At 56.4% G+C, this 57,671-nt stretch carries 45 protein-coding genes (1 of these 45 only partly in view); 26 read left to right on the forward strand and 19 right to left on the reverse strand.

Going from position 1 to position 57,671, the window contains the following annotated elements; all coding sequences use genetic code 11:
- Window positions 1-869: 869 nt before the first annotated feature.
- Window positions 870-2,534, reverse strand: coding sequence for an alpha-amylase family protein (locus ACPOL_RS03835; protein ID WP_114205892.1), 1,665 nt, complete (start codon window positions 2,532-2,534; stop codon window positions 870-872).
- Between the two features lie 189 nt (window positions 2,535-2,723).
- Here ACPOL_RS03835 and ACPOL_RS34510 point away from each other — a divergent pair, with 189 nt between their 5' ends.
- The 3 genes from ACPOL_RS34510 (at window position 2,724) to ACPOL_RS03850 (ending at window position 4,497) form a co-directional block, all read left to right on the forward strand.
- Window positions 2,724-2,864, forward strand: coding sequence for an alpha-amylase family glycosyl hydrolase (locus ACPOL_RS34510; protein ID WP_236657215.1), 141 nt, complete (start codon window positions 2,724-2,726; stop codon window positions 2,862-2,864).
- 654 nt (window positions 2,865-3,518) lie between these two features.
- Complete coding sequence (locus ACPOL_RS33410; protein ID WP_161557192.1) at window positions 3,519-3,692, forward strand: hypothetical protein; 174 nt, start codon at window positions 3,519-3,521, stop codon at window positions 3,690-3,692.
- 379 nt (window positions 3,693-4,071) lie between these two features.
- Window positions 4,072-4,497 carry a VOC family protein gene (locus ACPOL_RS03850; RefSeq protein WP_236657216.1) on the forward strand — a complete coding sequence of 142 codons (426 nt, stop codon included), beginning with the start codon at window positions 4,072-4,074 and terminating at the stop codon, window positions 4,495-4,497.
- A gap of 64 nt (window positions 4,498-4,561) precedes the next feature.
- Here the strand turns inward: ACPOL_RS03850 and ACPOL_RS36035 are convergent, their stop codons facing one another.
- From ACPOL_RS36035 to ACPOL_RS03875, 5 genes are all read right to left on the reverse strand, one after another.
- Window positions 4,562-4,960, reverse strand: a complete 399-nt coding sequence (locus ACPOL_RS36035; protein ID WP_161557193.1) for a hypothetical protein — start codon at window positions 4,958-4,960, stop codon at window positions 4,562-4,564.
- Window positions 4,961-5,182: 222 nt separating this feature from the next.
- Window positions 5,183-5,770 carry a hypothetical protein gene (locus ACPOL_RS03860; RefSeq protein WP_114205896.1) on the reverse strand — a complete coding sequence of 196 codons (588 nt, stop codon included), beginning with the start codon at window positions 5,768-5,770 and terminating at the stop codon, window positions 5,183-5,185.
- Between the two features lie 277 nt (window positions 5,771-6,047).
- The gene (locus ACPOL_RS36040; protein ID WP_414633333.1) at window positions 6,048-6,242 is read right to left on the reverse strand and encodes an energy transducer TonB; all 195 of its coding nucleotides are present in this window, start codon (window positions 6,240-6,242) and stop codon (window positions 6,048-6,050) included.
- 438 nt (window positions 6,243-6,680) lie between these two features.
- Window positions 6,681-7,193 carry a Uma2 family endonuclease gene (locus tag ACPOL_RS03870; RefSeq protein ID WP_114210578.1) on the reverse strand — a complete coding sequence of 171 codons (513 nt, stop codon included), beginning with the start codon at window positions 7,191-7,193 and terminating at the stop codon, window positions 6,681-6,683.
- 42 nt (window positions 7,194-7,235) lie between these two features.
- Window positions 7,236-8,066: a tyrosine-type recombinase/integrase gene (locus tag ACPOL_RS03875; RefSeq protein WP_236657217.1), complete on the reverse strand. Its 831-nt coding sequence runs from the start codon at window positions 8,064-8,066 to the stop codon at window positions 7,236-7,238.
- A 720-nt stretch (window positions 8,067-8,786) separates the two neighbouring features.
- On the opposite strand from ACPOL_RS03875, the gene ACPOL_RS03880 reads away from it, so the two are divergent.
- Window positions 8,787-9,113: a CsbD family protein gene (locus tag ACPOL_RS03880; RefSeq protein WP_114205899.1), complete on the forward strand. Its 327-nt coding sequence runs from the start codon at window positions 8,787-8,789 to the stop codon at window positions 9,111-9,113.
- A 214-nt stretch (window positions 9,114-9,327) separates the two neighbouring features.
- On the opposite strand, the gene ACPOL_RS03885 is transcribed toward ACPOL_RS03880, so the two are convergent.
- Window positions 9,328-11,634: a hypothetical protein gene (locus ACPOL_RS03885; protein ID WP_114205900.1), complete on the reverse strand. Its 2,307-nt coding sequence runs from the start codon at window positions 11,632-11,634 to the stop codon at window positions 9,328-9,330.
- Window positions 11,635-11,789: 155 nt separating this feature from the next.
- Window positions 11,790-12,035: a hypothetical protein gene (locus ACPOL_RS03890; protein ID WP_114205901.1), complete on the reverse strand. Its 246-nt coding sequence runs from the start codon at window positions 12,033-12,035 to the stop codon at window positions 11,790-11,792.
- A 701-nt stretch (window positions 12,036-12,736) separates the two neighbouring features.
- Here ACPOL_RS03890 and ACPOL_RS03900 point away from each other — a divergent pair.
- The gene (locus ACPOL_RS03900) at window positions 12,737-13,024 is read left to right on the forward strand and encodes a single-stranded DNA-binding protein (protein ID WP_114205903.1); all 288 of its coding nucleotides are present in this window, start codon (window positions 12,737-12,739) and stop codon (window positions 13,022-13,024) included.
- Window positions 13,025-13,267: 243 nt separating this feature from the next.
- On the forward strand, window positions 13,268-14,323 hold the full coding sequence (locus ACPOL_RS03905; protein WP_236657218.1) for a DUF2235 domain-containing protein: 1,056 nt from the start codon (window positions 13,268-13,270) through the stop codon (window positions 14,321-14,323).
- A 12-nt stretch (window positions 14,324-14,335) separates the two neighbouring features.
- Here the strand turns inward: ACPOL_RS03905 and ACPOL_RS03910 are convergent, their stop codons facing one another.
- The gene (locus ACPOL_RS03910) at window positions 14,336-14,917 is read right to left on the reverse strand and encodes a tyrosine-type recombinase/integrase (RefSeq protein ID WP_114205905.1); all 582 of its coding nucleotides are present in this window, start codon (window positions 14,915-14,917) and stop codon (window positions 14,336-14,338) included.
- Here ACPOL_RS03910 and ACPOL_RS03915 point away from each other — a divergent pair.
- Both ACPOL_RS03915 and ACPOL_RS03920 read left to right on the forward strand, forming a co-directional pair.
- A complete protein-coding gene (locus tag ACPOL_RS03915) occupies window positions 14,901-15,110 on the forward strand; it encodes a hypothetical protein (protein ID WP_114205906.1) in 210 nt (69 codons plus the stop codon). The genes ACPOL_RS03910 and ACPOL_RS03915 overlap by 17 nt on opposite strands.
- Window positions 15,111-15,440: 330 nt before the next feature.
- Window positions 15,441-15,959, forward strand: coding sequence for a hypothetical protein (locus ACPOL_RS03920; protein ID WP_114205907.1), 519 nt, complete (start codon window positions 15,441-15,443; stop codon window positions 15,957-15,959).
- Here ACPOL_RS03920 and ACPOL_RS03925 read toward each other — a convergent pair.
- Window positions 15,947-17,929: an alpha-L-arabinofuranosidase C-terminal domain-containing protein gene (locus ACPOL_RS03925; RefSeq protein ID WP_114205908.1), complete on the reverse strand. Its 1,983-nt coding sequence runs from the start codon at window positions 17,927-17,929 to the stop codon at window positions 15,947-15,949. The two genes, ACPOL_RS03920 and ACPOL_RS03925, sit on opposite strands and share 13 nt — an antisense overlap.
- 161 nt (window positions 17,930-18,090) lie before the next feature.
- On the opposite strand from ACPOL_RS03925, the gene ACPOL_RS35410 reads away from it, so the two are divergent.
- Window positions 18,091-18,276 (forward strand): 2-keto-3-deoxygluconate permease, encoded by a 186-nt coding sequence (locus ACPOL_RS35410; protein WP_201759083.1) that lies wholly within the window; start codon window positions 18,091-18,093, stop codon window positions 18,274-18,276.
- Window positions 18,245-18,763 carry a 2-keto-3-deoxygluconate permease gene (locus ACPOL_RS03930; RefSeq protein WP_275066518.1) on the forward strand — a complete coding sequence of 173 codons (519 nt, stop codon included), beginning with the start codon at window positions 18,245-18,247 and terminating at the stop codon, window positions 18,761-18,763. Before ACPOL_RS35410 ends, ACPOL_RS03930 begins: the two co-directional genes overlap by 32 nt.
- 311 nt (window positions 18,764-19,074) lie before the next feature.
- On the opposite strand, the gene ACPOL_RS03935 is transcribed toward ACPOL_RS03930, so the two are convergent.
- Entirely contained in the window at window positions 19,075-19,719 is a 645-nt protein-coding gene (locus ACPOL_RS03935; RefSeq protein WP_236657219.1) for an SDR family NAD(P)-dependent oxidoreductase, read from the reverse strand.
- A 420-nt stretch (window positions 19,720-20,139) separates the two neighbouring features.
- On the opposite strand from ACPOL_RS03935, the gene ACPOL_RS03940 reads away from it, so the two are divergent.
- Window positions 20,140-21,447, forward strand: coding sequence for an FG-GAP repeat domain-containing protein (locus tag ACPOL_RS03940; RefSeq protein WP_236657220.1), 1,308 nt, complete (start codon window positions 20,140-20,142; stop codon window positions 21,445-21,447).
- 671 nt (window positions 21,448-22,118) lie between these two features.
- Window positions 22,119-23,009, forward strand: coding sequence for an alpha/beta fold hydrolase (locus ACPOL_RS03950; protein WP_114205911.1), 891 nt, complete (start codon window positions 22,119-22,121; stop codon window positions 23,007-23,009).
- 188 nt (window positions 23,010-23,197) lie between these two features.
- Here ACPOL_RS03950 and ACPOL_RS03955 read toward each other — a convergent pair whose 3' ends face one another.
- Window positions 23,198-24,511, reverse strand: coding sequence for a hypothetical protein (locus ACPOL_RS03955; RefSeq protein WP_114205912.1), 1,314 nt, complete (start codon window positions 24,509-24,511; stop codon window positions 23,198-23,200).
- Window positions 24,512-24,858: 347 nt separating this feature from the next.
- Between ACPOL_RS03955 and ACPOL_RS03960 the strand changes: the two genes are divergently transcribed.
- The 3 genes from ACPOL_RS03960 to ACPOL_RS33415 all read left to right on the forward strand — a co-directional run bounded on the left by ACPOL_RS03960 (window position 24,859) and on the right by ACPOL_RS33415 (window position 30,415).
- Window positions 24,859-28,044 (forward strand): TonB-dependent receptor, encoded by a 3,186-nt coding sequence (locus ACPOL_RS03960; RefSeq protein ID WP_161557194.1) that lies wholly within the window; start codon window positions 24,859-24,861, stop codon window positions 28,042-28,044.
- A 101-nt stretch (window positions 28,045-28,145) separates the two neighbouring features.
- Window positions 28,146-29,843 (forward strand): gamma-glutamyltransferase, encoded by a 1,698-nt coding sequence (ggt, locus tag ACPOL_RS03965; protein WP_114210579.1) that lies wholly within the window; start codon window positions 28,146-28,148, stop codon window positions 29,841-29,843.
- A 407-nt stretch (window positions 29,844-30,250) separates the two neighbouring features.
- Complete coding sequence (locus ACPOL_RS33415; protein WP_161557195.1) at window positions 30,251-30,415, forward strand: hypothetical protein; 165 nt, start codon at window positions 30,251-30,253, stop codon at window positions 30,413-30,415.
- Here ACPOL_RS33415 and ACPOL_RS03975 read toward each other — a convergent pair.
- From ACPOL_RS03975 to ACPOL_RS03985, 3 genes are all read right to left on the reverse strand, one after another.
- Window positions 30,412-31,008 carry a general stress protein gene (locus ACPOL_RS03975; protein WP_114205915.1) on the reverse strand — a complete coding sequence of 199 codons (597 nt, stop codon included), beginning with the start codon at window positions 31,006-31,008 and terminating at the stop codon, window positions 30,412-30,414. The genes ACPOL_RS33415 and ACPOL_RS03975 overlap by 4 nt on opposite strands.
- Window positions 31,009-31,059: 51 nt before the next feature.
- A complete protein-coding gene (locus tag ACPOL_RS03980) occupies window positions 31,060-31,449 on the reverse strand; it encodes a BON domain-containing protein (RefSeq protein WP_114205916.1) in 390 nt (129 codons plus the stop codon).
- Between the two features lie 97 nt (window positions 31,450-31,546).
- Window positions 31,547-31,795, reverse strand: a complete 249-nt coding sequence (locus tag ACPOL_RS03985; protein WP_114205917.1) for a GlsB/YeaQ/YmgE family stress response membrane protein — start codon at window positions 31,793-31,795, stop codon at window positions 31,547-31,549.
- Window positions 31,796-32,171: 376 nt separating this feature from the next.
- On the opposite strand from ACPOL_RS03985, the gene ACPOL_RS03990 reads away from it, so the two are divergent.
- Window positions 32,172-32,873 (forward strand): Crp/Fnr family transcriptional regulator, encoded by a 702-nt coding sequence (locus tag ACPOL_RS03990; protein ID WP_161557196.1) that lies wholly within the window; start codon window positions 32,172-32,174, stop codon window positions 32,871-32,873.
- A 1,149-nt stretch (window positions 32,874-34,022) separates the two neighbouring features.
- Window positions 34,023-35,603, forward strand: a complete 1,581-nt coding sequence (locus ACPOL_RS03995) for an IPT/TIG domain-containing protein (protein ID WP_114205919.1) — start codon at window positions 34,023-34,025, stop codon at window positions 35,601-35,603.
- A gap of 365 nt (window positions 35,604-35,968) precedes the next feature.
- On the opposite strand, the gene ACPOL_RS04000 is transcribed toward ACPOL_RS03995, so the two are convergent.
- Window positions 35,969-36,424 carry an energy transducer TonB gene (locus tag ACPOL_RS04000; protein ID WP_161557197.1) on the reverse strand — a complete coding sequence of 152 codons (456 nt, stop codon included), beginning with the start codon at window positions 36,422-36,424 and terminating at the stop codon, window positions 35,969-35,971.
- An 820-nt stretch (window positions 36,425-37,244) separates the two neighbouring features.
- Between ACPOL_RS04000 and ACPOL_RS04010 the strand changes: the two genes are divergently transcribed.
- The 4 genes from ACPOL_RS04010 to ACPOL_RS04025 all read left to right on the forward strand — a co-directional run bounded on the left by ACPOL_RS04010 (window position 37,245) and on the right by ACPOL_RS04025 (window position 43,593).
- The gene (locus tag ACPOL_RS04010; protein ID WP_236657221.1) at window positions 37,245-38,339 is read left to right on the forward strand and encodes a hypothetical protein; all 1,095 of its coding nucleotides are present in this window, start codon (window positions 37,245-37,247) and stop codon (window positions 38,337-38,339) included.
- 615 nt (window positions 38,340-38,954) lie between these two features.
- The gene (locus ACPOL_RS04015) at window positions 38,955-43,094 is read left to right on the forward strand and encodes a hypothetical protein (protein WP_114205922.1); all 4,140 of its coding nucleotides are present in this window, start codon (window positions 38,955-38,957) and stop codon (window positions 43,092-43,094) included.
- Window positions 43,095-43,107: 13 nt separating this feature from the next.
- On the forward strand, window positions 43,108-43,389 hold the full coding sequence (locus ACPOL_RS04020) for a hypothetical protein (RefSeq protein ID WP_114205923.1): 282 nt from the start codon (window positions 43,108-43,110) through the stop codon (window positions 43,387-43,389).
- Window positions 43,390-43,395: 6 nt separating this feature from the next.
- A complete protein-coding gene (locus tag ACPOL_RS04025; protein ID WP_236657222.1) occupies window positions 43,396-43,593 on the forward strand; it encodes a hypothetical protein in 198 nt (65 codons plus the stop codon).
- A 40-nt stretch (window positions 43,594-43,633) separates the two neighbouring features.
- On the opposite strand, the gene ACPOL_RS04030 is transcribed toward ACPOL_RS04025, so the two are convergent.
- From ACPOL_RS04030 to ACPOL_RS04040, 3 genes are read right to left on the reverse strand one after another with little or no spacing between them, the layout of a single operon-like run.
- A complete protein-coding gene (locus ACPOL_RS04030; RefSeq protein WP_114205924.1) occupies window positions 43,634-44,284 on the reverse strand; it encodes a response regulator in 651 nt (216 codons plus the stop codon).
- A gap of 7 nt (window positions 44,285-44,291) precedes the next feature.
- Window positions 44,292-46,421: a histidine kinase gene (locus tag ACPOL_RS04035; RefSeq protein WP_161557198.1), complete on the reverse strand. Its 2,130-nt coding sequence runs from the start codon at window positions 46,419-46,421 to the stop codon at window positions 44,292-44,294.
- Window positions 46,414-47,385: a substrate-binding domain-containing protein gene (locus ACPOL_RS04040; RefSeq protein WP_114205926.1), complete on the reverse strand. Its 972-nt coding sequence runs from the start codon at window positions 47,383-47,385 to the stop codon at window positions 46,414-46,416. Before ACPOL_RS04040 ends, ACPOL_RS04035 begins: the two co-directional genes overlap by 8 nt.
- 406 nt (window positions 47,386-47,791) lie before the next feature.
- Here ACPOL_RS04040 and ACPOL_RS04045 point away from each other — a divergent pair, with 406 nt between their 5' ends.
- The 5 genes from ACPOL_RS04045 to araA all read left to right on the forward strand — a co-directional run.
- A complete protein-coding gene (locus tag ACPOL_RS04045) occupies window positions 47,792-51,046 on the forward strand; it encodes a TonB-dependent receptor (protein WP_114205927.1) in 3,255 nt (1,084 codons plus the stop codon).
- 77 nt (window positions 51,047-51,123) lie between these two features.
- Entirely contained in the window at window positions 51,124-52,590 is a 1,467-nt protein-coding gene (locus ACPOL_RS04050) for a tetratricopeptide repeat protein (protein WP_114205928.1), read from the forward strand.
- Between the two features lie 61 nt (window positions 52,591-52,651).
- A complete protein-coding gene (locus tag ACPOL_RS04055) occupies window positions 52,652-54,733 on the forward strand; it encodes a glycoside hydrolase family 127 protein (protein WP_161557199.1) in 2,082 nt (693 codons plus the stop codon).
- A 46-nt stretch (window positions 54,734-54,779) separates the two neighbouring features.
- On the forward strand, window positions 54,780-56,609 hold the full coding sequence (locus tag ACPOL_RS04060; protein WP_114205930.1) for a beta-L-arabinofuranosidase domain-containing protein: 1,830 nt from the start codon (window positions 54,780-54,782) through the stop codon (window positions 56,607-56,609).
- A 129-nt stretch (window positions 56,610-56,738) separates the two neighbouring features.
- Window positions 56,739-57,671, forward strand: the 5' portion of a protein-coding gene (araA, locus tag ACPOL_RS04065) for an L-arabinose isomerase (RefSeq protein ID WP_114205931.1). It continues 549 nt past the right edge of the window; 933 of the gene's 1,482 nt are visible here — the first part of the coding sequence; its start codon is at window positions 56,739-56,741; its stop codon lies off the right edge, out of view.

Below are 57,671 nucleotides of genomic sequence, written 5' to 3' on the forward strand. Positions count from 1 at the left end.
GTGTTGCGCTTCGCCTCTAACGGCTCTTCATTGAGAATGCAATTGATCACTTCTACAGTGGAACAACCTGATGCTCTCACCTCGAAGCCCCCATCGAAGGAATGCCATTCTAGGGCTGATTGGTCACTCAATCGCCGGAAGAGGGCGGGAACAAGCTCGATGAGCTGCCGCTCAACTTGAGGATGCCGACCTCGCGTGTGTAGTGCCACGCTTCCCGGCTTCTTCTCAACGAGTTCGGACAATCCATTCTTATTCAAGGTGCTTTCTAGCCGGGCGAGTGCACCTTTTTGGTGACGGCTGAGAGGCGTAACTCTATAATCGCCATTTGGAAGGAGCCTCTCTCGGCCGTTGCTTCCCCAAAACCTCAACATCGAGGGCAGGCAAAAAGCTTGCCAGCTCTCTCGCAGGCCACCCCGACATCAACACCAAGCGAACTGTTGATCGTCGAAGGAGCTGAACCAGCCGTTCTATTTACTCCGGGGTACGGCAGCGCTTGCATTCTTTGAGTGACAAACGGCGCCAAGGTGCCATCGTAATCAAGCATTAGGACAGACCGAGGGTTGACTGCTAAAGTATCCCACCATCGATCGAAAGACAAAGCGACCCATGACTCAGGGGGTGACGATCTTTTCTCCTGGGAGATGCGCTTTTGTTTTTGGATTATCTGCAAGCGAGCCATGTGACCCTGCGATCGCTCCGCATAAACAATGTCTGCCAACAGGCCCAGACTAAAGTCTCCCCCACGTCCAAGCCTGGCCGCCGCGTACAAATTCCGTTCGAAGAGATCGCGCACTTCGCAGACAGGGAAGATCAGCAGGGGTTCTTCCGTCGCCAGCTTTTTTCCCAGAGATGAGCCGCCGGGTACTTGTTTATACTTCGGTTCGCTTCAAAAGGTAGTCAAGTCCACAAACACGGTACCATCGATACCCGTACGGCTCCAGAAGCACGCGGTGGCGGCCATCCTGCTCAGGATGACTATGGTCGTCTGATAGCAGATTGACCAATGAGCATCCGCTCTCATCGGGCCCGTCTACCGCCATTCGGATCTCAATCGGTTCGCTTGAAGTGTTGTGCACACAGAGCACCGCATTCTTCCTCCAATCGTAGCGCATTGCAACGACTGAAGTTGACCGAGCATTGAGGAACTTGAAGTCCCCCCAACCGATCTCAGGCACTTCCTTGCGCATCCGAATCATTCGTTCCATCCAGTTCAGCAAAGAGTTCGGATCGCGCCTTTGCTGTGCCACGTTCACGTGCTGGAATCCATACGCCCCTTCGCTGATGACAGGAAGCACTGGTTTGTCGTTCTTGGTGAAACCGCCTTGCGGCTCTGTCGACCACTGCATGGGGGTACGCGCGCTGTTACGTTCCGAAAGTCTTAAATTCTCGCCCATAGCTATTTCATCCCCATAACGAATGACTGGCGTTCCTGGCAGTGTCAGCATCAGGCTATAGGCAAGTTCTAATCGTCGCCGATCTCCCTGGAGCATAGGGGCAAGGCGCCTGCGAATACCGCGGCCATACAACTGCATGTTTGACTCGGGTGCAAAGGCCGCGAAGACCGTTTCTCTCTGCTCATCTTCAAGCCGCCCGAGGTCCAGTTCATCGTGGTTGCGCAAAAAACTTCCCCACTGAGCTGACGCCGGCCGCTTGCTGGTCGCCTTCACTGCCTTAACCAAGGGTCGAGTGTCGCTGCTCGCCAAGGCATAGAAGAGATTCTGATTCACTTCAAAGTTGAACATCATTTGCAGACGTTCGCCGTCTTTCCCAAAATATTCCATGTCCGTATCCGGCAGAACGTTCGCTTCTGCGAGGATGATCGCCTCCCCCTGTCTCCAGGTTAGAAACTGGCTGAACGTTCGCAGCATGTCATATTGTTCCGCTGGCTTCTTCAGGTGGGCGCCCTTCTCTGCAATGACGAAGGGAACCGCATCCATACGAAAGCCGGAGACACCGAGTTGGAGCCAGAACCCCATGATTTTCAGGATCTCGGCTTGCACTTCAGGATTCGCGGTATTGAGATCTGGCTGAAAATCGTAGAAGCGATGGAAGTAATATTCTCTCGCTGCATCGTCGTAGGTCCACGTCGACTTCTGTACACCCGGGAAGACTACGCCTGATGATGCATTTTTTGGCTTTTTCTTCGACCAAACATACCAGTTTCGATACTTCGAGACAGGCTCCTTTCGCGCATCCTGAAACCACGCGTGCTCATTTGATGTGTGATTCACCACCAGGTCGATCAACACTCGCAGACCTCGCTGCTTGCAGCCTTGAGTGAATTCCACAAAATCACCCAGCGTGCCGTAGCGTGGATCGACACCGTAATAGTCCGCGATATCATAGCCATCGTCCTTGAAGGGAGAAGGCTGAAACGGCATCAGCCAGATGGCTGTCACACCGATGCCTTGCAGGTAGTCCAATCTGCGCATCAGACCTTGGAAGTCGCCGACTCCATCGCCGTTCGCATCCATGAAGGTCGCAACGGACAGACAATAGATGACTGCATTCTTGTACCAGAGATCGTTAATCATCGGACAGATCCACTTCGCAAAATTGAGAGATGGGAGCAATGTTGGGATGCAGGAAACAAGCTGCTGGCAACGCGCGGTGATCTACGAAGTATATCCACGTTGCTTTCAAGATGCGAACGGCGATGGAGTCGCAACCCCCGGTGAATTCTGAACCGTCTCAATTACCTAGTTGATTTGGGCATCGACCCCATGTGGATTTCGGCCATTTACCCGTCCCCGATGGCAGACTTCAATTACGCCGTTGGTGACTATTGCAACGTTGATCCACTCTTCGGCGAAGATGCGCAGGTAATTTGCTCCGGCCGATCTTTCCAATCTCGTCCAGAGTGAAGCCTGTCTTCAACATCGCATCGACAACCAGGGCAGGCGTACGTACAGGGGCTTTAGCCGGCCTCTTTGTGGACCCGGCAGCTGCAGGCGCTCCACAATATTTCTGGAGATGCGGCGACGTTCGTTGCACCGCATGGGAGTACAGACGGACGCTCTTTCAAGCTGGGCAACAAGCCTCGAGTTCCACAGCGGTCAGAAGGACGCATGATGGAGGATACTGTTGGCGACTCCATCACCACTCGCGGCAATAGGCGATCCAATTGGAGACACCCCCATATTCATGTGCTTGAGTTGCTATGCTCAGGAGCAAGCACCATCTACAAGCCTTGTCACTTTCATACGCTCGGATGCCAGGCCAATTGATGCAATCATCGCGACGGCACTCCAGACTCATATACCGATAGGCATAGCTGTGGGCGCGAGCAAGGCATAGCTGTGGGCGAGCACCAGCAAACTCTGTGTGAGTCAGTTTATACGTTCGGAATCCAAGCCGAAACCGCAGGAGACTCGCTAGTAAAGTCGCTAACGGGGACCGGTTATACAGTTCGGGATGAGCAAGGTGTGCTTGTGGTCATCGCATCCGATTTAACTGCCTTTCAGCAGGATTTGTTAAGACACCATTTTGGTAGCTTCTCTGTGCAGAGAGGAACGACCATGGCGGGAATCGGCGCTCAGCTGACCGGAGCGCTATGGCTTAGCAGTGGACTTGCATCGGGCGTCGGCGGCTCCACGCTTTATTCCCTCTCGGCTAGTAAATACAAGCTAGATGACATCGGAGCATCTACGACGGAAGAGATAGCGAATAGGATCGTGTCATTGCCACCCTAAGGAATGTGGATGTTCAAAGCAATATATACCAGTGGAGCGTGCGAAGTGTGGTGTGTGGTGCAGCAACTCTCCTAGGCCAGGCAGAAGGTGGAGCATCGGGACAGCCCTGCTTAAGCGTCGATCGGTGAGATGTTTTGTCGAAGTAGCTTGTCTTGCAGCAGGGCTCGTAGGTGCAACCATGCCACCCCGATCGAGGTTCGATGAGTGCCTACGCCTGTTCTCGTCAGTTACGGATGGCGGATTGGCTCCGAGAAGCCTGGCTTCCCCTTCCGACTGAGCTCTTGCTTCGCAACACGTGAGCAGACTATTTGACTCTGATGACCATAGTGCGCGAACCGAAAGTGGGGCATCCTACTAAGTGAGGGAGGACATTAGCAAAATGGCGGTAATGGGAACACAAGTGTTATTCATTTCTGGCTTCGGTCCCATCGATCCCGACAGCGCTGAGAGTCGTGCGTTGTACCGGGACAGTCTGGGCATTTCTTTTATGGAGGATGCTGGCGGCTATCTCCATACGGGCGCACTTAAAGGCGCTAAACATTTCGCGCTCTGGCCCCTTTCACAGGCAGCTCAATCCTGCTTCGGCAGCGTCTCTTGGCCTGACAGCGTTCCCGTTCCGCAGGCATGGCTGGAATTCGAGGTGGACAACGTTGAGAAAGCTACAGAGGATCTGGAATCGCGGGGCTATCAGATGCTAATCAAGAACAAAACGGAACCATGGGGTCAGACGGTAAGCCGATTTCTCTCCCCGGAAGGCCTCTTGGTCGGTCTAACGCTAACGCCTGCATTGCGAGAAGACGACTGATCCTCTGTGGGAGAGGGGATGGTTTCGGTTGGCGCCCAATCGCCGAAGCACTCATCGACAATAATCACGATGAACACTTCCTTCGGGCCGGAGAGGTGGGGCAGCGAGCGGAAAAGACATGATGGGCCTGTCTGAATGCGTGATCCTGCAAGAGAAATCTGGTTGCGGAGTTGGGCTGTCTGTCGGTCAGGCTTTCTGGCAAGTCCGATGAGACGACGACAACTAGCTCTGCGACACGACGCCACATATTTCTAAGTGACAGGCCCCGTACATTAGGGGTGGTTGGGGCAGTGTTCGACTTCGCGGGAAGATTGCGAAACCGGTCGATTCCCTTAGAAGTGACGACCCATACATCGCCCTCCTTGTCCTGATAAAAGTGCTGCACTGCATCGCTTGAAAGGCCATCCGAACTACCAAAGTGATCTGCTTCCCCGTTGTAGACCCGGTAGATGCCTTGGCCCACTGTCCCAACCCAGAGCGCTTTGTTCGATCGAGAAACAACGAAGAGAACAACAGGGTTTCTGGATCGATTGGTTTTTCCAACGACAGCTCGGTACTGAAAGACACAGTAATTCTTGAGGGGCAGTAAAACTTGTGCAGCTGAATGTTACTTGTTTTTCGGAAATAGCTGCTCTAAGGGCTTTCCGATACTCTTCACTGACGCCAACCAAACCGGTCCGGCTCGCTAAAAGTTGGCCCGGAGTAGCGATGGCTTAACGCGTGCACGTCGCATCCTTGCCTTGCCATCCGCTTCCGCCCGAACCGAGTCGATAGCTCTTTCCTCATAGCCGCCAACCTTTCCGTGGCTAACCGGTCCTTGCGCGCTATCCGGGGAGCGACCAACGGAGGTGTCACCGCCATCAAGACCGCCCCGAACGCGATGCAACCCATTAGCGCGATCCAGAGAACAGGCCGAGCGATTGGATTGGTTATGGAGAATGCTCGTCCCGTTAAACCCGCCGACCAGCGCCAAGACAAGGACCGCCAATGTCGCGATAACGATTACAATCCCCGCGTAAGAGTTGGCTATTCCGTCGTCGGAGGGCCACATGGCCTGACTGGCACACATCCCGAGGAAAGAGCCAACTGTGGCTGCGACGACAACGCTGAGCCACCGCCGATTTGCGACGAGTGTCGCGAAGAGCGCCATCAGTGCAATCAGCCCAAGAAGTATCCAGCGGGAAAACTCCAAACTTTGCTCGCGGGACACCGGCCACCAGCACCAGGCCGAGCCTACCGCGGTCAAAGCAATCACGACATTATCTCGCGTCATGAGCGTTACTCAAGCGCAAGATAGCAGACATCACCATGAATCTCTGTAACGAGCAGAAGGCGCTCAGCGCTTCAACTATCGACAAAATGATGAACGGGCGGAAAACCAGAAAACAGCTGATCGGCGACTAAGAGCAGACGCAACGAGGCTCGCGATCGTTGCCTGTTGCTGTCGATGTTCCGCCATGCATCTCACCGCCTCAACGCTGGAAGTTAATTTCGACACATACAGGTGCGGTAACAGCGTTCCCCCCGAGATTGGCTGGCTTAAATCGATATTATTTGACAGCACTAATGGCATTTTCGTCGAAAGCGGGCCCAAGTGAACGTGCGACATGCACCTGTTGCGGCATCCCGTTAGTGTCCAGGGGCAAAGCAACGGTCACGATTCCGGAGAATTCCCGATCAGGGATCCCTAAGGGAAATTTAGGGGCCACTGAGTGAATGACTTTTGGCGGAGAAATGGAACCCACGTCTGGCTGTTGAACCTTTAAATCCGAGATCAAGGTTGAATGATAATCGTGGGAATCCAAGAAGCTCGGTGGCAATCATCTAAAGGCGATTGAGCCTGGAGGGTGGCATTGTCCAAACAGCTCAGCAGAAAGGCGAGTGTCATTCCCAGCAGTGCGACATTCCGCGGACGTCTCAAACTCAAAGCGGAGTGAAAGTTCGGCATAGGGTGTTAAGCCCTGTTCTCGACAGCTGACATAAAACTACGTGAATACTAGGGAACTCGCTCTATTCGCTGCGCAACGACTTCACGGGTTCGGTGGCGGCTGCACGGCGGGCCGGGATCCAGGCTGACCTATCTGCATTCGACGAATCCAGCGCAAGTGCTTAGAAACACGAGACCGGTTGATCGTCGGCGTACGGTTTATAACGATTGGCGTGAGAACCCCCACTTCCTAGAGTTAGTCTTCATCCAGTTCGAAGAACAACTTAGAAAGACTGACCCATATCGCAGTGTTGGGAACCTCGAGCCTCTCGCTGGCAATCCAGGATGAGCCGACACACTGACGCCCAGTCCTTGACCCTGGATCAATAATCCATACTGCCGGCGTTCCCATGTTTAGGTAATCTGCGGGTCGTATTTGAGTGTCTGTGTAGGTGTCGTCTGTCGAAAGGATTTCAACGATGAGGATCGGCGGATCGACAATGATCTCAGGCTGAGGACCGCGCGGCACCAGCATGACATCAGGAATTCTCACTCGCGTTGAAGACACCTGAACGCGTTGCTCGGTGGCAACCTTCACCGACCAAATCTTTTCCTGGGAGTGGAACCAGCTTGCCAGGAGCGCTTGTATTCGTGCTTGGTCCCACTTCCCCACATTTCGCTCCAACAACTCGCCGTCTACAAACTCATGATCAGGACGATAGTGCGCGTGCATGTATTCAAGCAACGAGATGTGTGTTGCGGCTGCCATTCTCTCGCTCCGGTGCGGCAAGTTTACCATCAGAAAACTTCTTTATTGGGGTTTGCAGTAGAGCTTCCTACAAACCCAGGTGTCATTGACGGCGACCGCAATCTTTTGCTCCGATCCTAGGTAGCGTTCGGTGGTCTGGATCGACGAGTGGCCGAGCAGGAACTTGATCTGCTCAAGATCGCCGCCCGACTTGCGGCACAACTTCGCACAGGTACGGCGCAGGTCATGGGCGCCGAAGTTTGGAATGCCGATCTCCTTGGCACACCGTTCGACGACCGACCAGACCGACCAATCGCCGAGTGCCACCTTGCCCGGCTTGCCGGACTTCGAGACCGACCGGAGCAGAGGCCCATCCTGAATGTCAGCGGCCGCGGTCCAGCGGTCGATGCTCTGCTTCACCCCGAAGGGCACGGTCACCGTACGGACGCGCCTTCCCTTCCCCACCAGGTCACCGATTACCGCCCGGCCCTCGCGCTCAACGATGTTCTCAAACTGGAGCACGGCCAGCTCCTGACGGCGTAGTCCGCAGCCGAGCAGGAGGGCCAGAAGAGCATGGTCGCGCTTGCCGATCAGCTTCTCCTGGTCAGGCACCGCGAGCAGCTCTTTCGCCTGGTCCCGGCTGAGCCAGTTTCCCGTCCGGGTCCCCTGCTGGCGAACATTGGGGACATCGGTGATCGAAGCCGCGGTCTCAGAGTCGAGGATCGCATTGCGCCGGGCCTCGGCGGCCAGCTGGCGGATCCCCGAGAGCTGGACATTAATCGTAGACGCCGAGAGACCCCGCTCGACGAGCTGGGCCCGGTAAGCGACCAGGCTCGAGCGCGAGAGCGGTTCTTCGATCAAATCCAGAAACTTTCCCAGCTCGTCGAAGGCCACACCCGGCTGTAACAGCGCTGCAGAGACCGCGGGCCCAGATCGAGCTCAACCCGCAGCGGCAGAAGAACACCCGCTGCCGGGAACGTCCGACTTCCTTTCCCGGGCTCGAGAGGGGCTAGCCGGGAGACAAGGGGGAGCTGGTTTGAGGTCATGGTCCGGCCAGCCGGCTGCGGGAACCCCTGGCAGGGTCGAAACCGAGCTGGCCGAGGCAAAAGCTGGAATTCTGCCATGAAAGCAGTATCGCCAATGACAATAGGCATTGTCGTGGGTAATTTCAGTGACTACTGTGCAGCCTCCGTGGGCACTCATGGAGTATCATGTTTCCCAGTGGGAGAGCGACTAATTGCTTATTCATCAATAGCTTATGCCCTTCCCGCGCAGCTGGCTCCCGCGAATCCGCTCGATCGTAGTAGCAGTCGAAGACTGTCCCGCAGAGCATTTGGATCGTGAGGCGATTGCTTAAGTCTTTGCCCTCAAGCGCCGCGCAGCCCTCTCGCTGATGAAAGAGATTGGCCCTATTCGGCTCCGCACCGGTCGTGGGTTCTGCCAGGCGAGAAGCTAATCCTCTTCCTCCAAGCCCAGGCCAAGGAGGCGGAGGTCGAGCCGGCCCGCAAAGAACGCTTGACCCATGTCCTTGCTCGTTGCTGACACTTCCCTGCACTCAATGGCTTGGCCGGCTGAGGATTCGAAAATGCATCCCACCATTGAGGAGAATCCATCATGAAAACACTCGCTTGGATCATTGCCGGTGTCGGCCTCGGTTTGGCCGCCTATTTTGTTTTGAACCAACCTGGTCCGCAGTTTGCGACCGGCTATGACGATATTGAAGATGCAGCAGGGAAGACCGCGTTCTGGGGATCTAAGCAGAGAGTCAAGGGGATCGGCCGGGGTTTGCGCGGAAAGCTGAAAGAAGGTGTGGGTCGTGCCACCGGCGATGAGCAGCTCGAAACTGAGGGTGTTGTGGATCAAGTCGCGGGACCCGTCCAAGACGCAGCTGGTCAAGCTGCTCATGCTGTCGCGGACACCATTCACGAACTCAATCGCTGAGCACCGGGTAGAGATGGCTGACCCATCGAACTTCCTCAGCCCAGAGGAAGAATGGGATGGCTATCTTGTTCCACGAACGACAGCCACTGCCGCGTTACTGAGGTATTCGGAAGCCAAGATGCATTTAACGTTCTGACTCATTCTCCGGAATTCTTCGAGCAATAGAAAAGGCGCCCACTTGGGGCGCCTTCTGGGAAGCAACTGCAGGCTTAAGTTATTGAATTACTCGCACGGCAAATGTCGGTGTGCTGTTAGGAGTTATGGGGGAGCCGGTGGTATTGCAGACCGGAACGGTTACGGTTCCCGCCCCCGGAACGCCTGATTGCAATGCGGCCGCGTAGACCCCAGCGCTGGCATTGGTCGAGAGTACCTGTCCTAGAATTTGCGAGCGTGCGCGAACTGGTATGGTGGCCCCTATATCGTGACCCTTGCCTGCAAACGTGGTGGAATTAACAAAATAGTCATTGGCGACGGTTGGGCCGTCGAACGCCACATTGGCGGTCGTAGCTATAGCTATCTGCGCCGTCCCGGTTGTTCCGCACCCAGAGACGCACACACCGGAGATATTTCCATAATCCGAGGTGAACGCTGTTCGGACGGATCCGTTAGGCTGGATGACCGCCAGTTCATTGGCCGCAGTACCCAGAGTGGAGTTGGTAAAGGAAGTCGGCTGGCTATCCAGCGAGCTGATGTACGCCGTATCCCAATGAAGCCCTATATTCAGCGGAGTAAGGGAGTTAGGCGTTGCAGTAACAGTCTCCCCAAGCTGAAGCTGTGGAACCGTAGCCGTCAGGCTTTTGCAGGTCCCGGCTGGAATTGGTGCACTTGAAAGCGCCGTCGTAGTGCCTCTCAGCGGCATTGAGTTTTGCAAGACAAGCGGAGTCCATGGATACCACACTCCGTTACCTTGGTTGCGATACCAGACTTTATTCATCCCAACATTGAAGGACGCCTGGGCGAATATCTGGGTGCGATATCCACTGGGAACGCTTACGCCGGAACACAAAACCTGCAGTTGATAGAGCAGTGTGTTACCGGTTGGGACCGTTATCGCTGGACCGTTTATCGGCGAAGCGCCTTCAAAAAATCCGCATCCTGGCCCAGTATTGAGATCGAATCCACTACCCAGCGGGGCCGCCTGAAGGGATTGAATTCCCACGTTTGTTACGTTAGGGATGAACGTAGGCTGAAACCCGCCAGCATCTAGAAAGTGCTCGACGGCCGCACCAGGCGCTATAGAATTAGGGGTGGTCTCTGGACCCCAGTTGAAATCTCCATTGAAGGTGAAGATATTGGAGGAATTGGTTAGGTCGAATAAGTAACCTCCGGTTCCGTTATCCTCTCCAGTGAAATGGAGCTCGTTTAAGTAGAACTCCGCATTTCCGCTCATCATGAAGACGGTTGACCCGGCACCACCCTTGTTTACGGTCGCTCGAAACGTGGTGTTGTACATGTAAACCCCACTCTCCCAGGAGAAGGCCGTTTGTGCGCCAGTGGGATTTGCACCAATATCCATGAACCGGTTGTAGCCAAATGACGCGGTAGGTAGATACGGAGATGTGGGTGACGCCGTAAACCTCCACCCGATTTTGCAGCCATAGAGGGTCGATACGTTATCGAATTCATTTCTCTCGGTCCACCACCACAAGTCGTGCATGTGGACACATGCACCGCCAGAGCCCGCGCCATCCAAGTTGACATTGCGAACTACTAGACCCTGCGCGTCCTTAGTGTAGAGAATGTCCTGCCCTGCCGCGCCGGTTCCCGTGATTGTGAAGTCCCGGAACGTGGTATTTTGCCCCGACGTGGAGTGTGGATTAGGTCCCCCGGTGGGGTTGCCAGGGCAGCTCATCCCGCCAGGGCAGCCAGCCGATGAGTCGAACGTTAGACAAGCCGAGCCAGCGGATGGCTCGCAGGTGAAGCTGCTGGCGTTCGTTCCCTGTCCAATGATACTGGTGCCGGGCCCGACGACGACGCCTGTCGACCACGTCGCCATTGACGGTTCTTCGCTCGTGTTCGGCACGATAATCCAAGCACCCCTGTAGCCGACAGAGTTAACAGGAACGGTCGCCTGGCATGCGTTGATCTTGGCTCCTATATCCGCGCCGGGACAATGGTCCGCATAGTAAATACCGCCAATGTTTGGCGCAGCTAGCGGTCCCGTCAGCGTTCCCCCAGTAAACGGCAAATATGCGCCGGCCGAACCTTGAACCATGAGCAGCCACGCGCTCGGCGAAGATACTGGAATTTTGTCAATGTTTCCGGATACGCTCGATGCATAGAGTGCACCTAGGTAGGTAATGTACTGGCCCTTGCTGTAAACCGTGGTGGACTGCCAAGGACCTTGAAACTCATTCTGCAGAGCGCCTATAGCCCTATCGATAATGCCAAAATTCCCGTTGGCCTGGATGCTCCAGTTCAATTCTCCATAAGGGGGCAGCACGAGGTTGATGTTTGGCGTATAGCTTTGCGCGGTCGCAAATAGTGGCCACAGAAATACAAACAAGAGGAGCTTTCGCATGTAGGTCCTTTGCGGTGGAAGGGCCGTAATCCGGCTTTCGCGCTTTTTTTTGTTGTTGAATTTAGATACATGCCCCGCAGAGCGAAGTTACCGGAAATCCCGTGTTTGAGGGTCGAACCGATTCAAACCAGGCAGCCACAGATGGATTTAGATGACTAAGGATCGGCGTATCTCTTATCGGAGGCCTGTTCAAAACCGGGTAGGAGCCGGGCTTTCCCGTGGAACAAATGATACTGGTCAAAGGTGAAAACATTCATCTGCGTTTCGAAAGGTCCCCAAGTGTTGAATTCGACATTCCACTGAAGAAGCGCAGGAACGGAGCGACTTCTCGCGATATTGACGTTGCGAAGGGTGACAATGTACTTCTCGTCGTCTATTTCGACAGGTCCATAACTGACCATTGTGTCTGATCGTCTCTCTGGAACGAAGCCGGGCAATTCAGCTTCTGTCTATATGCGGATTATCGCGCCCGTCCCAGGGTCGACAACACATTCTCCGTGCGAATCAGCTGCAAATCTCACCTAATTCCGTACCTTGAAGCCTTTACCAGGGTCGACCCGCCTCAGCGGACATCGCCTTCTGTATCACCGCATACGGCAATGGAATGACGTACGACCGGATCGAACGTGCCTTGGAAGACGACTTTCTAGCACCAGATTCCAGCCCCTCCAAACGAGCCGCCTACAACCGAAGAATTATAGACAACGCCAGAAGATGGATCGAGCGACAGGATTCGAGCGTCATACTCGCCTTTGTCGTTCTCCCGCCGCGCGGCGAGGATGATGACGCTGTTCGTTTTCTGTGCGGTTTTGGCTACTGCGACTTACGCCATGAGAAAAGTCTGTTGAAGGGGAAGGCTCCCTTCCGGTTTGTCTCTCTGTCGGCGTTCAGCGTGCCGCTCTCAGTACACCCACGCCCTTCGGACGCACGCTCTCCTTCCAAGAATCCGCTCTCGCGCCTCTAAAGAGGTGCGGACTCCTCCCCCCATAGCAAGTCTGGGGCCCCTTCCTCAGATTCTTTCCACTCGCCGAGGGAGTGGGTCGCGACGGCATACCCTCCGCAGACAGCGGTCACGAACCAAAAGGAACGGGACCTAAACACCATGTTCAACAAGGTCATTCTCATCGGCCGACTCGGACAGAACGCAGAAGCCAAAACCGCCCAGAACAAGAACGAGTACGTCATCCTCTCGATCGCCACCCAGGAGAGCTGGAAGAACGAGAAAGGCGAGTACGACACCCGCACCGAATGGCATCGCGTCTATGCCTGGAGGAATCTCGCCAAGTTCGCCAGCAACCTCCAGAAAGGGCAGCTGATCAGCGTAGAGGGGAAGTTGAAATACCGCGAGGTCGAAAGCGACGATCCAGCCGACGGGGCCGACGACGAGTAGTTGCCAGCCAGAGGTGGACGGGCAAACAGCTCGTCCACCTCGAACTTAATCCACAGATGTGTTCGCCTTTTTCACTATGGCCAGACTGTGGTTTACTCGACATGATGAAGCAAAACATGGAAAGTCTACGATCAAAGATTGGTCACATTGCTCAGGGATGCCGCCTGCGTCACGAGGGCGGCCAATGCTGATGAATGGACCCCTTTCTGTCTCGGCAGAGCTGTTGCTCAACTCTAGGAAAATATGATGAGTAAGAAGATTATTGTCTGTGCGGATGGCACGTGGAACACGCCACATGGTCCGGCCGAGATGAGGACCGATACAAACGTCCGCAAGCTCTATATGCTCCTCCGAGAAGACCCGTCGCAGCTAAAGTATTACGACAGTGGCGTGGGAACCGATGGCACTCCGTTCGAACATTTTTTTGGTGGAGCCATGGGCACCGGGCTGTTTCAGAAGGTTCAAGACGGCTACGCCTTCCTTTCATACGTCTGGGATCCGGGCGACGAGATCTTTGTCTTCGGATTCAGTCGTGGAGCCTATACGGCTCGCAGTCTTGCCGGCATGATCGCCCTCTTCGGCGTCCCGACCAGGAACCTGGATAATCAGACAGTCAAACGCATCTTTGATGTTTACAGAATCGCTGACGCTAGCGAACGGAAGGCTGCAAAGGCTCCACTCGTCGGCGAATATGGTTTAACGGATGTTGATGTGCGCATGGTTGGTGTCTGGGACACAGTCGGCGCACTCGGTATTCCAGGTCATCTATTCACTGGTTTCGACCAGGACAAATACGGCTTTCTTGATACAAGCTTAAGTCCTTGTGTGAAAAATGCCTATCAAGCCGTCTCGATTGACGAACGCCGTTCTCAGTTCACTCCAACCCTTTGGACAAACGCTGATGGTAGTCCAAGAGACAACGATGCGCAGCTGCAGCAGGTTTGGTTCCCTGGGGTTCACTGCGATGTAGGAGGAAGCTATTCAGAGTGCGAGCTTTCCAACATAACCTTGCGTTGGATGGTCGACAACGCGAGGTCTTGTGGGCTGCAGTTCAATGAGAGCGAGCTTGAAAAATGTCTCGCGCCAAAGCCCTTTAATCCCTTGGGCCAGGCACACGATGAATGGAAGTTTATACCTTGGGGGCCGCCCAGACATCGCACCGTGCCTAAGAATGCGGTCCTTGCAAATACGTTGAAACTTCGGGTCGACGGCATGCAGCCACAATATAAACCGGAGAACCTGGATCAGCCGCTTGAAACTTACAAGGAAGTGCAGATCATCCCCGCTGGCGAGCTGTGACTGAGGGGAGCTTCACACCAACCTCTTCTGGCTCCGGTGCAAACCGTAGTAGCGACCAAAACATGGCTGGGAAAGAGGTCGCCTTGTTATGCTGCAAGCACGGCATTCACCCCAATTCCTATCGCTTGCCCGCTCAGGCAGCAGGCGACACACGATGCGGCGGAGCCATGCGGCGCCCAGCCCAGTTCGACCGTCACTCCTATAGAGATTCCTGTTTTGGCCTACGGTGCTTGATGTCCGGGATAACCCGACGCAGAAAGTTTCCGAACAACGGTACGGTAAAGCGAGGACCCCTGCTTTCGTGATCGGGCGGAAGAGCGCGCCTTCGGTGATCCCGTACGCCTGGGGCCAGGCGTCGATGCGGCTCTTCACCCCGGCCGGTATGGTCACGGTCCGGACCCGGCCTCCCTTGCCTGCCATGTCGGGCAGCACCCAGCGGCCCTCCCGCTGCTGCAGGTCCTTCACATCGATCCGGAGCAATTCCGCCCGGCGCAGCCCGCAGCCGAGCAGCAGGGCGAGGACCGCCCGGTCGCGAGTTCCGCTCAGGGTCTTCGGGCTGGGAGCGTTGAGCAGATCGTTGGCCTGCTCCTTCATCAGCCAGTTCCCTGCCCGGTTTGCCGCGCTTCTGAATTCCGGGTACGCGCTCGATGGCTGCGGCCGCGACTGGATCGAGCAGCTGATTGTCGGCCATCTCGCGGGCGAGCTTACGGAGTGGCGAGAGCCGGAGGTTGACGGTCGAAGCCGAAAGCCCCTGGTCGAGGAGTGTGGACCGGTACTGCTGGACTAAAGCCTTGGTAAAGGCCGGCCCGCCCCGGAGATCCGGATCCAGGTGAAGAAGGCCCTAAGACCGGTCGTATAAGACCGCCGGGAGTGCTCCGAGGTCACGCCATTGACCACCAGATCGATCAGGAAGGCCTCTGAGGCTGATTCCCTGCGGGTTGGAGTTTGATCTCGAGTTCGGCGGTCATTCAGGAGAAAGTAGCACGATAGGGCGGCTTGTCGGTGCGATTTTGGGGTCTTCTAGGATTCCCTCTTAACCATTCTTGGCAGATGTGCCAAGAATCCCGGTATCCTGAAGCCAGCAAAACGAGGAGGTTTTAGTGGCCCGACCGGTGAAATGGTCTCGCGATCTCTACTCCATTCGCGAGCGCGCCGCGAACGCCCGGACCGAGACCTGGGGCGCCTGGACATCGAACGACTCTTCGGCGTCGTCCGCGCCTCCGCCCAAAGCTTGATGAAGGCCATCGGCGAAGTGCAGCCGGTTGGCGGGGCTCACTTCGTCGAGCGTACTTCCCTGCTCGGCTTTCTTGACGCGATGATTGCCGCGGAGGACTTCGACGAGGCCTTCCGCTCCCGCATGCGGGAGGCCGATGCACCCCTGTCTACCACACCGTTGAAGGTGAGCTTGCCTGCCAATCTTCGCACCGTGATGCTGCGCGACCTTCCCCCCAATATCTCGCTCACTCCCGGCAGATTGGAGATCATCGCCAACTCCTCGGTCGCAATGCTGGAGAGCTCGTCCAACAGCCCACCGCTGTTCGCTATAACTGGTCCACCTCTGCCGCCGCCGCAACGCTATTCGAGAGCGCCGGCCTGCCTGCAGACCGAAGGGTTGGCAACTCCTTACTCGGCTTGAATCTCGACGACTGCCACGGAGTATGGATCGACATCGACGGAAAAGTTCTTGGCATATGGTATGGATTTGGTCAGTGGTGTAAATATATCTGGACGGTCGAATGAAGCCGTGGCATTCACCGGGGCCGCAATCGTGTACAGCTTTGCTTTTGCTCGTTCCGGTAAGTTCTGACCCTGGAGATGAACCAGCAGCGTATTGCGCCTTGGACCGTAATTCACAGTCTTGATCACTACGCGCATACCATCCGCGCTGGCCGTAGCGATCGCGTCCATGGCCCCCTCTGTCCAGCCGCTCGGTATTGCCGTGGAGATCTTGTCGAATAACTGGCTTCGATCCGGGACGTCTTCAAAACTTCCCATCGCGGATGCGAGATAGCGTTCAGCGTAATGCTCACGAAAGAGCCTTTCGACGGGATAACTACCCCCAGGGAACCACGTCACATGGTTGTGATAGATCGACGATGTCCATTTTGGATCGTCGGTCGTATTCCGCATCAGGAGCGCCGGGCAGGTCATCGTCAACCCCGGACCTAGTTCTTCATACATGATCAAGCTGCCCGCCGCATGCAGACCTGCCCGCCAGTCGTAGGTGTGCTGAAGGCTCCATTCCAATGCCGCGACTTCGATATGAGGATGTTTCGAAGCCCGTACGTAGTCAATTAGCTTTGTCAGGTAGTTTTGTAGGCGAGGCAATCCGCTTTGGTAGTTTTCCGGCTCGTATTCGTAGTTGTGGCAACCAAGTATGTCAAAGTTGTCGCCAGCCAGGTCGACTACCTTCTCACTCCAATCCATGTCACTGGAACGCTTCTGCCCACAGGCCACAATCCTTGCTTCAGAGACTAGCTTCCGTATCTCGGTGCCGTAAAGATTTACGATTTCTGCATATTGTTCGGGAGTAAATCCATTGTTCATGGGCTCGTTGTCGATCTGAAAAAGCTTTACTCCATATGGCTCCGCATGTCCGTTCGCGGCGCGCAATCTTCCCATCTCCGATGTGGGAGCACCGTTCAGGTATCTCACCCAGTCCATCGCGTACTGCACGCTTTCCGGCTTTGTATCCGGGCACGCGAGCACGATCAGCGGCTCGCATTTGAGCTTGCTGCAAAGCCCCAGAAACTCATCGGTACCGAAACCTCCGTATCCTGAGTAGCCTCCCCAATACATGTTCGGGTGATACCCCCGAGAAGCATATGGCCCGATGCATTCCTTCCATTTGTAAGTCGAAGCATATGACCCACCAGGCCACCGAACAAAAGAAGGATGAAGGCCTTGCAGCGATTGGAACAAGTCTGGCCGGAGCTTGCCATCCCGCCGCGCATCGGCTCGCATCAACGATACGAAGTCAAGGAGCAGTGTGCCCTTTCCATTTGCAACAATTTCAACGCTTGCCTGTTCCTCTCGTCGGAAGCTGGTGAAACTGAATGGGACCTCCTGCCAATCGCTCCCGGTTATCTTTAAAGGCTGCATCGCCATCGCTTTGCCGTCCGGCCCAGTCACGCGAAGCTCTATGTCCGGCGACCCGCTCTCGAGCTTCATCCACACCCAACCGTCATACCGTACATTTTCTTCCAGAAAGACTCGCCCCTGGCGAACACCCGCATGGCCGCCAGCGATGCGAAGCCGGACACAGCGTATCCCGTTATTAAATGCAACGTCAGCAAGCTCCACCTCGCCATGATCAGCAAATGGCAGCCAATATGTCTTGAAATCTTCCCCTTCAAAGCCCGCTCCGCGAATCTGCTCGGCAAAGAGCCCATCCTCGATGGAATGGTTGATATGCTCCAGGAATTGTCCATAGATGCCATCGCTGATCGGCGTCGACACGCGATCGGTGTCGACCACCAGTACGGTTACTTGTGGTTTCCCCGATGATCCTCGATCATCAAGGGTCAAGAGCGGTGTTTCGGCAGCGCCGAGCGGTCCGGCGGCAGCAGCAGCGAGAGAGGTCAAGAAAAACTGACGTCGATTCATCCGTATGGGAAAGCTCTGGCGAAACAATAGACAGTCGGTGCTTCTTGGTAATGTATCAGCCAAACGCCTCCCGGCGGTTCTAGCCTGACCTCGCGCCGCAATTTGTGATCGGAATTTGTGGCAACGCGATAAGGAAGAAAGCCGGTTCAGCAGACTCGAAGATGCGAATCAATATTAAGCGAGCGGTGGAGAGTGTGCCCGGTGGAATGATGATCATCCCGCTGATCTGCGGCGCCGTCGTTACAACTGCCGCACCCCATCTGGCTGAAACCCTTCGGATCATTCACGGGCGCGCTGTTTACGGGCGCGCTGCCTATTCTCGCGGTTTTCTTCGTTTGCGTGGGTAGCACGATATCCATCGGTACTATCCCTCGCGCGCTTCGTCGTGGGGGAGCGCTTCTGGCGACCAAGGTTGCGCTCGGAATCTGTGCGGGCCTCCTACTCGGGAATTTGATCGGCGAACAACCCATTCGGGTTGGCTGGTTCGCCGGCGTCTCCGCGCTGGCTGTCGTCGCCGCAATCAACGACACAAACGGAGGCCTCTACATAGCTCTTATGGGGGAATTTGGAAGGCCCGAAGATGCCGGCGCCTACTCGATGATGGCGCTAGAGTCGGGACCATTTTTCACCATGGTGACTTTGGGGATCGCCGGATTGTCTGGCTTTCCCTGGCAGACCTTGGTCGGCGCAATCTTGCCGCTCGCCGCAGGTGTCACTCTTGGCAATCTTGATCCCGATCTGCGCGATTTCCTGAGCAAAGCGATGCCGGCTCTCATCCCTCCTCCTTCAATCGACGATCAGGAGTCCTCAAAAGTGGGGCAATGTAATCGCTGAGTAGAGCCAAAGGCTCGTCTCCTCCGGTCTCAGCAGTAATTAAGGCTGATGTCCGTCAAGAAAGGCACGCTACGCGGTCTCTTGAAGTCACCCGAAAGCCCATGACAACTGGTGTTGTCGTGGGTAAACGAAACGGTTGAAATAGATTTTCTTAGACTCCCGGTCCGCTTCCGATAACACTGATTTTCCCAGAACACGTTAGCGACCACCATAAGTGGTCGCCGTTGCCATGAGCCTCACCACTTTCCTACGTGAGAACCGGCATCGACGCGTAGCACCTCACCTGTAACGTTTTTTGCCGGCAAGATAGATCACGCCATCCGCAACATCCTGGGGTGACGAGATCCGGCCCATCGGCAAAGCGTCTTCAAGAAGTCTTTCGGGTTATTCGCGTGCATTGGCGTGTCCACGATGCCCGGGGCAACAGCGTTGAAGCGGATGTCCTGCTTCGCGAACTCCGCCGCGAGAGCAAGAGTCGCTGCGTTGAGCGCGCCCTTAGTGAACATAGGCACGGAATTTGGCGAATCGGCATTAGAGCTGTCGACAGAAGCTGCGGTAATACTGATGACACTACCGCCCCTGCCCTGCGTCAGCATCTGCTTGACAGCGAGTTTCGCGATATGGAAAAAGCCTTCGAGGTTGGTCGAGGTGAGTGCGCGATAATCTTCCTCGATGTACTCAAGGAAAGGCTTCCCAATGAAGATGCCGGCGTTCGCGACAAGATGGTCGATAGAGCCAAACCGCGAGATGGCCACTTCGGCCACGGCCTTCGCGGCTGCCGCTTTGCTAATGTCGCCATCCACCAAAGCCAGGTTTGGTGAACTGGCAAAAGGGGAGCCGCTTGCGTTTCGGGCTGTTGCTACGACGGCATAGCCGCGGTCCAGAAAAGATTGAACAACAGCAACCCCGATTCCTTTTGAGCCACCTGTGACGATTACGGTTCCACTGCCTGCCATTATCCACTCCGTAGGTTCTCGCATGCGGCCACACATCGATCCATGGATCGACATACTTCTTCGGCCCGTGCGAATCGCTAGTAGCGTTCGTGCTAGACACTAGACGAAGGAGGACGCGAAGGCGCGTCACGACTTGTTCTGAGAGCAGTAATCAGAAAAGCTGATAGCGGCTTACGTGGCAATGTTTAACGAAGCGTCGCTTAGGACCGGAAGCTTTGGGCGCACAGCCGGGCGAGTTGCTTCTCACATTCGGGTGTCGTTGTGTGGCCATGGCACGCTGCTCGACAATCCTCCCGCAGACGGCGTGAAGGAGCTAGTATGTTGGTGACACTGCGTACGGCTTTGAGGGCGCGGAATGCGGAGTCAATCCAGGCACGCCATGCATTAGACGGCGAGCCTTTCTCACTGAGGGAGACCACTTTGCCTCTGAATAAACATCTGGTCGCAGCCGTAATCCTGCTCGCTGCTTCTTCATCTTGCATCAGAACTTTCGGCCAGCATCCGAATCGCAAGCCCGCTGCTGGAAACGGCCCCGATGGAGTTCCGCAAGCCACTTTCCTTGTTCATCGCTTAGGCAGCGACCATGCCGAAGGGATTACCACCATCGATATGAACGGCGACGGCCGTCCAGATCTGCTTAGCGGTTCATACTGGTACGAAAACCCCGGACCCATTGGGGGCGAATGGAAGCGTCATCAATACCGCACCGTAGAGATCGTCGGCGAGTTCGTCTCCGACTGCGGCGAATGGACAGTCGACGTCAACAAAGACGGTGCGCCCGACGTCGTCACTACGGGATGGATGACCAACGGCGTCTACTGGTACGAGAATCCGAAGAAGCCCGATGTCATGTGGCAGCGCCACAAAATCGCCGATAGCATCGACACTGAGGGCGGCGCCTTCGCCGACATCAACGGTGACGGCAAGCCTGACCTCGCCCTTGGACACTACAACCACTCCGGCATCCTCTGGATCGACTTTTCCGGCCCCGAGCCCAGGGTCCATCACCTCGGCGACGAACATCAGGATGGCCACGGCATCGGCATCGCCGATATCGACGGCGACGGCAAGGCCGATGTTCTCACCCCCTTCGGATGGTTCAAAAACATTGACGCCAACCACGATAAGTGGGAGTGGCATAGCGACTGGGACCTTGCGGACGCTGGCTTTCCCATCATCGGCTACGACGTCAACAACGATGGCCGGCTCGATCTCATCTACGGCCAGGGCCATGGGTACGGTTTGTATTGGCTCGAGCAGCAGGGCGACGCCACTCACCGTACTTGGGTCAAACACATCATCGATGAATCCTTCTCCCAGAGTCACGCACTTGCGCTCGTAGATATCGACGGCGATGGAGAGCCCGAACTGCTCACCGGCAAGCGCTATCGCGGCCACAATGGCACTGACCCCGGCTCCTACGATCCGCTGGTTGTCTACTACTACAAGATTGATCGCAAGACCGGTAGGTTCACTCGCTACCCGATCTCAGTGAACGGCACTGCTGCAGTCGGGTCCCACTTCATCGTGCAGGACCTCGACGGCGACGGCGATCTCGATCTCGCGACCGCCGGCAAGACCGGAGTTCACTACTACGAAAACCTCATGATTAATACGGTCCCGAAGACGACCCGTGAAGAGCAACTCTTCCTCAACAAAGATTGGCCATTCCCGGGCGAAGGAGAGGTCGTTCCCTGGGACAACGGCCCACCAAAACCGAAGAAGTAGATTGAAGCGAGGACTGTTAAGGGGCCTCGGCTTACTGCCAGCCGGCCGCGCGGGTAAACTCTGGGGGAACGACATCTCAGAAAAAACTGGCTGGCACGTCGTCAAGAAGACAGCGGCAAGTATGAATATTCCGCGTCTAGCACCGCACGATGCCTGCCGCTCCTGCGTACGACTCTGCCATGATGCCCGCGGTGAGCTTGAGCAGATGCAGTTCCTTCTTGGACACGTATCAGTGCAAACGACCGAGCGCTACCCCGGCTGCAAGCAGCGCTTTAGAGTCGCTGTGAACGACAGGCTGGGCATCGAATCCGAGTGAGTCAGTGATGACCAACAGCGTGAAGACCGTTATCAGAAGAAACTGCGACGGATTTATGGCTCAGGCTTCGCGCCGACACCAAGATCCGCTACAGCGGTGGAAATGCCGGTTCAATGGAAAGCGTGGAACGATGAAACTGTCCCACGCTTCCCACAGCCCTTGGAAATTGCAACAGAAGTGATTTCCACATTTACCACCGCACGGCTCCTACTGGGTTTACACTGACATTTCTAATGGGCGAATCACCCTGTCATTTCTAAAGAGCAACAAACTGCCCTGTGGGATCCTGTCTAAGTTCCGGACGAACGGGTAGCGGCCGGGTATCGAGCTACACCGACAGCGAGGAGCAAGCCAGATGCGAGTTCGAGGTGCGGTACCGCGACACAAGACAGTCTTTCGGCTGCTTCTCCTGATTGCTGCCTGCTGTAGCGGGTCCTCCTCACAGAGTAGCTCGCTGCGGTGGAACACTCTGCCTCCGACTCCGGCACCAGTGAGCGGACTGAAGAGGACGAGCGTTCACATCCGGGGGATTTCGCTGTTCTATAGCGACACACTTGGGAGTTTCCCCGGCCGACCACCAGTGATCCTGCTCCACGGAGGCCTTGCAAACTCTGATTACTGGGGCAACCAGATACGGGCGCTGATGCCCGGTCATCGTGTGCTCGCAATCGACAGTCGAGGTCATGGACGCAGCACACGCGACAGCCGACCGTACGGCTACGATCTGATGGCCGACGACGTGATAGCACTGATGGACAAACTCCATATCGCGCAGGCAGACTTCGTTGGCTGGAGTGACGGCGCTATCCTGTCGCTCGATCTGGCGATTCGGTATCCGGCGCGCGTCCGACGCGTTTTCTGCTTTGCGGCAAATACGCGGACCGCCGGCCTAATTCCGGACGGAGACAAGAGTGCGAACTTCTCGCGATTCACGACGCGCGCCGGTGAGGAATACCGCAGACTCTCTTCCACACCGGGTGAATACAGCGCGTTTGTCGAGCAGATCAGCCACATGTGGGACACGCAGCCGGACTGGAGGGACGCCCAGCTGACGTCCATAGCCGCCCGTGTCCTGGTTGCGGACGGAGATCACGATGAGGTCATTCGCCGGGATCACACCGAGTACATCGCGCGCACCATCCCGGGCGCAGGTCTGCTCATCTTGCCGAATACCAGCCATTTCGCGTTTCTGCAGGATCCGGTTCTGTTCAATGCCGCCATGCTTGATTTTCTTGACAGACCGTAGAGTGCTGGTTGCCGCGACAACCAAATTGTTGAATCCACCTCTGAACAGACGGTACGAGCGCAACAGACGGTGTACGAGCGCGCTTGCATTTCGACCCCGTTGACGCTACCAAGGTTATGAACTGCATCTGCAGTTCCCCCCTCGCAGTAGACTTCAAAGGTCGCGGTTCGGTAAGTTACTGTGCGGCATTACGGCAGCGGGCGATATGCCAGCACCAGGTGTTCCGAGGCATTCCCAGTTACTGTCTTGGTTTCGAGAAGCATTTCAAAGTGACCCACGCGCCCGTCGGGACGAATGAGCTTCGATAGAACAGCGGAAGACGCATTCGCATCGAGCAGAAAGTCACAGGCGCCTTGGGTTCCCGCCATATCGGTACCCTCGATCATCAAGACGTGCTTTCCTCCTTCCAACCCTGAAATAAATGCGATAACTCCGAGCGAGAAGGTTTGATTCCCTTTGACGGCTGCCATGTAGCGGGCGCTCTCGCCGGATTGAGGCGATCGCACATTGACGTAATCGAGGCCATCTGCCGGATGATCGTCGAGCGAGTAATCGACGTGCTCGGCAAATATCTGGACCCACGGATTTGCGCGGGGGCCGCCCATCAAAATCAGGTTGGAGTTCTTAATATCGCTTAGCGTCAGATCGCGCGCATAGCGGACCTCCAGTTGGGCATTCCCGGCCTGGGGCAGGCGACCCACTCGAAAAGCCATTTCGAGGTCCGCAATGCTGGTGTACTGGTGATCATTGATGTTCGTCATTGCCTGCGGATACGGTCCGGAGGCGGCCAGCCTGGCCAGGACAGCGGGTTTCTGTCCCAGATATTCAGAGACAGTGAGCGGAACATTCTGCGCCGTCTGAATAAGGGAGAGAGTACTGTCAGCTGGCACGAAAAGCGTCCGTTCCCTTCCGGTGAGAAGGGTCGACCAGATTTGCCGCTCGGGATTGGCCGTCACCGATCCGATGTGACGATGAAGCAGAATCCCGGCGAATATCGCGATCGCGGCGGCGATCATTGAGATAACGAGCATCGGCAACCGTTGGGAACGAGGGCCATCTGCAGGTTTGACGATTCTCTGCGGAACATCGATCGGGAGCAATGGCGAAGCGGGTTCGGACTTGCGGATTCTCGATTCGAAAGTCGGAATGTAACTGCCTTTGGGGATGAAAATGACCCAATCCGAATCTTTCCCTTCTGTCGAAAAGTAAAGCTCAAGCCTGTTTCGCAGAAGCCGTGCGCTCGCCCGGACGATACTGTCCTCGGCAGGAAGGTAATCGGGAGATCGCCCGAAGACTTCAAGCCCGATCTGACGCTCGTTCAGGTCAGATCCTCTCCCACAGAGCGTTTCCGCGCAAATATACGCGAGGAAGCCGGACAGCCGTGGCGCTTTGGCGAAGCTCCGCGAAGACAAAATGTCCTTCACCAGCTTCCACCGCTCTTCCGCGACTTCTGATATGGCGCCGGGCTGAAGCTCCTGCTGAGGCATGAAGTGGTTTGCCATATTGTATACAGGATCAATCCCGCGTCGAAGCATTCTGCCATTGACGCCGCAAGTGATTGAAAAATCGATTGACGCCTGTGAAACCCCTGTCAAATCCAAGTGAAACCACGGTGAATTACGTTGCAGGGCGGCTTTGAGAGCTGCACACTAGCGAACATTAATTCCTCTGTAACGCACCTTTCACGAATCAGACACACCGTTTCGAGCTTCGATTCCAAAGTTTTGGGGTGGCGCAGATGGCTTTACGATTCCTACAAGGCTGTGGCTCCTTTCGGATCCCACGAACTTGTTCGCTTTCTTCCTTCTCGCTCCGGCTCCCAGGGTTACTTCTTCTGGTTGCCTTTGCGTTGGCCACACCCCGGATGGCCTTTAGCCAAACAACCACGGCCGACGTCATCGGCAACGTGTTGGATGGCACAGGTTCGTCTGTTCCGGGTGTCGCGGTCACCCTCACCAACCTCGATACCAGAGAAACCTTCCAGTCCACGACCAATGAGGCGGGCGCCTATGTCTTCAACCTGCTCAAGCCTGGTCGTTATGAGCTGAGCATGTCGGATCCCAACTTCAAGACATTTACAGTCGCACCATTCAATCTCTCGGCCGGTGATCGTGCCCGCGAGGATGGAAAGCTTGAGGTGGGGAACCAAAGTGAAACCGTGGTTGTGAACAGCGGGGCGCCCAGCCTACAGACTGATACTTCTTTGCTGACGAATACGATATCGGCGGCGGCCACCCAGGATCTTCCTCTAAACGCGCGCAACTATATTGCGCTCGCGCAGTTGACCCCAGGCGCGAATGAGGGCCCGCAAAACGGATTGCACAGCGGGACTCGCCCCGATGACCGGCGTATTACGTCTTCGGTCTCCATCAATGGGCAAACCGAGGTGATCACCGATCAGATGGTCGACGGTATGGACAACAATGAGCGAGTGATCGGCACCATCGGCATTCGTCCGTCCGTGGACGCGATCCAGGAAATCCGAGTCGAGAGCAATAGTTATACGGCGGAAGCAGGACGAACGGCCGGAGGTATCGTAAACGTCATCACCAAGGCAGGAACCGATCAATTTCACGGAACGGCCTTTGAGTTCCTCCGCAACACCGCGCTTGATGCCTACCCATTTCAGTTCGGCGCTCACCTTCCCAAGCAGTCGCTCCACCAAAACCAGTTTGGCGGCAGTCTCGGAGGCCCTATCCTTCATAACCGGACTTTCTTCTTTGGCGCCTACGAGGGCTTTCGGCTGGCCCAGGCCCAGAATCCTTCGACCGTGACCGTACCCACCGCGTTCGAGCGGGCGAACCCGGGAAATTTTTCCGACCAGGGTGGGCCGGCGGCAATCCCAAATATCGATCCAGTGGGATTACAGTATTTCAACCTTTTCCCGGCACCCACATCAAGCGCTGTCAGCAACAATTACACAACCACCTCATTCAACACGCAAAACAGCGATACTGCCGATGCACGAGTGGATCACAGGATTAGCCCAAACGATCTTTTTTATGCCCGCTATAGCTATAACCGCACCACCACGACGGTAGGTGGACTCTTTCCGGCGGTTACGGTGGGCAGTCTTACGGTTCAGCCGGGCGGCAATATTGGCGGATACTTTGGACCGGCACACGACAACGCCCAGAACGGCGCAATGGACTATGTGCATATCTTTTCTCCGGTATTGCTGTTGGAGGCCCAAACGAGTTACACCAACATCCGGTTGGCGGCGATCCAGCAGAACAACGGAACCAATGCAGCAACCGCTTTCGGGCTTCCGAATGTGAACATCGATGGCAACACAAGTGGCCTGTCGCCGGTTTCGATCAGTGGCTACGGCAGCCTTGGCGATGGGACATCGTTGCCGATCATCTATGTGAACAACATCTTCCAATATCAGGCCGCCCTGACGTATACCCACGGAAACCACAATGTCAAGTTCGGCGGCGGATTGATCCGGCGTCAGGCTTCGAGTGCGCAGAGTGGGACCGGCGAAGGGGAGTGGACGTTTACGACAAATACCGGAACCCCCCAATACAGTTCTCTGGTCAACCTGTTGCAAGGCAACTACGGAACCGTGACTCGCAATTATTCGCTCGTGGTGCCGCATTACCGCACCTGGGAGCCTCATGCGTATGTGCAGGACGACTGGCATGCTACTCCCACGCTTACCCTGAACCTCGGAATCCGTTATGACGTGTTTACTCCTTTTACGGAGGTTCACAACAATATCTCGAACTTCGACCCAGTCGCCGCAAAGATCATCGTGGCCGGTCAGGATGGCGTTTCTGCGACCGTAAACATCCCCACGGACTACTCCAACCTGGCTCCTCGCGTAGGATTCTCGAAGCGGATCGGCCAGTCGATGGTCTTGCGTGGCGGCTTCGGTTTTAGCTTCGTACCGGAGAATGTTGCATCCGGAGCCAGCCTCAAGAACCAGCCGTTTGTCTATAGCTATGGTGCCTATACGCAGTCGACAGCTCCGGCCGGATTCAGCCAGTTTCGCGATGGATTGCCGATTCCGGCCGCTGTAAGCGCGGCAAATCCGGTGGGTTCAATTCCAGCTATCGAGCAGCCGAATTTCCGATCCACCTATGTGGAGCAATTCAACCTGACCGGAGAACGTGACTTTGCGGGGAACGTCGTAAGAATCTCGTACGTCGGCATGCTTCCACGACACATGGTCGAGAAGATCCCCGACTTTAATGCGCCGGCACTCAACACCTACTACGCCAACCACACCATCAACTACAATTCGTTGCGGCCTTACTACAGCGCGCTGCCCCTTGTAACCAGCATGCCGATCATCGAGAGCAATGGCCAGGGGAGTTACAACGCTTTGCAGGTAAGCTTTGATAGGCGCCCGAAAGCGGGCCTGACGGTTGGCGCTAATTACACCTATGCTCGCAACCTCGATGATGCATTGGCGACGTCAGTCAATGGCACCGACGGGTATGGAGTCATCCCATCGCAAATCGCAATCATCGACTACGGAAACAGCGATCTAGATCAGCGGCACCGCGTGAACGCTTCAGTAAATTACCTACTGCCTTTCGGCAGAAAACTTAGCGGATTCAAAGGTGTGCTCGCCAAGGGTTGGCAGCTGAACGGCATCGGCGTGTGGGGCAAAGGGCTACCGTTCACGCCGCTCAATGTAACTAATGTCGCCGGCAACAATCCGGGCTCTTCCGGATCGGATCGCCCTGATCAGCTACGTCCGGCCAGGATCAGCAATCCCACAATCGCCCGCTTTTTCGACACAACGGCCTTTGTCGCACAGGCGCCGGGCACGCTGGGCACGGAGCGGCGGAACTCTCTCTATGGGCCGAATTTCAGGCACATCGACCTCTCCTTGTTCAAGAACTTTCCTATCTATGAGCGACTGAACGCTCAGTTCCGCGCGGAGGCGTTTAACGTGCTCAACATGGCCAACTTCGGCAATCCCAACTTGACCTTAGGTACTTCCAGTTTCGGTACTATCACTTCACTGAATAACAACTACAACCCGCGTCTGATTCAGTTCGCACTCAAGTTGAACTTCTGACCTGAGTCCTGAAGGCACACGAGTGGCTTGCCGGCTCAATGTGCGTTCTGACAACGACAAAGCTATCGAAGGTCGAACCCAATTGGGAGTTTTTCAAGGTCATGAAAGTCTGGTCAGATAGGGCTATTTCCATAGCTATGATCGCAGTTCTATTTGCGCCTCCGCTGATGGCGGCGCAGGACCCTGCCCGCGAGCAATCACGATCCATCGTAATGACGCAGTACGGCATTGTTGCAACGAGTCAGGCCGTGGCTTCGCAGGCGGGTGCGGCCGTCCTGGCTAAGGGCGGTAGCGCGGTGGATGCTGCCATTGCGGCAAATGCCGCGCTGGGGGTCATCGAACCGATGATGAATGGTGTCGGCGGTGACCTCTTCGCCGTTGTTTACGACGCGAAAACCAAGCATCTCTATGGCCTCAATTCCGGCGGATGGGCTCCGAAGAACTTGACCGTCGACGCTCTCAAAGCAAAGGGCCTTACCAAGATGCGTCCTATCGATCAGCTCACGGTGCCGGGAACAGTGGCCGGTTGGGATGCGCTGCATGGGCGATGGGGGAAGCTGTCTCTGGCGCAGGACGTGGCACCGGCAATCGCATTGGCAACTCACGGCATCGGCGTCACCGAGACGGATGCGGACAATTGGAACACCTATGGAACTCCCTTCCACAGCAATCCGGAGTTCGCCAAGGTGTTCCTGCCCGAGGGCAAAGCTCCGGTTGCCGGGCAGTTGTTCAATAATCCGGAATTGGCGAAGACATTGGGGCGGATTGGCGACCATGGCCGAGATGGGTTCTACAAGGGCGAGACTGCGGCTGCGATCCTGAAGCTCGAGGGCGAACTCGGCGGTTTTATGGAGGCGGACGATCTGGCGGAGTTCAAGCCGGAATGGGTGGATCCAGTCAGTACGACATATCATGGCTGGACGATCTATGAGCTGCCTCCGAACGGTCAAGGCATTGCGGCGCTCTCAATGCTGAACATCATGGAGCAGTTCCCGATCAAAGAGTGGGGACACAATAGCCAAAGGTCTCTGCATGTAGAGATCGAGGCGAAGAAGCTGGCGTATGCGGACCTGCAGCGCTATGTGGGAGACCCAAAGGCGACGCATATTCCGACGAAAGAACTTATCTCGAAGGAGCTAGCGGTGAAGCGGGCGAAGCTGATCACGGACAAGGCGGCCTGTACGGTTATGCCTTCCGATCTTCAGGAGCAGCTCTCGCACTTATCGAGCGACACGACTTATCTCTCAGTCGTCGATCGGGATGGCAATGAAGTTTCGTTGATTCAGAGCAATGCGGGGGCTTTTGGTGGGGGGCTGGTGGCGCCGGGTACCGGCTTCGCGCTGCAGAATCGGGGTGGCGGGTTTACGCTGCAACCTGACCGGCCGAATACACTTCGCCCACGGACGCGTCCACTGCATACGATCATTCCCGGGTTTATGGAGAAGGGAGACCGGCGGATTGCCTTTGGCATCATGGGCGGCTTCAATCAGGCGCAGGCCCATGCGCAGTTTGTTTCAAATGTGGTTGATTTCGATATGAACATCCAGGCGGCGTTGGAGTCGTCACGCTTTACCAAGCGCGATTTCCCGGGATGCGGAGTGTGGGTCGAGAACGGAGTCGCTCCGGATGTGGTCGCGGCGTTGCGGGCGCAGGGCCACGAGGTGACGGTATGGCCGCGCTACTTCCAGAGCATGGGACGGGGCAATGCGGTCGAAGTCAACGAAGGCTCTCCGGTGCACTACGGCGCGACCGACCCGCGCGCCGATGGAGAGGCAGTGCCGGAACAGATGCCGTTCTAGAGGCACGGACCGGGGATGCAACCGAATTTAGCCGCCAGCGCGGCTAGGCTTCTTCCTCAGAATTCGAGCAGATGGATTGCCTCATCCTTTTGATGACTTACAGGTGTTCAGTCACAAGCCAGCGTTCCAGATATTCAGGAGAAGCGACCCTTATCAACATCTTGGCGCTTGGAGTTTGCCCCTTCATCGTCCAACGCGCGAATCAACTCGCCCATCCTCCTCATCTTGTGGCCAGTGTATGCAGCTGCAGCACAGATTATCGTGACTATCGCAGCCCAAATAAAACGAAGGATCATCGTCAACTCCGATATAGGACGCGGCTTCCTTTTCGAGCAGCCCTCTCAGGCCGCTTACTGTCTTCGCCGATGAAGCCTATTGTTGCGGAGGCCGTGCATCATGAGTGCGGGGTGGCCGTGATAGGAGACGGTAACATCGACCTCGGCGCCGGCGTCATCCATAGTACCGCCGGCGCCTCAGAAGGCCTGTCGATCCGGATGTCACTGGTTCCCGTTCCGCAGGCTGCCCGCACTCGGGAAGTCGAGCTTCCGAAGGAGATACGATCGATCTGCTAGTAGGTTTTGGTCGGCGTGTGAACGTTAACGGCGTGACTGTTCAGCTCTGCAGTGTTCTCGGTATGTGTACTAACCGCTTTTTCGCCTGACGACGCTATATCCTCACCGCCCGCCCGTTTGAGGGTCTCCTTAGCCCGAGTCACTTCTTCAGAGCTTTCACAATGAACTGAGACCAGAATGCCTCCATCCTTTACACGCCCCTCATAACGCTTCGCTTCATACTCAGGAATTCCCATTCCAACGAGTGCGCCAACCAGGCCCCCTACTGCGCCGCCGATACCAAGACCGGCGAGTGCGCCCATAATAGGACCCGCGGCGATGAGCGGACCAACACCAGGTATCGCTAACGCTCCAAGCCCGGCCAGAAGGCCAAGCGTACCACCCACCGTCCCGCCACTCAGCACGCCGGTCGTGGTGCCCTCTGGCGCCTTCGTGTTTTTCTCGGCCGCGAAATCCTTAGAACCTTGTTTATCGGCCATAAGTACAGAGATGTCGTCCTGGGAGAAGCCCGCCGTGCGCAGCTGATCTACCGCTGCCTCCGCTGCTGTGTTAGAGGGGAAAATGCCGAATGCCGCTGTGTTTTTGCCTGCCATGATGATCTCCTTGTAGTTACTTGTGAGTCGGTTATTGCTAATTGATTGTTACTACTGCTTGATCGTTAGCTCATTCGAGACCTTATCGGCCCCTACGATGTCTGCGGCCTTTTGCCCAATGGCCTGCTTCTCTGCTTCGGAATGTACTGGACCTTTGAGCGTCGCCGATCCGCCAGCCACGACAATCTTCACATTGTGACTGTACATCGAGAGGGACTTGTCAGAAACAACGGAACGGCGAATCTTTGCAGCTAACTCGCGGTCCGAGACGTTGTTCTTCTGCTGATCGGCTGTTGCCGATTGATTCTGAGATTTGTTGGTCCCGGCGTTGTCCGGGGTACCCTGAGTCTGAGCGGTAGCAGCCGGCACCGAACTCAACAAAAGCAGCAGGACGCTTGCCGGAGCGAAAGCAGGTACGAGACGTTGCTTCAAAATGAACATGAAAAACCTCAAGTAGCCCTCAATGCAGCAGGCGCTGCTAGAGAGATGGTTAAGCGCGCGTTTGGGAGAAAGTGAACAGTGACTGAAGAAAACAACCTCATGCTTTTCGTGTCACCAGGCGAAGCACCAGAGTGAGCAGCACAGCTCCAATCACGGCAACCAAGATTGTGTAGATGAGTCCGCCCTGCCCGGCAAATCCGAGCGCCTGCATGATGAACCCACCAACCACAGCGCCTACGATGCCAACCACGATATCCAAGATCGGCCCATAGCCGCTGCCTTTCATGAGCTTACCGGTGAGGAAACCAGCGATCAGCCCGACGATAATCCACCATAAAATAAACATTGGTTATCCTTTGTTGTAAATTTGTAGGAACATTCATTCGTTTTCCGACCCTGCTTCTTTTCACAGACCAACCACACCGTAGAGCCTCGAAGTTTTCGTGCTGAAGCTCTCTTTCCGGAGAAGAGAGTTGATCTATATGACAGCAACGTACGATCGGCATTGAGTTTGATACCTGCAGCGTTGACACAGTGAATATGTTGCCGGGCGGCACTGAACAGTTGCACCGCTATGTCAAATATTTGACATAGCGACTTGGACGTTTGAAGATGTCGTTATGTCAAATGTTTGACATCTTTTCGCCGTTTACCACATCCAACAGTAATCTGACTTTACGGTGCACGTCGGGTCGAAAACGATTATGCTCAGCAGGAGATCTATGTCTCGGTCCTCACCCCATCCGAATCGTCTGCTGGCTTCGATCCCCCAGAAGCTCTACAAGCATCTGCTTTCGAATTCATCTGAAGTCCAGCTCTCTGCCAGAAGCGTTCTGCATGAATCCAAATCCCGGCCCTCACACGCCTTTTTTCTGACATCCGGTCTGGCATCAATCCTCGCGGTTACGACCGTAGGCCTGGCAGCAGAGGTTGGGGTTGTTGGTCGAGAGGGTTTCATTGGGAGCTTCCACCTGCTCGGTCCAGTGGACGCGCCTACACACTGCCGAATGCAGCTCGCTGGTGCGGCGGTGCGCGTTCCCTTTGACGACCTTCAGCAGGTTTTTGACGAGGACGAGAAGTTCCACAGCCGCATTCTGGAGTATGTTCAGGCGCAGGCTCACGCCTTGAGCCAGTTGGCTGGATGCCATCGTATCCACGAGGCATTGGAGCGACTTACCCGCTGGCTCCTCACCGCGCAAGATCTGACGGAATCGGCCACCATCGATATCACTCAGGAGGTCCTAAGCGAACTCCTAGGCACGAAGCGCGTGACCATCGCAGCGGCAGCAGGAAGGCTACAGCGAGAAAAACTGATCGAATATCGTCGCGGTCATATCCGCATCCTCAATCGAAAAAAGCTGGAAGCGCTCGCATGTGATTGTTACTCAACCATTCGGGAGATCCACCTTGGGCTCTATCGATAAGGCAACGAACACAACTCCCCTCATTCACAGGAACAAATGAAAGGATGAGCTTGTCCAGGCCGAGGCATTTTCCCGTGAGCTATATAGAAGGCGAGGGGCGGCAACAACGAACACTTTTCTCCTTTTGAAGCTCTATACCTAGCCCATCTCTACCCCTGTCTGCGGTTCGTCACATACCTCGCGGCGTGCAAACGCTAAACTCGGGGCCGAGCAGTTCGATACTCCTTTCTCGTGGGAACCATTCATTCCTTGCTTCATGCTGTTTATCCGCGATTTGCATCGGCGATTTCTGAAATGCGCCGCCGGACTTTAAACCTGAGTTCGCGAAGAAACACAGCGTTCGCAAGCCACAAGCGTAAAGACGGCCAGATTACGGAGCAACCTCCTTCCGTTCCGGCAGTTATTCCCGACAGTTGAGGTTACGGCGCCGAGACGACTTTACGAAAGAGCTCTATTCATATAGCCAAAGCCTAGCTGATGACTTCAGAAATCGCGGCTACTCCGACCTCAGCTCGGCAGATATTCACAAACGATCGCCTTCTCCTTCCCTGTAAAGGTCCAGAAGAAACTTTGTAAGTGCCGCAGCGGGCAATTCATTCTCCTTGTGCGCTACTTCAGCATTTCTGCGACTTCTGATTCCAAGGCAAATGGTGATTTTAGAGACAATCGAAGTCGAGGGGGCAATTATCTTTATTTGCCAGACGCGGGATACCAAGTACGCTGGGCCGGTGTTCGTTACCGTAGATCGGGCAAGATCGAAAGTGTTTGTGGCTTGCCGAGTGAGGTGCAATCTGCACCTAACACCTTGTGGACACGGATACTAAATAACTTGTAACTAATTAGTTATGTAGTGACCTTGGTAACATTCCTAATCGATCGGTAGTTTACAAACCTTTTTCATGGGTCGAAGATCCTTTTGAATCTCACACTGGTGCGATGATTCGCGATACAGGGCCCGAAATGAATTGTCATTCCAGTGTGCGACTCTGTTCAGAGGATCCTCGTTCGGGGGTATTTGATTCACGCTTATCTCTCGAAGGTAAATATAAAATTCAGCTCTTAGGCGGCTGCTGCGTATCCTTATCCTCCGATTCTGTTCAATGCGTAGCCTACAAACCCGAGACGGATCTAAATCGGAGGAAATTACGTATGACCCACCAATTCACGTCAATAATACCCCTGAAGGGTATTGGCGCTCTCACCTCTGTGGCCGGCTTTCTTCTACTGTTAAGCTGTCCTACGCGGGCCTCTGCATGGTGTCCCGAAGTTATCACTTCGGCTGAGCCTAGCTATAAGACCAACCCGCCGGAGCTGACCCTCGTGGGAACCAACTTCGGCACTGGTATACCGGATGTCAAGATAGATGGTCTATCGGCGGTGGTAGTTTCTCATACGAACACTCGCGTGGTAGTCAAAATTCCCGCAAGTGTTTATGAGGTGCCCGGAAGCTACGACTTGCTGCTCACTCGGATTGCTAGTCAATGCCAGGCTGCGACAACATTTGAGGTCGCGATTGGTGCGATTGGACCGCAAGGTCCTGCAGGTCCAATGGGGCTGCCTGGAGTCGCAGGTCCTAAAGGTGCTACTGGCAACGCGGGTCCCGCAGGTCCAATCGGACTGACCGGAGTCGCAGGTCCCAAAGGCGCTACCGGCACCGCGGGTCCTGCAGGTCCAATCGGACTGACTGGGGTCGCGGGCGCCAAAGGTGCTACTGGCAACGCGGGTCCTGCAGGTCCAATGGGACTGACTGGGGTCGCAGGTGCCAAGGGTGATACTGGCAGCGCGGGTCCCGCAGGCCCAATAGGTCTCACGGGTGCCGCAGGTGCTAAAGGCGCTACTGGCGGGACTGGTCCCGCTGGTGCAGCTGGGCCGATTGGCCCCGCCGGTGCAACGGGTCCAATGGGTCTGATGGGTGTCGCGGGTGCTAAAGGCGCTACTGGCGGCATAGGTCCCGCAGGTTCAACAGGCCCCATTGGTCCAACGGGTTTGACTGGTGCCACGGGTAATGCGGGACCAGCAGGCCCAACAGGTCTGAAGGGCGCTACAGGTTCAACAGGCCCCATCGGTCCAACGGGTTTGACTGGTGCCACGGGTAATGCCGGTCCAGCAGGACCAATGGGTCTAACCGGCGCCACTGGTTCGGCGGGCCCCATCGGTCCAACGGGTCCGGCCGGCGCCACTGGTCCAATCGGTCTGACAGGTACCAGTGGTCCAGCAGGTCCAACTGGTCTGACGGGCACCGCAGGTACTGCGGGTCCAGCAGGTCCAACGGGTCCAGCAGGTCCAGCCGGTGCCGCAGGCGGCCTTGTAGACTTCGCCGACTTTTATGCATTGATGCCGAGCGATAACGCCGCGACTGTTGGGCCCGCTGCGGATGTATCTTTCCCGGAGAATGGACCGGCCATGGCAGGCACGAACATCACGAGCAACGGTTCCACGGTGTTCACCCTCGGTGCTATTGGTATCTATGAGGTCCAATTCCAAGTGAGTGTGAACGAAGCGGGACAACTCGAATTGACCCTCAACGGCAATGCGCTTGCCTACACTGTCGTTGGACGAGCAAGTGGCACCAGCCAACTCGTTGAAATGGCCCTGGTGCAAACCACAGACGTCGCTTCAACTCTCACGGTTCGTAATCCAGCAGGAAACTCCACCGCATTAACAATTACGCCATTAGCGGGCGGTACTAGTCCCGTCTCCGCACACTTGGTCATCACTCGACTGCAGTAGAGGATAGCCACGGTCGCAGCATTTGTGACCGTGGGTTTCTCTTATGTGCTGGGTACGATGGATAGTTCCTAGAGATGCGACATCGACTTAGGCTGGAAGATATAGACAACCACTCTTAATCCTTTCATTTGGGCCCCGGTGCTAACGTAAAGTCTGATCGGGCAATGATGTCGCTCAAAGAGCATCTGGCCCTTAGGTTAGATCGCTTCATTCAGTCAGATGGCTCAGGAAGCCAGACGGCAACTGCTCCCGGTCGAGCACATGCGCGAGCAGTTTCCCCTGATTGAGGTGTCACCCTCCAGCTCCTGATGCGAACCGGTAAGGAAGCCGCGTAAGACTCATGAGAGCTGCTAGAACGCTCTCATTCAATATTTCTGGTGATTAACCTCAATATTGATTGAAACTGCGACAGGTTTTCCTAAGAGCTTCGCCGGTACAAAGTTATATTGCTGAACAGCCTTAATAGCATTTGCATCAAAGTCAGGCGCCAGCGGCTTTACGATATGAACTTCTTTAGGTATGCCGCTCGCATCCAATACCAAGCCTACGATGCACATTCCTTCAAACATCCCTTCAGTGTGGCGGCCTTCCGGAAATTGCGGATCGACTGATTTGATCACGGTTGGAGCGCTTACTCCGTTGCCAATTTTATAAACAGCAGGAGATGTCTCCGGCGAAGCCGCTCGTTGTGTGACCGGCTCGATGGCTACGGCCAGTGCCGCCCCCCACGCTGTTATAGCTCCCATGAAGATCATCGTCGCAGCTGTGAGGCCGTACGTCGCCCAAGGACTGAAGTTCCATGTTTTCGTTTTCACCACCATGACTCGCTTCTCCAAAATGTCAGCATCGAAAATTCCGATGACGTGTGAGGTCATAGCTCGCGAGTTTGTGCAAATCATCGTCGCGAGCCGCAGTAAAGACTCTGTGTAATCGAAAGGGGTGACAAGTCTTTTCGTGGCCAAGCTGTCACATACCATCTCGCGGATTTGTGCTATCCGTCTAAGAGGCCTTACTAGCCAAACAAAGCGATTGCATATAAAAAGGACGACGGTCAAAGGTTCACCGAGATGCCGCGCCAGCTATCTGGATCCACGTCTTCTAACGTCTCAATAAAGTCTCACCTGGGCCCGTAGAAGTCTTCGGCGTTCTACTGACGTTCACCATGAAAACTCTCGACAAAACGATGAACAGCTAAAAACCCGAATTACCCTTGCCGTGATCCGGGAAGGCGTCGGGTGGGACGGGTCAAGGTGGAAGGATTCGCGCCAAAATGTGCATCGCACCCCAGGTGCTTGTGCCCCGTGAGGACCTGACGAAGCCGATCGCATGCGGGCGACCCGTTACAACCCGGGTTCCAAGAAAACCTTCATTTCCAAAGACGAGTACGCGCGGGTGACGAGCGTCGATGGTTCCGACAACCGGCTCACCGTCGCGTGTCGATTTCGTTGCGATAGGGATAAGCATTTTCCTTGATGCGTGTCGCGAAGATGTACGGGTCGTCTATTTTGATTGACCAGAAGGGGTCCGTGTATGCAGAATGGGTGCGCCGTGCGGGACGACGCGGTAGCTGGCGCTAAACAGCCTGTGGGAATGGGATTAACTCCATCCTACGTCTAACTCGGTGCGATTGGGAGAAGTGACATGAAGACTCTGAGATATAAGTTTAGTGGAACGGTGGCCGCCCTGGCGTTGTCGTGCTTTTCCTGCGACGCCCGCGCCGACTTCACCTACACCGAAACAACCCAAATTACCGGCGGTTCGATGCTAGGCATGATGAAGATGGCCGGAACTTTGAGCAAACAGGCTCGTCAGGCGACCGATCCGGTCAGCGTGACAGTCGTCGTTCAGGGTAATCGGATGGCACGCATTGATCCAGAAAGAACGGAGATTATCGATTTGGATGCTGAGACCATAACGACTATTGATACCTCGAAGCGCAGATACATGGTGATGACTTTCGAGCAGCTGAAGCGGCAATTGGAAGAGGCCATGACGAAAACGAAGGATCAACAACAAAAGGCTGCTTCCTCGCCACCACCGACCTCCGACACTCAGGTCAGCTTCCGAGTGAATGTCCGCAACACGGGCGCTACGAAGGATGTTGTGGGTGTACGCTCTAACGAATCAATTCTTACGCTGGCGATGGACGCGACCGACAAGACCTCAGGACAGACAGGTTCGCTGGCGATCACTAACGACATGTGGTTAGCCCCGGAGATCCCCGGCTATGGCGAGGTGCGCGACTTTTACGCCCGTTACGCGGTCAAAATGGGCACCGTTTTCAACGAAACTCTCAATCCGGCGATGATGGCGCAATATAGCGGGGCGGGACAAGGACTACTGGAGATGGGCAAAGAAATGTCGAAGTTGAAGGGAACCCCGGTGCTTCAAGTGATGCGCATGGGAATGACAACAGATGGGAAGCCGCTGCCGGCAGCGTCTGAGGCTCCTCTGCCGCAATCAGACACTACGGCGATGCCCACGGCGGCAGATGTCGCAAAGCAATCCGCGTCGTCGGCGATCGCAAGCTCGCTGGGATTGGGAGGATTCGGTGGTTTTGGTCACAAAAAGAAGGCCGATCCGCCGCCCTCAGCCGCCTCCGACGATACAGCCGCAGCTCAGACGGCTTCGGTATTGGTGGAGTCTAGTACGCAGCTGTCCAGCTTTTCTGGGACGGCTGCGCCATCCAGCTTCCTCATACCCCCCGGCTTCAAACAAGAGGAATATAAGAAGTGATAGTGGCAGCTCAGGCGAAATCCTGATCAACTTTCACGCCCCCTAGCCGAATCTCGACGTGTATTCGCGTTCCACCCAACGCAGACACGGCTACTCCGACTACCGCAACCTAAGGTTTCCATCGGAATTCGGATGGTAAAGCACCTTCGAATAAGACTCCAGCCAAAATAAGACCGATGTGAGGGCCGCGGCCGCTACGATCAAGGGGCTCGAAGTAATGCGTATCATCCGGCGAAGGGATTGCCTCAACAGGCTGTCTGGCATATTCGCTGTCTCAACCTGATGGAGCGGGCAACGAGTGAGCCCGCACCGAGTGACTGCGACCTGTGGAGTTAGCAACAGTGCCGCCGCCGATTAGAAGGCTCATTTTAGCGTTGATGCCGCCGGGAACATCCGCCTGTGATTCCTGTTGACGCGGGCGGGGCGCGAATGGCATTCTTCTGCTGACTCGCCTGGGTGACGACTAACTTGTGTTAGTCAATCAATTATTGGATTGTTCCTCGATTTGCTTGCCCGCGGTCGGCAACTTCCACCTTCTTGGAAAATCATTGACGGAGAGCGGAATGTTGCGCTTTCCGCAGGATTCGGGCCTGTTTTAAGTTCGAGGAGCGTCTCATGCCGTCCTTTTTCCGATCAGCGATTTCTGCCATCCTTTGCATTGCGGGTACGACCGCCTTCGCCCAATGCAATACCAACGACACGACTGCCCCATGCTTCGCAAATGTGCCGGACATCCTGGGCGGCCGCCAGAGCGTGCTGCAGGACGACGATCTGGTAGTGAACGGAACCTTTATTAATCCCTCAATAAGCTTTCTCAATTCAGTTGCAGATGGCAGGATTGGTTACACGACGAACTCTCAAATTACGGGTAGCGCCCATACATTCACCGCGCCGGTTAAATTTGCCCAAACGAATGCGGCTTCGGTGAAGGGTCGAATGTTCAATTTGAAGAATGACCAGGTGGTGACGATCGTCGCCGCAGGAGTACCAGCGTTTCAAAGCGCGAATATAGTTGGTCTCCCTGGAGGAGTTGTACCCCAGCTGGGCCTGTTCGCCAATGCCTCGGGCGCAATCCCGAAGACACTTTATGGCGCATCGGGCCGGTTTATCGGCAACGGCTTCGACCAGATGGTCTTTGCCGCCGCGCAGCTCAATTCTCCCGTAAACCAGATTGTTTTGCAGGCCATAGGAGCCGCTAACCCGAACAACCCCTCTGCTGGAATTATTGCCGGAGCGGCGACAGCGCCGATCAACAATGGATCCGTCATCTATGCCATGACCTCCGGAATTTTCACCGATCCGCAGCCGGGGCAGGCCCCTCCGGCCGCGCAGATTGCCTTGCTCTCGGGCAATCCCGCGAACGGCGCCGGACTCACGCTCAGCCTTTTCAGCGTTACCGCGAATCTGAGCATCGCACCTGGCCCTACCTTGAATTTAAGCCTGCCGGGGAGTGACGGGACAGCCACGCTCCATGAAACTGCCATCGCTGCCGGCCGGTTCTTTGGCGGAAGCCACGACCAGCTTGTCGTGGCCTATGGGTCGACCAGCGGCGCCAATTCCAGCGGCAAGCCGGTCGAGTTGATCACCATCGACTTCAACTCGGCGGGGATCCCGGTGCAGAAATCTATCTACAACACTCAAGCTTATGTCCAACCGCTGGCAGTTAGATCGCCCGGGTATTCCGCTATTTATCTGCGGGCAGGCCGCTTCAACTGGTTCGGCAACTCCGAGCAAGTCGCTATGTCTACCTTTAGCTATTCATATAAAGGCAACACAGGTTTCTATGCCGGAACAGGACAAATTCAGGTCCTCTATCTGCAGCAGAATAGCCAGTCAAAGTGGGTTTTACAAAGCGGACCGCCGCTGAACACGAGTGGTGATACGTATCACTTCTCCATGGCCGCGGGGAGGTTTGACCAGATGCAAACCGACCCAACGAACCCGAACGCCACAGAACCCGATCCGAATTTGCAACTCGCCGACTTCACATCCTCCACGATCGATACCGAAGGCGATCAGGTGACCTTGCTGCAGATCTATAGCGTAGACCCTCAAACCTATACCATCAGCTCTGGAAATTCCGATCAGTTGTTCCTGAGCGATGTGCCCGTTTCGGTTAACGGTTATCTTTCGCTCACAGCCTCCTTGGTCGCCGCCGACATCCAGGGGCGCTCGGTCGCCATCGGACCGCCGGAGAAGGCGACCGTCACCGGGCACATTCAGCCGGATTTGATTCTCGGCCTTCCTCCTATGCATGTGGATTGGATCGCGCCGGCCGAGGGCAATTCGCCCAAGGTGCTCAATCTCTCGGTTTATCCCCAGTCGTTCAACACCGCGTACAGCTTTGAGGGTTCGTCCACGGCAAACGCGAGCCGCACCGGAACAACCAGCTACACGGCGGCCACGAAACGAACTATTGGCGGCAAGATTTCCTACGAGTATCCCGGTGCCGGGGGCATCTCCGTCGAGGCCAAAAAGACCTTCGAGCGGACGCACAAGAACGTCGTGGCCAAGAAGTTCAACACCTATAGCGGAGAGAGCACAGGTTTCTCCACCAAAACGATCTTCGACGATGTCGTGGCCGCCAGCTCGAGCCAAATGAACATCTACAGCTATCGCCTGATCGGGCAGTGCGCGCCGGCAGCCGGGGCCGCGGGGTCGGAAGGCTGCTCCGCCGGCACCCGGCCGCTCTATGTGCAGTTCTCCGGCCCCGACAATCTCGACTACATCAAAGCGGTGGAAGGCCGCAACGTTGAGTGGTACCAGCCCGTGCAGGAGCCCGGAAACCTGTTTTCCTACCCCGCCAATCTCCAGCAGTTGGAGGCTGATATCGCCGGGGGCGCCACCCTCGAGCCGCTCACGCCGACCAACAACATCTGGGACTCGCAAGTCTCGTCGAAGTTCTTCGTGAACTGGACGGAAGGGAACGGAAACGCGGTGAACAGCAGCTCCATCGCATCCCATTCGTTCGACTCGCAGGTGTCGGTCTCCGCCAACGCGGGGATCTTCGGCTTCGACGTGAGCGCCAACACGGGTTTCGGCTACAACACCAGCTCGTCTGTCCGCACCCTGAACCAGTCCGTCAGCTCCTTGCAGGCATCTTCGGGAGTGACGCTGAACCGGGGCGTCGGCGGCCAGGTTGCCAACGAAGCTGTTTACGACTACTCAGGCCAGTCCCTGATCTACGGGCAACGGCCGCCTCCAGGCACCATCCAGAGCGATATCCCGAACACCGCACCGGTGCAGGCGCCGGGCTACATCACCGCCGCCCACACCGCGGATATGCTGAGCCAGGGAATCGTCAACTCCGGCAACTTCTGGCCGCAAGCCTATGGATCGCAGCCCGACCTGGCGCTAAACCATCCTCAGCGCTGGACGCAACACGCGCCGTACGGAATCTACGCGCAGCAGGTCTGGTTTAACTGCCCGGTCGGGTTCACCTCCTCAGGTCCTTCGCCTTCGTGCACACCCAATGGTGAGTTGCCTGGGCCGGCCTCGATCGCCGACGCCTCGTTCTACTACATGAAGGGGCTCTTCGCGACCCCCGGCGGCGCGACAAATGGGCCTCAGATCACCTCCACGGCGCTCGGCCAGAAGGTGAACCTCCGCGCTCGGATTTACAACTACAGCTTGGCCAACTTTCCCGCCGGCACGATCACCCACGTTCAGTTCTACGCCCAGCCGTGGGACAGTCAGAATGGACAGTTCACCGGCCAGACTGGCGGGGATGGCTTTGCCCCGGCTATTTTCATCGGCGAAGGCACCGACTCCACCGGCAATCCGCTTGCCCCGGTCCCCGCATTTTGCGGCGGCGCGAGCGGCGGCGATCCCTGTCTCGACTCTACGGCGAGCAATTGGGAATTTGCCTACACTACCTGGGACACCAGCAAGGGGAACATCGCCCCGAACAGCACCTGGAAGTTTTGGGTCGTGGTTTGGGCGGAATACAATGGGGCCTTGGTGAGCGAGATCTCTGGTCACGGCTTAAAGTCCGCTCCCGCCATACCGTTCAACTCGCTGGCCGACGTGCCGATCGAGACTTACAGCAACAACCTCGGGTTCTACAATCAAGTCTTCACCGTACTTGGTGCGAACAACTCCGCAGGGGCGTCCAAGACGTCTCGGCTCACCGTTTCCAACCTGCGGCTGCGGTCGGGTTCGACGACGTTGCGCGATTTGCCGGTCACGATCACGGCTGACCACCGCTCCTCCGGCGGCGAATTTAAGTCGGTGCTGGCGCTTTATTACGACGGCGATCCGGAAAGCGAGGGCACATTGTTCGATACGCAGAATATCGACCGCGTCGCGTCCGACGGCCTCCTTGACACAGCCCGATTCACTCCTAAGACCTGCGGGGTCCATCGGATTTTCGTGAGGTCTGTCCCGCAAGATGGCTCGGCGCTAGCCGCCAGCGCCGAGACAACAATCGATGTGAGGATCGATGCCGCGCAGGCCATCCAGTCCGTAGACGACCTTAGTGCCTATCTCCTCAAACAGCATGTCTCCGAGGAATTGCGGTGCGATCTGAATCGCTACCTCGCGGACGCCCGACAGGACTTCAAGAACCATCGAGATGGGAAGGGTCGGCGCGACCTCGACCGGTTCAAGGAAGAGTTGCATAAGCACGGAAACGCTTTCGAGAAGACCGTTGCCGAAGCCATGCGAGAACAGGCGGAAGACATTCTTGGATGCATTCCGCCTTGCAGAGGGGACGACAGGGAGGAGGAACCTGCATTCTCTGGCGGGGGGAACTAAATAGATTCCTGTTTTGCCACAGCGTGAAAGCGACGCGTACCTCTTCAAACCGGGTAACGCCTATCGCGTCCTCCGCAGCACTTACACCGATACGCCGCTACCCAACGACGAACCCGTCGGAGAGAATCCTCTTGACGGCGCGGCGATCGACTATTACTTGCTGGAGTCGACCTCAGGTCCGATTACTTTGGAGATTCTCGATACGAACGGCAAGTTAGTCCGGAAGTACGCCAGCACTGACCCGCCCTACGCAAGTGAACAGCAGCTTGAGAAGCAGTTGATTCCTCTCTACTGAATCAAGATGCCGCAGACGCTGTGCGCCGGGGCGGGAATGAATCAGGGGCAGCGACTTCGAGCTCAACATCGGGCAAGACCTCTCGATCGGTTATCTCAGGCCGACACTGCCATGCGGCTTTATCTGCAGGAGACGTTCACCTTCCGCGTCCTGACTGGCGAAGCGTCGGTGGTGCATGCGCCTTCCGATCCGCCATTTGCTTAAACGGCGCTGCCAGATTCGCGCGGCTTCGTTATCAAAGGCGCTAATGAGTCGGTAATATCCCTTGCTCGATGGCCACCGTGGAAGCTTCCGTGCGGTCACAGACTTCCAGTTTGCCGATGATTCGATTGACGTGGTTGCGAACGGTAAATTTGCTGATGTCGAGCACCCGGCCAATGTCTTTGTTCGTGAGCCCCTTGGAGAGCAACTCTAAGATCTGCACCTCGCGAGCGCTCAATCCGTGACGCCCTTGGCGTTCCGAAAGGCGCTCCGCGATCCTCTGCGGAAAATGAGTGTTGCCGGCGTACACCGTTTTAATGGCGGCGATAATTTCATCTCTCGAAGTATCTTTGACTAAGTACCCCATGGCCCCCGCTTCGACTGCGCGGTAAATCTCTTCATCGAACTCAAAGTTGGAGAGGATAACGACCCGAGGCGGAGCAGCCAATTTCTTGAATGCCTGCAAGGTCTGGATCCCATCCATATGGGGCATGCGGAGATCGAGCAGGACCACATCCACCGGCTTGCTCTCAAGAAGCTCGAGCGCTTCGCGCCCACCGTGCACTGAGCCAACCACTTTAAGGCTTGACTGTTTGCGCAGCATGCTGTTGAGCCCGGCGCGCACGACCGGGTGATCGTCGACGATGAGCAGGCGAATGCCATTCTCGTGTGAGTTCTTTTCCGATGTGGTCATGTCTTTCCTATGACTTCGAGGTGTACTCTTGCCAAACTGTCGACAAAGTTCTTTTGGGAGGAGCCGACTCTAGTTGGACCGACGTCCCATTTCCCGGAGAACTACGAATCTCGAGCACAGCCCCGATACTCTCCGCGCGCTTTCCCATGCTGCGAATCCCGAAACCAGCCGAATCCTCGCCCACCGGAAATCCCCTGCCATTGTCTTCAACGAGCAGTCTCACCGTCGCTTGCTCGTAGGCGATGGCAATCGTGAGCGTCGTGGCGCCCGAGTGGCGAACGGCATTGGCGATCGCCTCCTGGCCGATGCGAAAAAAAGCGTCAACAACCCGCGGGGAGATTCCGCCTGGATTGCCCTTGCTGAAGGTCTGCACCTGCATCGATCCCCCATTGACGATCCTGCGAGCGGACTGGTCCAACGCCTCCAAAAGGCTTGAGTCCGCCAGCGCATTCGATCGTAACGCAGTGATGCTGCGCCTGGCTTCCTCATGGCTGGCTCGAACCAGATCGTTGGCAAGGTCGATATGCTCGCGAAGTTCCTCTTCATTGCCAACTTCATCGCGGATCGCCTGGAGCTGAAAACCAATTCCGGCAAAGCTTTGCGCGAGAGTGTCGTGCATATCGTGCGCCAGCCTTTCTCTTTCTTCGAAGACGGCGCGAAGCTTCATCTTGTTGACCCTGCTATGAATAGCCTGCGCTGCAAGCCCCACCAGCAGCAGCACGATGATACCGGCCACGATGTGACCGGTGCTCCACCACGGAGGTCCCTCCATTACCTGAATGTCATCGATTGCCGGCAGGATGACAGCGAAAGGAGTTTCGTTATGCGTATACGTGGGGTCGACCACGCAAATGCCATGAAGGCGCAATCGGCTTCCTTCCTGGAGCCTCCAAGGAAAGGAACCGCGCCCTCTACTGCCGACGATGACGCGAAAGTTTTCGCTGCCGCTTCTCATGGTCATGATGAGGCTGCGATTTGGCCCTTCCTGTTTCCGCTCGAGCACGCCCTCTATCTCGACAAAGACGGCGTCAAAGTTGCCGGTCGCCGCCTGAGAAGCAGTCACTACCACTGCAGGAACCGGAGAATGAGACCATAGAATACGAATGCTCTTATCTTTCAGAACGGAGCTGAAGTCGCCCAGCACCAGATCGCCGCTGGCCTCGACTTCATCCCCGATCTCAAGCGGCAAGCGCTGATCGTTGCGCGAGATTGCAAGGCCGCCGGTGGAATCCTGAATGAAGAGCACCGGGGTTGTAAGAGTCACAATCCCGCGAACGGTGACCTGCGTGCGTTTGTTCGGAGCAAGAAGGCGAAGGTTGTTGATCGGCACCGCGTGCGAATCAAAACGAGGATTCTGCATCGAGCGATAGATTGGATCAAGGTTGCGGGCAAGAGAATCATAAGCAGCACCACCGACGACGTCTGCCGGGTGGCCAATCGGCGGGGCGTCGGGGCCGATCATTGCTATCTCATCCGTACGGCTGGCGGGGCGAATTTGCACATTGCGCCACAAAGCGCCGGTTGCGTAAGACTTGAGCCCAAACCTCCCCGATTGCAGACAGTTCCGATTTCGTATAGCCGTGGTCGTCGTCTCTCCGGAGGGCGAGGTTGCAGTGGCTACAAAATCGCATTCGTATGCGAGAAATTTCAGGTGATACCACGTCTGGGTGTTGACCCTCGGATTGATTGGCACTACGCGGTACTCTCGCCAGCCAAAATCGGCGCGGCCAAGAATGAGCGAGTCATCCAGGGTGCGCAAGCCGGCGAAGTATCCGTTGTAAGCGTCGACTCCTTCTTCTTCATTCCTCGCTCGAAGGATGAGGCCCGCATCGCCGAACTGGCCCAATAGCTGGATATCCGCTTCGACAGAATAATTCCTCCAATCCGCCGACCCTGTCATGAGCTTGGCTCCGCGCTCGTCCGAGTTATTGCGCATGGCGCCATCGACCGCCTCCCATGTGCCACCGTAGGCGGTCCACTCATCTCTCTTGTCCAACGACGCGAAATGAATTGGAGGCGAATCCGGATGAGCGGAATTGAAGAACCACCAGAGCGCTAAAGCCGGCACCACGACAAGCGCCACCCCGATCGCGATGCGGAGGAGTATGCCTCTCTGCGCTGTGGAGGCACTACTCATTGCCTTGCCACCAGTGAGCTGTGAAAATCTGATGCATTGCATCGGAGTCGATATTGTCGCGGGTCAGTAACTCAGGTTCGACAAGCGTCTTCTCTGAAATAGTCTCCCCGCGCAGTCTGCGGTAAATCTGCTCCATTGCAAGCCGTCCTATCTTGTAGCTATTTTGGACGATCACCGAATCAAGTCCGCCGTTTCGGATGGGCGGCACCAAATCCTGGTCGAAGCCGATCAGCTTGATCGCTACAGTCTGCTTAAACTCGACCAAAGCGTAATAAGCTCCGCGAGTGGCATCGGCAGAGAGCGCGACGATTGCACTGGGGGTGATTCCACTTTGCAAAAGCTCCTCGGCGACTTCCTGCTCCTGGGCGACGCCGGCCTGTCCCAACCGCCGGGCTACTACGTTGATGTGGGGAAATTCAGAAGCCAGGGTCTCTTCGAAGCTTCTCTCGCGAAGTGTGAGACTCCACAGCTTGGGATCGAGACCGAGGACCGCAACGGACCCTTCTCCTCCTAATATCTCTCCCAGTCGGCGTGCCGCAAGCTGGCCACCTGAAACCTCATCATTCAGAACGTAGGACAAATTGTGGTCCGGCTCGATGCCCAGTTCGGTTCCGACGACGACGATCGGTATATGTTTCGCAAGCACCTGCTGGACCGGCGTTCGCAGTGCCAAGGTTTCATCAGGCGCAAGCACGATGCCGCGGTAGCGCTTCCTTACGATCCTCTCCAGCAGCCCAATCTGCTTCTGTACATCGTTCGAAAGCGTGGGAGCGTTCCAGTAGACGGTCATCCCATGAGCGCGCGCTACCTCTTCCGCACCGGCGTGCGCCGGCTCCCACAGGGCGGTGCCGCACGCGCGCGGGATCACAGCGACTGTCGGCGGGGCAGGCTTACAGGACGACAAAATGAGGAGGAGAGAGCCCGCGATCGCCACACCGGCGCGCCGGAAAACTACGGAACCCATCGCCAAACTAATTTCTCCACGCTCATCAGTATTGACAAGAACTGAAATGTGAGCGGATTTTGATTCTCTCCCAGGTTCATCTCCCGCATAGTACACCTGCTCTTAGGACCTTGGCTTACCGATGAGACCCATTGTCATCCGCAATTGCAGGACACTCGAAGCGGTCTGAGGAGAGTCTCCGTTGGACGGGGACGCGTTAGTACGGGGGGACGCATTGGTACATATGACCCATTGCACGTCGTATCTGAGCGAGCATACGGTTCATGGTGCTCGGAGTTGCCAGCGATTTCCCTGCACTACCGGGTCTGGCGAGTAAACCTTTTCTCAGAGTTCATTGCCAGCATGACCGAGGCGACGAGTTTCATATTCATTCGCCATTGAAAGACCTTTTGGTTGGGGGGTATTTATGAAAGTCAATCTGTTGCGCGTAGTTGTTGGGCTCGTGCTGGTAGCGGGAGCCTTCTCCAGTTCTCTCGCCCAGTTTAGCGGCAGTATCACGGGCGAGGTCACCGACCCAAGTGGCTCAGTCGTTCCGGGCGCTAAGCTCACCCTGACCAAGACGGATACCGGCGAGGTACACACGGCGACATCGAGTTCCGCCGGCATCTATCAATTCGTCAGCCTTGCGCCGGGACCATACCGGCTCGACACCGAGGCGAGCGGCTTTGCCGCTTCACAAAGTTCGTTTTCTCTGCAGACGGGCCAGACACTGAACGTGCCCGTGAAGCTGACGGTCGGCACCGCGACGCAATCGATCGAGGTGACCACGCAGACGCCGATCCTGGATACGGCCGACACCCGATTACAGGAGACACTGTCGACGCAGACGCTTTCGAGCCTCCCCCTGGCGGGCAGAAACATGGTGTCGCTCGTCACCCTGGTGCCGGGGGTGACCGGTCTCGGAGTGACGTCCAACGGCAGCCCCGGGTCTGGCCGCGACAACTACTCGACTGAAACGCAAGTCGATGCAAGCGCCAATGGGCAGGGCGCGGTTGGCAATATGTATGTGGTCGATGGCCTCGACGTCACAAGTTCGATTCGCGCCGGCGTCTTGAACATGACTCCGAACCCCGACTCCATCCAGGAGACCAGCATCCAGACCAACACCTACAACGTCGATTATGGACGGGCAAGCTCGATCCAGATGACGATGACGACCAAGTCGGGCACCAATCAGTACCACGGGAACGTCAGCGACTACTTCACCTACCAGAATTGGCTCGCCAGGACGGAGTTCACCCAGAACTATCCGCCCTTTCACAGCAACAATATCTCGGCAACCATCGGCGGTCCGATCTTCCCCAGGAAGAATTGGGGATATTTCTTCTTCGCCATCGAACCGCTGCGCGCTTCCGCGGCTGTGACCAATAGCACAACCTTCGAGGACCCTGCCTTTACCGCCTTTGCCAAGACAAACTTTCCTGGAACCATCGGTACGCAGATCCTCACCAACTATCCCGTAAGCCGTGTATCGAATATCACGGTGAGTTCCACGGCGTCGAACCTCTTCCCGACCACCTGCGGCACTGCCGCGACGAGCTTCCTTCCCTGCGGGACGCCGATGGTCGATACCGGCAACTTCTCGTCCAGCTCGTATCGCAACGGCATGCAATACAACATTCGCGCCGACAAGGATTTCGCCAACGACCGTCTCTACGGAAACTTCTATCGGACGACGCTCAACAGCAACGGCATCAATCCGCGCATTGCGTTCGATACCACCAACACCTACTCTCAATATGCCTTACAGATCAACGAAACCCACACCTTCAATCCAACTACGCTGAATGAAGCGGCCTTCGCGGTGATGAGGGTGGAGGGCATTCAACCGGCTACAGGGCTATTTACTGTTCCGGTAGTGAACGTGACCAGCATCGGCGCCAACTTTGGCGCGGGATTTGCGCAAGGCGACTTCATCCAGCATAACTACCACTGGCGCGATGTGCTGACCCATACCGTCAAGTCGCACGTCATCAAGGCCGGGTATGAAGGTCTCTTCGCGGATGACGTTGAGGTCTTCAACGGTCCTTACGATCAGCCGACATTCCAGTTCAACAGCCTGCTCGACCTCGCGCAGGATAACGTTTACACCGAAACGGGTCTGGCCTACGACCCGCTGGCCGGGGCGCGTTCTCAATACAACTGGAACGCCGCGGGAATCACCAACGGACTCTTCGTCGAAGATACCTGGAAGATCTCCTCGCGGCTGACGGCCAACTTTGGCCTGCGCTGGGACGATTTCGGCAATCCATACTCCCGCAGCCCAACCACCGCCTTCTCGAACTTTTACATCGGCGCCGGCCAGACGCAGCAAGAGCAGATCGCGAACGGCGTGCTGATCCGGCATAATCACGCGCTCAACCGGGCCATCACCGATGTATTCAGTCCGCGTGGCGGCATCGCGTGGGATGTGACTGGCGATGGAAAATGGCTGGTGAAGGGTGGAGCAGGGTTCTTCCACAACTGGCCGACGCTGGCGAATCTACAGGAAGAGTATCGCGGCAACCCACCCGGAGACATCTTCCCCACCTTCTATTCCACGACCGGCCCTGCGCCAATCTTCGGATTCGGTACTTCGAATACAAAGCCGTATAATTTCCCCGCTCCTTCAATCGGTGCTTACACGCTAAACGAGAAGGGCGGCATCAATGGACTGCAGTTCAACATCGGGGCCATCAACCCGAACCTGGTTTCCCCGGTAACCTACACTTATTCCGCCGCGCTCGAGAGGGCTCTGGGTTCGCATTACACCGCCGGCATCGCCTACTCCGGCGCCAACGGCAGAAGCCTGCTTTCTGGCGGCGGCCAGGTCTATAACGTAAGTTACGGTCAGGACATCAACTCCTTGCAAGGCGACCTGATCCAGAACCAAAGGACCAGCCCCACTCGTCTGAATACGAGCTTTGGGCAGGTGCAGTACACGAATAACGATCGAGTCTCAAACTACAACGCGCTGATCCTGTCCGCGCGCGCTCGCTATTCAAAGGCGTTCTTCAACGTCTCATACACCCACTCGGTATCGAAAGACGATACCCAGGTGTACCCCAGCTATATCGATGTCCACCAATGGTATGGGCCCTCTATCTGGGACGTTCCCAACCGCTTCTCCGGAGTCGGCAACTATGAATTTCCGGGATATAACCACGGTGAGGGAATTCTCGGGCGAGTGGCTACCGGCTGGCAGCTCAGTGGGACCGTTATCCTGCAATCGGGAACACCGTTCAACGTGTCCACCAATGCCCCATTCGCACCCAACGCCACCTTCACTGGATACGCTTCCGGAAGCGGCGACTACAACGCGGATGGTGACAACAACGATTACCCGGATGTGGCAAGCTACCATTACAGCACCAGCCGGCAGAGCTATCGTCACGGGTTATTTGCCGCAGGCCAATTTCCCCAGCCCGCCTATGGATCTGAGGGCAACGAAAAATACAACTCGTTCCGGGAACCGGGATTTGCCCAATGGGACGCGGCGGTGCTGAAGGATACCCCAATCAACGAGCGGGTAAGGTTCCAATTCCGCTTTGAGTTTTACAACCTGTTCAATCGCGCCAATCTGAATGCCGTTGACACCAACCTGCCCGACGGAAACTTCGGTCAGGCTACCGGTCAATACACTCCGAGATACTTCCAGATCGGGGGTAACCTCATCTTTTGATCACAAGCCGGCCCAGCGCCGCGGCATAGCCTCGGCGCTGGGCCGCTTCGAGGCAGTACCATTTCTAGAAAAAGGGGTTGAGTTTGGCGAAGTACATTCTCGCGAGCATCATGACCGGATTCTTATCAGCTGGAGTCGCAGTCCTCGGCCAGATCGCGCCTTCCAACGACGCTGCGGCGATCCAGGCGCTGCAAAGCGGGCAGTTTGAGAAAGCGATCGAGATGGCTGATGCTGCCCTCACCCAAGACGCCCACGACTGCCGTATGTTGACCATCCGTGCGCTGGCGTTGAGAAACTCGGGAAAACGAGCGGAGGGTCTTCAATCTTTCAAGCTAGCTACATCCGTCTGCCCTTCATTTCTCCCAGCATTGAAAGGCCTCGCCGAGACGCAATATGCCGAGCACTCATCCGACGCCCCAGCCACATTGGAGAGGATACTCGAGCTCGACCCCGACAACGAGACGAGCCACGCGATGCTGGCAGTGCTCTATGCCCGATCGGGAGATTGCTCCGCCGCAATCTCTCATTTTTCTAAGGCGCAGAAACTGGTCGCTTCGAACCCTGCCGCAATGAGCCAGTTTGGAAGCTGCCTGATTGCGACCGGAGATAGCGAGCGCGCAAAGCCGATCTTAGAGACCGTGCTGGAAAAGAGGAACTCGCGAGGAGACCGCCTCTTGTACGCCTATGCGTGTTGGCAGGCGAAAGACTATACGGCGGCCTCGGCTGCACTTAATCCCCTGCTTCAAAGCCCCACGCCCGACCCGGAAGCGATGAGCCTTGCCGCTCGCATCGCCGAGTCCTCCGGAGATACTCCCCGGGCGGTCGCCCTTTTGCAGCAGGCCATCACGGCAAAGCCGGACGATGCCCAAAACTATCTCATCTTCGCGGAAATATCTTTCAACCACGCATCCTACAAAGTAGGTGTGGACATGCTGAACGCTGGACTGCAGAGGCTGCCGCAGAATGCGCGGCTCTACGTGGCGCGAGGTGTTCTTGAGGTTCAGCAGGGCGCCTTGGAAGATGCGATGACCGACTTTCGCAAGGCCCATCAGCTCGATCCAAGCCAATCGCTTGCCGGAGATGCCATCGGTATCATGCTCGATCAGCGCCATCAAACGGCTGACTCACTCGCCGCCTACGCGCAGCAAGCGAGGGCGCATCCCGATGACGCTCTCGTGCAGTACCTCTATGCCGAAGCGCTCAGCCAGTCGAGCGCGGAAGGCTCGGTGCCGAACGACACCGCCGCCCTCGCGGCCGCGCGCCGTGCCGTCAAGCTGGAGCCCGACTATCAGCCGGCACTCGATCTGCTCTGCCAGCTCGAGTTTCGCGCCGGCAACATTAATGCTTCTTTGGAGATCGCGCAGAAAGCAATTGCGCGTAACCCCGAAGACGAGACCGCAATCTACCAGGAGATGATGGCCTACCGGCGCCTCGGTAAGAAGCACGAGGTGGATGAGCTGGTCGCCAAAATGAAGCAGGTCAAGGAACATCAACGAGACGCGAGAACGAACTACCAGCTCCAGGAAGTTACCAGCCCGGAGTAGAACCATCAGCATTCACGCCGCAGCCAATGCGACGTCGAACGAAATGCCCAGGAGTTTGAAGATGAAAACCTCATTCACGAGCGTCAGCCGCCGCAAGTTCCTCGCCGGAACCAGCGGCTTGGCGATAGGAACGATGCTTGGTAGTTCGGCCACGCGTGCTATGGCTGCCGTTCTCGATGACCCGCAAGCCACCCAGCTCGCTTCCGCACAGTGGAAAGACAAAGCCCCATTCGATCTTTCCAAATCACCATATGCCAAGCTGAAGCCGGTGCCGGTCAGTGCGGTCGTGATCCAGGAAGGCTTCTGGTCGAAACGCCGCGCGACCAATATCAACTCCAGCATTCCGAGCATGCATGTCGAGCTGATCCAGCATGGCCGCATGGATAACTTTCTTCGCCTCGAAGGCAAATCCGACGCGCCGCAGCGTGGCCCGGTCTACTCCGATTCCGATATGTACAAGTGGATCGAGGCAGTCGGTTTTGTGCTGCAGTCAGGAGATCAGCCGAAGCTTCGCGAGATTGCACACACTGACATCAAGGAGATTGTCGCCGCCCAGGAGCCTAGCGGTTATCTGAATACATACTTCGTGCAGGCCAATGCCAAAGACCGCATGCAATGGCAGATCCAGACCACGGGCCATGAACTCTACTGCCTCGGTCATATGCTGCAAGGGGCGATTGCCTATTACCGCGCCACCGGCGATCCAACTCTGCTCGAAGCCGGCATGCGCATGGTCGACAACTTCCTGCTGCCAAACTATGGACCCGGCAAGAACCAGAAGCCGATCGTCGCGGGTCATCCCGAGATCGAGATGTCACTGATCGAGCTCTACCGTACAACGGGAAATCAAAAATACCTTGACCTGGCTGGATACATTCTTCAAGGCGACACCCGCGAGCCGCTCACGCCGAGGCAGATAACCTATATGTACTGCGGCATTCCCTTCACCTCGCGAACCAGGCTCGAGGGACACGCGGTGCGCGCGATGTATGCCTGCTGCGGAGCGACAGACTACTACCTCGAGACCGGCGACCCAGCCTACCTGAAGACGCTCGAAGCGCTCTCGGTAGATTTGGTCGAGCATCAACTGTATGTCAACGGCGGCGTTGGAGCACGAAGTGAAGGTGAGGCCTTCGGCGATGCCTATGAGCTGCCCAACGCGCGCGCCTACGGCGAAAGCTGCGCCGCTATTGGAAACATGATGTGGAATGCCAGGATGCTCGCCGGGACTGGCAAGGCCATCCACGCCGACGTGATCGAGCGCGCGCTCTACAACGGCATCAACTCCGGCATGTCCCTCGACGGCACCACCTACTGCTACCGCAATCCGCTCGCTTATGATCCGGTGGCCGATGCCGGCGACCGTCACACCCCGAGCGGAAAGATTCGCAACCCATGGTATGACACGACCTGCTGCCCGCCGAACCTTGAACGCACCTTCGCGAGCCTGCCGGCTTACTTCTTCAGCACCGCGCCTGACGGCATCTACGTTCACCTCTACGACAACTCCGAACTGCGCTGGAAGCTCGACAGCGGTAACGCGATCTCGATCACACAGACCACGCGCTATCCGTGGGAGGGCAATGTGGCCATGCGCGTCTCACCGGCACATCCGGAAGAGTTCACGCTCCACACTCGCATCCCCGCATGGAGCCGGCACACTACCGTGAAGGTCAACGGCAAACCAACAGGCACTCCGGCTGCAGGTGAATATCTCGCGCTGCGCCGCACCTGGGCCGCCAACGACCAGGTCGAGATCGCCTTCGATATGACGACGCAAGTCGTTCACGCCAACCCCGCCGTTGCCGACGACACCGGCCGCATTACTTTACAGCGCGGCCCGATCATCTTCTGCATGGAACAACTCGATCAGGCCGAGCAGGCGCCGGAGAGGTTTCCGTTCATGACGGCAAAGCTTGCAGCTGAAACCACTTCAAAGTACGAGCCAAATCTGCTCGACGGGGTCGTGAGCCTCGAGCATCCCGGAACCATCGAGGAATCCAGCTCGGCTTCAGCGCTCTACAGCACCGGCCCGGTGAAGAGGACTACGAGCAACACGTCGTTCAAACTGATTCCTTATTACGCGTGGGCCAACCGCGCGCCGTCGTCCATGCAGGTGTGGATACCCTATGTCGAAAGCTAAACTCGGGGCGGTTTGCGCCGCCCTGAAGTCTTGGAGAAAATTCTAAGTGAAAAGATCTCGCAGGCAGTTTCTGAAAGCCGGAGCGGCGGCAGGCTCCGCCGCAGTTCTCAGTCGCACCGTTCGTTCTTTCGCTCAACTACCGGCAAAGGACGTGGTGGCGCCGGAGATCTCGCAGTTCGACTACGCCGACGTTCAGTTGCTCGACGGCCCGATGCTCACGCAGTTCAATCAGAACCATGCCTTCTTCCTCGCGCTCGATGACGATCGCCTGCTGAAGCCCTTTCGTCAGAAGGCCGGACTGCCCGCGCCGGGCGAAGACATGGGCGGCTGGTATAACTTTTCGCCCGACTTCGATCCACCAAAGAACATGACCGGTTATATTCCCGGCCATACCTTCGGGCAGTATCTCTCCGGACTCTCGCGTGCCTACGCCGTCACCGGTTCCAAGCCGACGCAGGAGAAGGTGCAGCGCCTGGTGCGCGGTTTTTCAGAAGCTGTCACGCCCAAATTTTATGAGGGCTATTGCCTTCCCGCTTACACTTTCGACAAGATGAATTGCGGTCTGATCGACGCGCATGAATTTGCCGGTGACCCGCAAGCCCTCGCAGTGCTGAATCACGCCACGGATGCAGTGCTGCCGTTTCTGCCGGACCGGGCGCTGAACCGGGCAGAGCAAGCTGCGAGGCCGCATCCGAACATTGCTTGGACGTGGGACGAGACTTATACATTGCCAGAAAATCTTTACCTCGCCTATAAGCGAGGCGCCGGAGACCGTTACCGCGATCTCGCAGCGCGTTATCTGCAGGACCGCGACTACTTCGATCCACTCTCGCGGGGGGAAAACGTACTTCCCGGCCAGCACGCCTACAGTCATGTGAATGCGCTCTGCTCTGCCTTTCAGTGCTACCTCACGACAGGAAGCGAAAAGCACTTACACGCCGCGCGGAATGGCTTTGACTTTGTACTGACCACGCAGAGCTTCGCGACCGGCGGCTGGGGCCCGGATGAGACCTTCCGCAAACCGGACAGCGGCGATTTGGGCGCAAGCCTCACTAAGACCCATTCGAGCTTTGAGACGCCCTGCGGCGCCTACGGCCACTTCAAGATTTCTCGCTACTTGTTGCGCTCCTCCGGTGACAGCCGCTACGGCGACAGCATGGAGAGGGTGCTTTATAACACCATTCTTGGCGCACTGCCGATTCAGGAGGATGGGCAAAGCTTCTACTACTCCGACTACAACGACTCCGGCAGCAAATTCTTCCACCAGGATAAGTGGCCATGCTGCTCCGGGACGTTTCCGCAGATCACCGCCGACTACGGCATCAGCTCCTACTTCCGCAGTTCGCGAGCTGTCTATGTGAACCTTTATGTGCCATCGAAGCTCAGCTGGAAACAGGGTGGAGCGAACTGCGTTCTCACCCAGCAAACCCAGTATCCACTGATACCCGAGACGAGCATGGATCTGAAACTGGATCGGCCCGAAACCTTTGCGATGATGCTGCGCATCCCCGCGTGGGCCGGCCCGAAAACGCGCGTGATGGTGAACGGAAAAGCCGTGCAAGCCGGACTAGAACCAGGAAAGTTCATGGCTGTCTCGCGTACCTGGAAGAGCGGAGACCGCATCGAGATCCAGTTCGACATGCCCACGCGGCTGGAGGCCGTCGATCCTCAACACCCGAACACCGTGGCCCTTGTGCATGGGCCGCTGGTGCTCTTCGCGCGGACGGATGCTCCGCTGAAATCGACGCGCGCCGAGATGCTGGCCGTACAACAACGATCGCCGGGGTCAGATATTTGGACGGTAGGTGAGACTCAATTCAGCCCCTTCTCGTCTATCGGGCGGGAGAAATATCGTCTCTATCACGACATCTCCTGAGAACTGCGCCGTTAAACTTGCCGCTTATTTCGATGATCGGCTAAAGGAAGGCGGAAGGTTCTCGAGCTACTTCTTGCGAACGCTGTGCGATCAGAGTAAATGAAGGATGCGAGAACTACGGAGAATTCCATGAAGAGCATCGACTCCCTGGAAGTTTGGTTCGTCACCGGGAGCCAGCATCTGTATGGCCCAGGCCCCTTAGGCGTCGTCGCCGAAAACTCAAAGCAGATCGCCAGCTCTCTCGACGGGGAGAGCGCTATCCCGGTAAAAGTAGTTGCGAAGCCCGTCATGGTCTCCGCCGATGCGATCCGCGATCTCTGCCTTAAGGCGAATGCAAATAAGTCGTGTCTCGGGCTCATTCTGTGGATGCACACCTTTTCGCCGGCCAAGATGTGGATCGTGGGTTTGACCTCGCTGAGAAAACCTTTTCTCCATCTGCACACCCAGTTCAATCGCGAACTGCCCTACAGCACCATCGACATGGATTTCATGAACCTCAATCAGGCAGCCCACGGCGACCGCGAGTTCGGGTTTATCACCGCACGGCTTCGGCTACCCCGCAAAATAGTCGTAGGTTTTTGGAGAGATTCAGAAGTGGTCGAGGAGATTGCGACCTGGACACGTGCTGCTCTCGGCTGGCAGGAATCGCAAAACCTTAAGGTGGCTCGCTTCGGCGACAACATGCGCAATGTCGCCGTAACTGAAGGCGACAAAGTCGAAGCTCAGAAAGTTTTTGGGTACACGGTCTCTGGCTACGGAATCGGAGACCTGACCGACCGCATGGCGCAGTTTTCTGAAGACGAAGTAGCAGCTCTCGTTGAGGAGTACCGCGATAGCTACTCAATCTCAACAGAACACGACCGCGCCGACCCCCTCGCAGTCGCCGCCCGCATCGAACTCGGGCTGCGCGCCTTCCTCGAAGAGGGCGGCTTTGGCGCATTTACCGACACGTTCGAAGACCTTCACGGAATGGGCCACTTGCCTGGCATCGCAGCACAACGGCTGATGGCCTTGGGCTATGGCTTCGGCGGCGAGGGCGATTGGAAGACTGCCGCGCTGGTG

Origin of the sequence: Acidisarcina polymorpha (assembly GCF_003330725.1) — a bacterium.
In the GTDB taxonomy this organism is placed as follows: domain Bacteria; phylum Acidobacteriota; class Terriglobia; order Terriglobales; family Acidobacteriaceae; genus Acidisarcina; species Acidisarcina polymorpha.

What these genes read in the sequence shown, in the direction of transcription:
- ACPOL_RS03835 (WP_114205892.1), bottom strand. Translation starts at nt 2,534, where the DNA reads ATGATTAACGATCTCTGGTACAAGAATGCAGTCATCTATTGTCTGTCC.
- ACPOL_RS34510 (WP_236657215.1), top strand. Translation starts at nt 2,724, where the DNA reads ATGTGGATTTCGGCCATTTACCCGTCCCCGATGGCAGACTTCAATTAC.
- ACPOL_RS33410 (WP_161557192.1), top strand. Translation starts at nt 3,519, where the DNA reads ATGGCGGGAATCGGCGCTCAGCTGACCGGAGCGCTATGGCTTAGCAGT.
- ACPOL_RS03850 (WP_236657216.1), top strand. Translation starts at nt 4,072, where the DNA reads ATGGCGGTAATGGGAACACAAGTGTTATTCATTTCTGGCTTCGGTCCC.
- ACPOL_RS03860 (WP_114205896.1), bottom strand. Translation starts at nt 5,770, where the DNA reads ATGACGCGAGATAATGTCGTGATTGCTTTGACCGCGGTAGGCTCGGCC.
- ACPOL_RS03870 (WP_114210578.1), bottom strand. Translation starts at nt 7,193, where the DNA reads ATGGCAGCCGCAACACACATCTCGTTGCTTGAATACATGCACGCGCAC.
- ACPOL_RS03880 (WP_114205899.1), top strand. Translation starts at nt 8,787, where the DNA reads ATGAAAACACTCGCTTGGATCATTGCCGGTGTCGGCCTCGGTTTGGCC.
- ACPOL_RS03885 (WP_114205900.1), bottom strand. Translation starts at nt 11,634, where the DNA reads ATGCGAAAGCTCCTCTTGTTTGTATTTCTGTGGCCACTATTTGCGACC.
- ACPOL_RS03890 (WP_114205901.1), bottom strand. Translation starts at nt 12,035, where the DNA reads ATGGTCAGTTATGGACCTGTCGAAATAGACGACGAGAAGTACATTGTC.
- ACPOL_RS03900 (WP_114205903.1), top strand. Translation starts at nt 12,737, where the DNA reads ATGTTCAACAAGGTCATTCTCATCGGCCGACTCGGACAGAACGCAGAA.
- ACPOL_RS03905 (WP_236657218.1), top strand. Translation starts at nt 13,268, where the DNA reads ATGATGAGTAAGAAGATTATTGTCTGTGCGGATGGCACGTGGAACACG.
- ACPOL_RS03910 (WP_114205905.1), bottom strand. Translation starts at nt 14,917, where the DNA reads ATGAAGGAGCAGGCCAACGATCTGCTCAACGCTCCCAGCCCGAAGACC.
- ACPOL_RS03920 (WP_114205907.1), top strand. Translation starts at nt 15,441, where the DNA reads ATGGTCTCGCGATCTCTACTCCATTCGCGAGCGCGCCGCGAACGCCCG.
- ACPOL_RS03925 (WP_114205908.1), bottom strand. Translation starts at nt 17,929, where the DNA reads ATGAATCGACGTCAGTTTTTCTTGACCTCTCTCGCTGCTGCTGCCGCC.
- ACPOL_RS35410 (WP_201759083.1), top strand. Translation starts at nt 18,091, where the DNA reads ATGCGAATCAATATTAAGCGAGCGGTGGAGAGTGTGCCCGGTGGAATG.
- ACPOL_RS03935 (WP_236657219.1), bottom strand. Translation starts at nt 19,719, where the DNA reads ATGGCAGGCAGTGGAACCGTAATCGTCACAGGTGGCTCAAAAGGAATC.
- ACPOL_RS03950 (WP_114205911.1), top strand. Translation starts at nt 22,119, where the DNA reads ATGCGAGTTCGAGGTGCGGTACCGCGACACAAGACAGTCTTTCGGCTG.
- ACPOL_RS03955 (WP_114205912.1), bottom strand. Translation starts at nt 24,511, where the DNA reads ATGGCAAACCACTTCATGCCTCAGCAGGAGCTTCAGCCCGGCGCCATA.
- ggt (WP_114210579.1), top strand. Translation starts at nt 28,146, where the DNA reads ATGAAAGTCTGGTCAGATAGGGCTATTTCCATAGCTATGATCGCAGTT.
- ACPOL_RS03975 (WP_114205915.1), bottom strand. Translation starts at nt 31,008, where the DNA reads ATGGCAGGCAAAAACACAGCGGCATTCGGCATTTTCCCCTCTAACACA.
- ACPOL_RS03980 (WP_114205916.1), bottom strand. Translation starts at nt 31,449, where the DNA reads ATGTTCATTTTGAAGCAACGTCTCGTACCTGCTTTCGCTCCGGCAAGC.
- ACPOL_RS03985 (WP_114205917.1), bottom strand. Translation starts at nt 31,795, where the DNA reads ATGTTTATTTTATGGTGGATTATCGTCGGGCTGATCGCTGGTTTCCTC.
- ACPOL_RS03990 (WP_161557196.1), top strand. Translation starts at nt 32,172, where the DNA reads ATGTCTCGGTCCTCACCCCATCCGAATCGTCTGCTGGCTTCGATCCCC.
- ACPOL_RS03995 (WP_114205919.1), top strand. Translation starts at nt 34,023, where the DNA reads ATGACCCACCAATTCACGTCAATAATACCCCTGAAGGGTATTGGCGCT.
- ACPOL_RS04000 (WP_161557197.1), bottom strand. Translation starts at nt 36,424, where the DNA reads ATGGTGGTGAAAACGAAAACATGGAACTTCAGTCCTTGGGCGACGTAC.
- ACPOL_RS04010 (WP_236657221.1), top strand. Translation starts at nt 37,245, where the DNA reads ATGAAGACTCTGAGATATAAGTTTAGTGGAACGGTGGCCGCCCTGGCG.
- ACPOL_RS04015 (WP_114205922.1), top strand. Translation starts at nt 38,955, where the DNA reads ATGCCGTCCTTTTTCCGATCAGCGATTTCTGCCATCCTTTGCATTGCG.
- ACPOL_RS04025 (WP_236657222.1), top strand. Translation starts at nt 43,396, where the DNA reads ATGCCGCAGACGCTGTGCGCCGGGGCGGGAATGAATCAGGGGCAGCGA.
- ACPOL_RS04030 (WP_114205924.1), bottom strand. Translation starts at nt 44,284, where the DNA reads ATGACCACATCGGAAAAGAACTCACACGAGAATGGCATTCGCCTGCTC.
- ACPOL_RS04035 (WP_161557198.1), bottom strand. Translation starts at nt 46,421, where the DNA reads ATGAGTAGTGCCTCCACAGCGCAGAGAGGCATACTCCTCCGCATCGCG.
- ACPOL_RS04040 (WP_114205926.1), bottom strand. Translation starts at nt 47,385, where the DNA reads ATGGGTTCCGTAGTTTTCCGGCGCGCCGGTGTGGCGATCGCGGGCTCT.
- ACPOL_RS04045 (WP_114205927.1), top strand. Translation starts at nt 47,792, where the DNA reads ATGAAAGTCAATCTGTTGCGCGTAGTTGTTGGGCTCGTGCTGGTAGCG.
- ACPOL_RS04055 (WP_161557199.1), top strand. Translation starts at nt 52,652, where the DNA reads ATGAAAACCTCATTCACGAGCGTCAGCCGCCGCAAGTTCCTCGCCGGA.